The 53,643-nt window shown below is 58.7% G+C and carries 68 protein-coding genes (2 of these 68 running past the window's edge); 47 read left to right on the top strand and 21 right to left on the bottom strand.

Annotated elements, in window-relative coordinates:
• Positions 1-362, bottom strand: partial view of a multicopper oxidase family protein gene (locus ACR0FE_RS06600; protein WP_480911806.1) — the 5' portion only. 1,168 nt of this gene lie to the left of the window's left edge; 362 of the gene's 1,530 nt are visible here — the first part of the coding sequence; the start codon lies at positions 360-362; its stop codon lies off the left edge, out of view.
• A 158-nt stretch (positions 363-520) separates the two neighbouring features.
• Between ACR0FE_RS06600 and era the strand changes: the two genes are divergently transcribed.
• The 3 genes from era (at position 521) to ACR0FE_RS06585 (ending at position 2,192) form a co-directional block, all read left to right on the top strand.
• Positions 521-1,429, top strand: coding sequence for a GTPase Era (gene era / locus ACR0FE_RS06595; RefSeq protein ID WP_170611915.1), 909 nt, complete (start codon positions 521-523; stop codon positions 1,427-1,429).
• A complete protein-coding gene (locus ACR0FE_RS06590) occupies positions 1,426-1,755 on the top strand; it encodes a DUF1491 family protein (RefSeq protein ID WP_170611913.1) in 330 nt (109 codons plus the stop codon). Before era ends, ACR0FE_RS06590 begins: the two co-directional genes overlap by 4 nt.
• A gap of 113 nt (positions 1,756-1,868) precedes the next feature.
• Positions 1,869-2,192 (top strand): SemiSWEET transporter, encoded by a 324-nt coding sequence (locus ACR0FE_RS06585; RefSeq protein ID WP_170611911.1) that lies wholly within the window; start codon positions 1,869-1,871, stop codon positions 2,190-2,192.
• A gap of 28 nt (positions 2,193-2,220) precedes the next feature.
• On the opposite strand, the gene ACR0FE_RS06580 is transcribed toward ACR0FE_RS06585, so the two are convergent.
• The gene (locus tag ACR0FE_RS06580; RefSeq protein ID WP_480526266.1) at positions 2,221-2,526 is read right to left on the bottom strand and encodes a hypothetical protein; all 306 of its coding nucleotides are present in this window, start codon (positions 2,524-2,526) and stop codon (positions 2,221-2,223) included.
• A 126-nt stretch (positions 2,527-2,652) separates the two neighbouring features.
• Here ACR0FE_RS06580 and recO point away from each other — a divergent pair, with 126 nt between their 5' ends.
• Positions 2,653-3,378 carry a DNA repair protein RecO gene (recO, locus tag ACR0FE_RS06575; RefSeq protein ID WP_480911915.1) on the top strand — a complete coding sequence of 242 codons (726 nt, stop codon included), beginning with the start codon at positions 2,653-2,655 and terminating at the stop codon, positions 3,376-3,378.
• Here recO and ACR0FE_RS06570 read toward each other — a convergent pair.
• The 3 genes from ACR0FE_RS06570 to ACR0FE_RS06560 all read right to left on the bottom strand — a co-directional run bounded on the left by ACR0FE_RS06570 (position 3,362) and on the right by ACR0FE_RS06560 (position 6,306).
• Positions 3,362-3,754: an META domain-containing protein gene (locus tag ACR0FE_RS06570; protein WP_480911801.1), complete on the bottom strand. Its 393-nt coding sequence runs from the start codon at positions 3,752-3,754 to the stop codon at positions 3,362-3,364. The two genes, recO and ACR0FE_RS06570, sit on opposite strands and share 17 nt — an antisense overlap.
• Before the next feature lie 50 nt (positions 3,755-3,804).
• A complete protein-coding gene (locus ACR0FE_RS06565; RefSeq protein WP_480911798.1) occupies positions 3,805-4,359 on the bottom strand; it encodes a hypothetical protein in 555 nt (184 codons plus the stop codon).
• A 255-nt stretch (positions 4,360-4,614) separates the two neighbouring features.
• Positions 4,615-6,306 carry an acyl-CoA dehydrogenase family protein gene (locus tag ACR0FE_RS06560; protein ID WP_480911796.1) on the bottom strand — a complete coding sequence of 564 codons (1,692 nt, stop codon included), beginning with the start codon at positions 6,304-6,306 and terminating at the stop codon, positions 4,615-4,617.
• Positions 6,307-6,450: 144 nt separating this feature from the next.
• Between ACR0FE_RS06560 and ACR0FE_RS06555 the strand changes: the two genes are divergently transcribed.
• A complete protein-coding gene (locus ACR0FE_RS06555; protein ID WP_480911794.1) occupies positions 6,451-7,215 on the top strand; it encodes a sulfite exporter TauE/SafE family protein in 765 nt (254 codons plus the stop codon).
• Between the two features lie 4 nt (positions 7,216-7,219).
• Here ACR0FE_RS06555 and ACR0FE_RS06550 read toward each other — a convergent pair whose 3' ends face one another.
• The 3 genes from ACR0FE_RS06550 to ACR0FE_RS06540 all read right to left on the bottom strand — a co-directional run bounded on the left by ACR0FE_RS06550 (position 7,220) and on the right by ACR0FE_RS06540 (position 10,057).
• The gene (locus ACR0FE_RS06550; RefSeq protein WP_480911791.1) at positions 7,220-7,762 is read right to left on the bottom strand and encodes a hypothetical protein; all 543 of its coding nucleotides are present in this window, start codon (positions 7,760-7,762) and stop codon (positions 7,220-7,222) included.
• Between the two features lie 33 nt (positions 7,763-7,795).
• On the bottom strand, positions 7,796-8,086 hold the full coding sequence (locus tag ACR0FE_RS06545; RefSeq protein ID WP_170681515.1) for a hypothetical protein: 291 nt from the start codon (positions 8,084-8,086) through the stop codon (positions 7,796-7,798).
• 372 nt (positions 8,087-8,458) lie between these two features.
• Positions 8,459-10,057 carry a phosphoenolpyruvate carboxykinase gene (locus tag ACR0FE_RS06540; protein ID WP_480911788.1) on the bottom strand — a complete coding sequence of 533 codons (1,599 nt, stop codon included), beginning with the start codon at positions 10,055-10,057 and terminating at the stop codon, positions 8,459-8,461.
• Positions 10,058-10,136: 79 nt separating this feature from the next.
• On the opposite strand from ACR0FE_RS06540, the gene ACR0FE_RS06535 reads away from it, so the two are divergent.
• The 8 genes from ACR0FE_RS06535 to ACR0FE_RS06500 are packed head-to-tail and all read left to right on the top strand — an operon-like array spanning position 10,137 to position 15,832.
• Positions 10,137-10,382, top strand: coding sequence for a hypothetical protein (locus ACR0FE_RS06535; protein WP_170611894.1), 246 nt, complete (start codon positions 10,137-10,139; stop codon positions 10,380-10,382).
• 21 nt (positions 10,383-10,403) lie between these two features.
• Positions 10,404-11,108, top strand: a complete 705-nt coding sequence (locus ACR0FE_RS06530; RefSeq protein WP_170611892.1) for a response regulator — start codon at positions 10,404-10,406, stop codon at positions 11,106-11,108.
• Between the two features lie 33 nt (positions 11,109-11,141).
• Positions 11,142-12,863 (top strand): ATP-binding protein, encoded by a 1,722-nt coding sequence (locus tag ACR0FE_RS06525; protein ID WP_480911785.1) that lies wholly within the window; start codon positions 11,142-11,144, stop codon positions 12,861-12,863.
• A gap of 4 nt (positions 12,864-12,867) precedes the next feature.
• The gene (locus tag ACR0FE_RS06520; RefSeq protein ID WP_480911783.1) at positions 12,868-13,338 is read left to right on the top strand and encodes an HPr kinase/phosphorylase; all 471 of its coding nucleotides are present in this window, start codon (positions 12,868-12,870) and stop codon (positions 13,336-13,338) included.
• Complete coding sequence (rapZ, locus tag ACR0FE_RS06515) at positions 13,323-14,216, top strand: RNase adapter RapZ (protein WP_480911780.1); 894 nt, start codon at positions 13,323-13,325, stop codon at positions 14,214-14,216. Before ACR0FE_RS06520 ends, rapZ begins: the two co-directional genes overlap by 16 nt.
• A complete protein-coding gene (locus ACR0FE_RS06510; RefSeq protein WP_170611883.1) occupies positions 14,213-14,605 on the top strand; it encodes a PTS sugar transporter subunit IIA in 393 nt (130 codons plus the stop codon). The genes rapZ and ACR0FE_RS06510 overlap by 4 nt, the downstream gene beginning before the upstream one ends.
• A 17-nt stretch (positions 14,606-14,622) precedes the next feature.
• Complete coding sequence (locus ACR0FE_RS06505; RefSeq protein WP_170611881.1) at positions 14,623-14,892, top strand: HPr family phosphocarrier protein; 270 nt, start codon at positions 14,623-14,625, stop codon at positions 14,890-14,892.
• Between the two features lie 40 nt (positions 14,893-14,932).
• On the top strand, positions 14,933-15,832 hold the full coding sequence (locus ACR0FE_RS06500; RefSeq protein WP_170611880.1) for a lysophospholipid acyltransferase family protein: 900 nt from the start codon (positions 14,933-14,935) through the stop codon (positions 15,830-15,832).
• Between the two features lie 79 nt (positions 15,833-15,911).
• Here ACR0FE_RS06500 and ACR0FE_RS06495 read toward each other — a convergent pair whose 3' ends face one another.
• On the bottom strand, positions 15,912-16,787 hold the full coding sequence (locus tag ACR0FE_RS06495) for a 3-hydroxybutyryl-CoA dehydrogenase (RefSeq protein WP_170611878.1): 876 nt from the start codon (positions 16,785-16,787) through the stop codon (positions 15,912-15,914).
• Positions 16,788-16,949: 162 nt separating this feature from the next.
• Here ACR0FE_RS06495 and ACR0FE_RS06490 point away from each other — a divergent pair, with 162 nt between their 5' ends.
• The gene (locus ACR0FE_RS06490) at positions 16,950-17,762 is read left to right on the top strand and encodes a DUF6473 family protein (protein ID WP_480911776.1); all 813 of its coding nucleotides are present in this window, start codon (positions 16,950-16,952) and stop codon (positions 17,760-17,762) included.
• A gap of 59 nt (positions 17,763-17,821) precedes the next feature.
• Here the strand turns inward: ACR0FE_RS06490 and ACR0FE_RS06485 are convergent, their stop codons facing one another.
• The 6 genes from ACR0FE_RS06485 to ACR0FE_RS06460 all read right to left on the bottom strand — a co-directional run bounded on the left by ACR0FE_RS06485 (position 17,822) and on the right by ACR0FE_RS06460 (position 22,174).
• Positions 17,822-18,751 (bottom strand): electron transfer flavoprotein subunit alpha/FixB family protein, encoded by a 930-nt coding sequence (locus tag ACR0FE_RS06485; protein ID WP_170611876.1) that lies wholly within the window; start codon positions 18,749-18,751, stop codon positions 17,822-17,824.
• Positions 18,751-19,509 (bottom strand): electron transfer flavoprotein subunit beta/FixA family protein, encoded by a 759-nt coding sequence (locus tag ACR0FE_RS06480; protein ID WP_170611874.1) that lies wholly within the window; start codon positions 19,507-19,509, stop codon positions 18,751-18,753. Before ACR0FE_RS06480 ends, ACR0FE_RS06485 begins: the two co-directional genes overlap by 1 nt.
• Positions 19,510-19,795: 286 nt before the next feature.
• Positions 19,796-20,368: a cob(I)yrinic acid a,c-diamide adenosyltransferase gene (locus ACR0FE_RS06475; protein WP_480911773.1), complete on the bottom strand. Its 573-nt coding sequence runs from the start codon at positions 20,366-20,368 to the stop codon at positions 19,796-19,798.
• Positions 20,369-20,572 carry a twin transmembrane helix small protein gene (locus tag ACR0FE_RS06470; protein ID WP_170611869.1) on the bottom strand — a complete coding sequence of 68 codons (204 nt, stop codon included), beginning with the start codon at positions 20,570-20,572 and terminating at the stop codon, positions 20,369-20,371.
• A gap of 75 nt (positions 20,573-20,647) precedes the next feature.
• The gene (locus tag ACR0FE_RS06465; RefSeq protein ID WP_480911769.1) at positions 20,648-21,475 is read right to left on the bottom strand and encodes an SDR family NAD(P)-dependent oxidoreductase; all 828 of its coding nucleotides are present in this window, start codon (positions 21,473-21,475) and stop codon (positions 20,648-20,650) included.
• Between the two features lie 69 nt (positions 21,476-21,544).
• Entirely contained in the window at positions 21,545-22,174 is a 630-nt protein-coding gene (locus ACR0FE_RS06460) for an SH3 domain-containing protein (protein WP_321251022.1), read from the bottom strand.
• A 198-nt stretch (positions 22,175-22,372) separates the two neighbouring features.
• On the opposite strand from ACR0FE_RS06460, the gene ACR0FE_RS06455 reads away from it, so the two are divergent.
• The 14 genes from ACR0FE_RS06455 to rpmD all read left to right on the top strand — a co-directional run bounded on the left by ACR0FE_RS06455 (position 22,373) and on the right by rpmD (position 31,297).
• Positions 22,373-24,721, top strand: coding sequence for a DNA topoisomerase IV subunit A (locus ACR0FE_RS06455; RefSeq protein ID WP_480911767.1), 2,349 nt, complete (start codon positions 22,373-22,375; stop codon positions 24,719-24,721).
• Positions 24,722-24,819: 98 nt separating this feature from the next.
• Positions 24,820-25,410: a hypothetical protein gene (locus ACR0FE_RS06450; protein WP_170681495.1), complete on the top strand. Its 591-nt coding sequence runs from the start codon at positions 24,820-24,822 to the stop codon at positions 25,408-25,410.
• A 116-nt stretch (positions 25,411-25,526) separates the two neighbouring features.
• Positions 25,527-26,702 (top strand): elongation factor Tu, encoded by a 1,176-nt coding sequence (gene tuf, locus ACR0FE_RS06445; RefSeq protein ID WP_170805981.1) that lies wholly within the window; start codon positions 25,527-25,529, stop codon positions 26,700-26,702.
• 307 nt (positions 26,703-27,009) lie between these two features.
• Complete coding sequence (gene rpmC / locus ACR0FE_RS06440) at positions 27,010-27,216, top strand: 50S ribosomal protein L29 (RefSeq protein WP_037311745.1); 207 nt, start codon at positions 27,010-27,012, stop codon at positions 27,214-27,216.
• 4 nt (positions 27,217-27,220) lie between these two features.
• Complete coding sequence (rpsQ, locus tag ACR0FE_RS06435) at positions 27,221-27,451, top strand: 30S ribosomal protein S17 (protein ID WP_170613768.1); 231 nt, start codon at positions 27,221-27,223, stop codon at positions 27,449-27,451.
• Between the two features lie 76 nt (positions 27,452-27,527).
• Positions 27,528-27,896 carry a 50S ribosomal protein L14 gene (gene rplN / locus ACR0FE_RS06430; protein ID WP_005621870.1) on the top strand — a complete coding sequence of 123 codons (369 nt, stop codon included), beginning with the start codon at positions 27,528-27,530 and terminating at the stop codon, positions 27,894-27,896.
• Between the two features lie 2 nt (positions 27,897-27,898).
• Positions 27,899-28,210, top strand: coding sequence for a 50S ribosomal protein L24 (gene rplX / locus ACR0FE_RS06425; protein ID WP_039523375.1), 312 nt, complete (start codon positions 27,899-27,901; stop codon positions 28,208-28,210).
• Positions 28,203-28,763: a 50S ribosomal protein L5 gene (gene rplE / locus ACR0FE_RS06420; protein WP_170613766.1), complete on the top strand. Its 561-nt coding sequence runs from the start codon at positions 28,203-28,205 to the stop codon at positions 28,761-28,763. The genes rplX and rplE overlap by 8 nt, the downstream gene beginning before the upstream one ends.
• A 19-nt stretch (positions 28,764-28,782) precedes the next feature.
• Entirely contained in the window at positions 28,783-29,088 is a 306-nt protein-coding gene (gene rpsN, locus ACR0FE_RS06415; protein ID WP_068340744.1) for a 30S ribosomal protein S14, read from the top strand.
• A 13-nt stretch (positions 29,089-29,101) separates the two neighbouring features.
• Positions 29,102-29,494 (top strand): 30S ribosomal protein S8, encoded by a 393-nt coding sequence (rpsH, locus tag ACR0FE_RS06410; protein ID WP_155148687.1) that lies wholly within the window; start codon positions 29,102-29,104, stop codon positions 29,492-29,494.
• 11 nt (positions 29,495-29,505) lie between these two features.
• A complete protein-coding gene (rplF, locus tag ACR0FE_RS06405; RefSeq protein ID WP_170467582.1) occupies positions 29,506-30,039 on the top strand; it encodes a 50S ribosomal protein L6 in 534 nt (177 codons plus the stop codon).
• Between the two features lie 11 nt (positions 30,040-30,050).
• Positions 30,051-30,410 (top strand): 50S ribosomal protein L18, encoded by a 360-nt coding sequence (rplR, locus tag ACR0FE_RS06400; RefSeq protein WP_010437103.1) that lies wholly within the window; start codon positions 30,051-30,053, stop codon positions 30,408-30,410.
• A gap of 116 nt (positions 30,411-30,526) precedes the next feature.
• Positions 30,527-31,096: a 30S ribosomal protein S5 gene (gene rpsE / locus ACR0FE_RS06395; protein WP_480903592.1), complete on the top strand. Its 570-nt coding sequence runs from the start codon at positions 30,527-30,529 to the stop codon at positions 31,094-31,096.
• Positions 31,097-31,108: 12 nt separating this feature from the next.
• A complete protein-coding gene (rpmD, locus tag ACR0FE_RS06390) occupies positions 31,109-31,297 on the top strand; it encodes a 50S ribosomal protein L30 (protein WP_170613764.1) in 189 nt (62 codons plus the stop codon).
• Here the strand turns inward: rpmD and ACR0FE_RS06385 are convergent.
• Positions 31,294-31,899, bottom strand: a complete 606-nt coding sequence (locus ACR0FE_RS06385; protein ID WP_480911762.1) for a class I SAM-dependent methyltransferase — start codon at positions 31,897-31,899, stop codon at positions 31,294-31,296. The genes rpmD and ACR0FE_RS06385 overlap by 4 nt on opposite strands.
• Before the next feature lie 417 nt (positions 31,900-32,316).
• On the opposite strand from ACR0FE_RS06385, the gene ACR0FE_RS06380 reads away from it, so the two are divergent.
• From ACR0FE_RS06380 to ACR0FE_RS06290, 19 genes are all read left to right on the top strand, one after another.
• Positions 32,317-32,532, top strand: coding sequence for a DUF1127 domain-containing protein (locus tag ACR0FE_RS06380; protein WP_170613762.1), 216 nt, complete (start codon positions 32,317-32,319; stop codon positions 32,530-32,532).
• 161 nt (positions 32,533-32,693) lie between these two features.
• Positions 32,694-33,557, top strand: coding sequence for a hypothetical protein (locus ACR0FE_RS06375; RefSeq protein WP_170613760.1), 864 nt, complete (start codon positions 32,694-32,696; stop codon positions 33,555-33,557).
• A 146-nt stretch (positions 33,558-33,703) separates the two neighbouring features.
• Complete coding sequence (rplO, locus tag ACR0FE_RS06370) at positions 33,704-34,177, top strand: 50S ribosomal protein L15 (RefSeq protein WP_170613758.1); 474 nt, start codon at positions 33,704-33,706, stop codon at positions 34,175-34,177.
• Positions 34,178-34,286: 109 nt separating this feature from the next.
• On the top strand, positions 34,287-35,651 hold the full coding sequence (secY, locus tag ACR0FE_RS06365) for a preprotein translocase subunit SecY (RefSeq protein WP_170613756.1): 1,365 nt from the start codon (positions 34,287-34,289) through the stop codon (positions 35,649-35,651).
• Positions 35,648-36,292: an adenylate kinase gene (locus ACR0FE_RS06360; protein ID WP_170613754.1), complete on the top strand. Its 645-nt coding sequence runs from the start codon at positions 35,648-35,650 to the stop codon at positions 36,290-36,292. Before secY ends, ACR0FE_RS06360 begins: the two co-directional genes overlap by 4 nt.
• Positions 36,293-36,493: 201 nt before the next feature.
• A complete protein-coding gene (gene rpsM, locus ACR0FE_RS06355; protein ID WP_170613752.1) occupies positions 36,494-36,862 on the top strand; it encodes a 30S ribosomal protein S13 in 369 nt (122 codons plus the stop codon).
• A gap of 15 nt (positions 36,863-36,877) precedes the next feature.
• A complete protein-coding gene (rpsK, locus tag ACR0FE_RS06350; RefSeq protein WP_008757289.1) occupies positions 36,878-37,267 on the top strand; it encodes a 30S ribosomal protein S11 in 390 nt (129 codons plus the stop codon).
• A gap of 114 nt (positions 37,268-37,381) precedes the next feature.
• Positions 37,382-38,398, top strand: a complete 1,017-nt coding sequence (locus tag ACR0FE_RS06345) for a DNA-directed RNA polymerase subunit alpha (protein ID WP_170678545.1) — start codon at positions 37,382-37,384, stop codon at positions 38,396-38,398.
• 118 nt (positions 38,399-38,516) lie between these two features.
• Positions 38,517-38,939 (top strand): 50S ribosomal protein L17, encoded by a 423-nt coding sequence (gene rplQ, locus ACR0FE_RS06340; RefSeq protein ID WP_170613748.1) that lies wholly within the window; start codon positions 38,517-38,519, stop codon positions 38,937-38,939.
• 160 nt (positions 38,940-39,099) lie between these two features.
• Positions 39,100-40,155 (top strand): TauD/TfdA family dioxygenase, encoded by a 1,056-nt coding sequence (locus tag ACR0FE_RS06335; RefSeq protein ID WP_480911755.1) that lies wholly within the window; start codon positions 39,100-39,102, stop codon positions 40,153-40,155.
• Between the two features lie 79 nt (positions 40,156-40,234).
• On the top strand, positions 40,235-41,623 hold the full coding sequence (locus ACR0FE_RS06330; protein WP_480911912.1) for a trypsin-like peptidase domain-containing protein: 1,389 nt from the start codon (positions 40,235-40,237) through the stop codon (positions 41,621-41,623).
• 3 nt (positions 41,624-41,626) lie between these two features.
• Positions 41,627-42,940: a replication-associated recombination protein A gene (locus tag ACR0FE_RS06325; RefSeq protein WP_480911753.1), complete on the top strand. Its 1,314-nt coding sequence runs from the start codon at positions 41,627-41,629 to the stop codon at positions 42,938-42,940.
• Between the two features lie 109 nt (positions 42,941-43,049).
• Positions 43,050-44,093 carry an RluA family pseudouridine synthase gene (locus ACR0FE_RS06320; protein WP_480911750.1) on the top strand — a complete coding sequence of 348 codons (1,044 nt, stop codon included), beginning with the start codon at positions 43,050-43,052 and terminating at the stop codon, positions 44,091-44,093.
• Positions 44,090-44,761: an HAD-IA family hydrolase gene (locus ACR0FE_RS06315; RefSeq protein ID WP_480535612.1), complete on the top strand. Its 672-nt coding sequence runs from the start codon at positions 44,090-44,092 to the stop codon at positions 44,759-44,761. The genes ACR0FE_RS06320 and ACR0FE_RS06315 overlap by 4 nt, the downstream gene beginning before the upstream one ends.
• A gap of 4 nt (positions 44,762-44,765) precedes the next feature.
• Positions 44,766-45,473 (top strand): ATP12 family protein, encoded by a 708-nt coding sequence (locus ACR0FE_RS06310; protein ID WP_170805989.1) that lies wholly within the window; start codon positions 44,766-44,768, stop codon positions 45,471-45,473.
• A gap of 206 nt (positions 45,474-45,679) precedes the next feature.
• Positions 45,680-46,696 carry an amino acid ABC transporter substrate-binding protein gene (locus ACR0FE_RS06305; protein WP_170613734.1) on the top strand — a complete coding sequence of 339 codons (1,017 nt, stop codon included), beginning with the start codon at positions 45,680-45,682 and terminating at the stop codon, positions 46,694-46,696.
• A gap of 128 nt (positions 46,697-46,824) precedes the next feature.
• Positions 46,825-48,093, top strand: a complete 1,269-nt coding sequence (locus ACR0FE_RS06300) for an amino acid ABC transporter permease (protein ID WP_170613732.1) — start codon at positions 46,825-46,827, stop codon at positions 48,091-48,093.
• A 1-nt stretch (position 48,094) separates the two neighbouring features.
• Positions 48,095-49,450, top strand: a complete 1,356-nt coding sequence (locus ACR0FE_RS06295) for an amino acid ABC transporter permease (protein ID WP_480911747.1) — start codon at positions 48,095-48,097, stop codon at positions 49,448-49,450.
• Positions 49,451-49,462: 12 nt separating this feature from the next.
• The gene (locus ACR0FE_RS06290) at positions 49,463-50,254 is read left to right on the top strand and encodes an amino acid ABC transporter ATP-binding protein (protein ID WP_170613728.1); all 792 of its coding nucleotides are present in this window, start codon (positions 49,463-49,465) and stop codon (positions 50,252-50,254) included.
• Between the two features lie 46 nt (positions 50,255-50,300).
• Here the strand turns inward: ACR0FE_RS06290 and ACR0FE_RS06285 are convergent, their stop codons facing one another.
• The 5 genes in view from ACR0FE_RS06285 to yihA are tightly spaced (at most 60 nt apart) and all read right to left on the bottom strand, a layout consistent with a single transcriptional unit that may run on beyond the window.
• Positions 50,301-50,798 carry a SixA phosphatase family protein gene (locus ACR0FE_RS06285; RefSeq protein ID WP_480911744.1) on the bottom strand — a complete coding sequence of 166 codons (498 nt, stop codon included), beginning with the start codon at positions 50,796-50,798 and terminating at the stop codon, positions 50,301-50,303.
• Positions 50,795-51,508: a ferredoxin gene (locus ACR0FE_RS06280; protein ID WP_480911742.1), complete on the bottom strand. Its 714-nt coding sequence runs from the start codon at positions 51,506-51,508 to the stop codon at positions 50,795-50,797. Before ACR0FE_RS06280 ends, ACR0FE_RS06285 begins: the two co-directional genes overlap by 4 nt.
• Entirely contained in the window at positions 51,445-52,239 is a 795-nt protein-coding gene (locus ACR0FE_RS06275; RefSeq protein WP_480911740.1) for a sterol desaturase family protein, read from the bottom strand. Before ACR0FE_RS06275 ends, ACR0FE_RS06280 begins: the two co-directional genes overlap by 64 nt.
• A gap of 57 nt (positions 52,240-52,296) precedes the next feature.
• Complete coding sequence (gene argB, locus ACR0FE_RS06270) at positions 52,297-53,160, bottom strand: acetylglutamate kinase (protein ID WP_170805992.1); 864 nt, start codon at positions 53,158-53,160, stop codon at positions 52,297-52,299.
• A 60-nt stretch (positions 53,161-53,220) separates the two neighbouring features.
• Positions 53,221-53,643, bottom strand: the 3' portion of a protein-coding gene (gene yihA / locus ACR0FE_RS06265; protein ID WP_480527218.1) for a ribosome biogenesis GTP-binding protein YihA/YsxC. 231 nt of this gene lie beyond the right edge of the window; the window shows 423 of its 654 coding nt (coding positions 232-654); its start codon lies beyond the right edge, outside the window; it ends in the stop codon at positions 53,221-53,223.

Here is a 53,643-nt window from a genome sequence, read left to right as displayed (position 1 = left end):
GTTCCGGCATCCGGTGGCGTGAATTCATAGGTAAAGACCTCATCCGTTCCGATCGGCATCTGGGTCAGATAAGGCACCCCGTCCATCTGGTTGGCAATCCGCATACCGTGCCAGTGCATGGCGGTGTAATCTGGCAGAGTGTTGCGCACCGGCAGGCGCATCACCTCACCCTGCGTGCCATACAGAACCGGCGGCGGTGCGTCGGGTGACAGGCTGACCATGCCCGTGGTCACCTGATCCTTAAGCGCAAAGCTGGCCGGTTGAATGACCAGTTCCTGCCCGTCTGCTGCCAGTCCCAATCCACCCAGACTCAATGCGCCTGCGGTAGCCCCGCTGCCCAAAAGAAACTCACGGCGTTTCATATGTGCCTTATTTTCGGATTTGATCGCCTGGCTGGGTTCGGCTGAGCGCACGGTATTCGTGCCATCCCGGACGCATGGCGGCAATGCGACAAATCCCTCTGGCCCGCATGGCCAATCTGCTATAGGGATGCGCAGTTGCAAACAGGATCGCATTGAACATGACCACACGCGCCGGATTTATCGCCCTGATCGGAGAGCCCAACGCAGGCAAATCCACCCTGCTGAACCGCATGGTCGGGGCGAAGGTTTCCATCGTGACACACAAGGTGCAGACCACCCGTACCCGAATTCGCGGCGTGGCGATGGAAGGCGACGCGCAACTGGTCTTTGTCGACACGCCGGGCCTGTTCAAGCCCCGCCGCCGCCTGGACCGCGCCATGGTCGCCGCCGCTTGGGGCGGGGCGGCGGATGCCGATGTCGTCGTGCTGATGGTCGAGGCCCATCGCGGCATCACCGAAGGGGTCGAGCGTATACTCGAAGGTCTCGAGGAGATCGGACAGGGCCGCGCAGTCGCGCTGGCCATCAACAAGATCGACAAGGTGCCGTCCGAGAAACTTCTGACCCTGACAAAAGATCTGAACGCACGCTATCCGTTTGCCGAAACCTTCATGATTTCGGCGGAAAAGGGCCATGGCGTCGATGACCTGCGCAAATGGCTGGCCTCGGAATTGCCCGAAGGCCCGTGGCTTTACCCCGAGGATCAGATCGCCGATCTGCCCCTGCGCATGATCGCCGCCGAGATGACGCGCGAGAAACTGACCCTGCGCCTGCATCAGGAACTGCCGTACCAGCTGACCGTCGAGACCGAGAACTGGGAAGAACGCAAGGACGGTTCCGCCAAAATCGATCAGGTCATCTATGTCATGCGCGATGGCCACAAGGGCATCGTGCTGGGCAAGCGGGGCGAGACGATCAAGGCCGTCAGCCAGGCCGCGCGGGCAGAGTTGGAAGAGTTCCTCGACCGCAAAATCCACCTGTTCCTGCAGGTGAAAGTCCGGCCCAACTGGCTTGAGGAATCCGAACGCTATTCGGAAATGGGTCTGGATTTCAAAGACGGCAACGCATGACCCGTCTGACGGCGGAATTCTGGGTCCATGCCTATCTGGCGCGGCTTCGCTTTCAGGAAATTCCTGCCTTCGTCGTGGCCCATGGCGACGACACGGCAGGCGCGGTGCTGATCAAGCTGAACACGCTTGACGGGCAGGCCACGGCCTTCCAGCGCAGCTTTGATCTGATGAGCGGCGAACGCAAATGGGTCGAACTGTCCGGCGGCCCCGAGCCGGACGTGGACGCCGCCATCCAGCGCCAACGCAGCTTTGACCCCGATCTCTGGGTGATCGAGGTCGAGGACCGGCAGGGTCGGCACCTGTTGGGGGAAGAGGGGTTGGAATGATTCCTGCTTCGAAGGGTCTTTGACGCGCGGATCAAAGCGTCTATTTTGAACCTGCTCCTGGCCAGAACGGACTGGCCTATCCGGGAAACAACACAAGACGATGAGGTGTTTGCGTGGCTGAAACACTCGCTGAGAAACTGGAAAAATCCGAGCTTGGCCACTGGATGCAGCGGTTCGAGGGCTTCATGGTTTTCGTCGGAGTCTTCGGCCCGTTCGCCACCCTTCCGCAATTGATCAAGCTCTACTTTACTCACTCCCAGCACGCCACCGGTCAGTCACTGCTTTCGTGGTCGCTCTATGCCGGTCTGTCGTTTCTGTGGTTCGCCTACGGGCTGGTGGTCGGCAAACTGCCGATTTACGTGGGCAACGGAATCTCGATGGTGCTGAATCTGCTCATGGTCATTGGCATTCTGATCCACGCGGGCGTGACGTTCTGACCCCGCATACTGTGGAACCACTCTGGCCTTACCACCCGCCGCTTTTCTGCGTGATATCGTGCCCGGTGGCGCTGAGCGTATCACCGGCAAACATTTTCACCTTGGGCGCAAACGCCTGAAAATATGGCTGCGATTGCACATGGGCCAATGTCTCGGCACTGTCCCAGCGTCCCCAGTGAAACCGGGACACACCATCATCGGCCACCGCAACCTGATAGGCGAATTTCCCTGCGGCCTCGGGGTCGGCGTCGATCGCCGCGATGAACGTGTTTATGGCTTCCAGCCATTCAGTCTCGTCGCCATCGTAGCGATATGTGATTGTAATTCCGCGCATCATATCTCATCCCTATTTAACCCTAATGTTAATTAGAGAGTGATATCGCCTGCACGTCAAGCTTTCATGGTTGCGGTCCAGACCCGCCACAGGTCAAATGGGCACAGCAAACGGCACGGGGCCCATTTGGACTGGCGCGATCACGGCATACTTCTGACCTCTCGCCGCCATGGCGAAACGGCGGCGATTATCGAGGTCTTTACCCAGACCCATGGACGTCATGCCGGTGTCGTACGTGGCGGGGCCAGCCGCAAGATTGCGCCGATCCTGCAGCCCGGTGCGCAGCTGGATGTGCTGTGGCGGGCGCGGCTTGAAGAACATATCGGAACTTTTCAGGTCGAACCCCTGCGATCGCGCGCGGCGGCGGCCTTTTCAGGACGTCTGGCGCTGGCCGGGCTGAACACGGTGTTGTCGCTTCTGTCCTTCTGCCTGCCCGAGCGAGAACCGCATCCGGGCATCTACAAGCAGACTGAACAGTTGATGGACCTGCTGGGGCAGGATGACATCTGGCCACTGGCCTATTTGCGCTGGGAACTGGCGCTGCTAGAGGAATTGGGTTTCGGCCTCGATCTCTCGGCCTGCGCTGTAACAGGCGCGACCGAGGGGTTGATCTATGTCTCCCCCAAAACCGGGCGCGCGGTCAGTGCAACCGGAGCAGGAGAGTGGGCCGACCGATTGTTGCCGCTGCCCCCCTGCCTGCGCGGCGAAGGGCAGGCACCGGATGCCGAGATCGTCGAAGGGTTGAAAACAACGGGCTATTTTCTGGAACACCGGGTAGCGCCTGCACTTGGCCACCACCCCTTGCCGGCGGCCCGGGCGCGGTTTCTGGATCAGCTCACTCGGCGGCTTTGAACACCATCTCGTGCCCGTCCTCATTGCGTAGGATCAGCACATCGCCCGACACCTCGGACTGGGTCATCGCCAGCAGGGCCGCGAAATAGAAACCTTCGGCCTCAAGCCCCGCACAGGCCGCGCGGGTTGCGTTCAGGTCGGTGACCTCGAACCACGGATAAGGCGCGTTCAAGGTGCCGCTGTAGCTGTTGCAAGGTGCGTTGCCTTCGATCCTGCCCTCTTCGGGGAACCGCAGCAGGGCGCTGGCTTCAAATGACTGCCCGTCGATTTCCTGCAAGGTCCATGTGCGGTCCGCCGCGCCATAGGCGGCCACGGATTCGTCCTTGTTGCATTGCAGCAACGCCAGCAGGGGCAGAGTCAGGATCAGGCGTGTCATGACGGTATCTTATCCTTTTGCGTATGTTGGCGAAACCTGTGTGGTCCAGATCAATAAGGTATCTCGCCGCTCAGCAATTCAGCGCGCACCTCGCTTCGGGGCCGCCAGTTATACTTGGTATCCTCGCGCACCGGTGCCCAGTGCAAGGCGCCGCTGTTGCGCCACGGGTCTAGGATAATGCCGTCATACAACGACGCCCCAGTGGCGCTGATCGACGCCGAATGGTGGATGATCCGGAACGTCGTCGGCGGAGATGTGGCCCAGTTCAGGTCAAGCGTGCGGAAATCCTCCTGCCGCAGCCGCTTCGTCATGGCCTCGGCCCAGTCATTGCACAACCCATATTCGCGAAAACCGTTGATGACCTTGGCGTTGTGGATGATGGCCGGATCCTCGACCTGCCATTCCCGCGCCAGACGCTGCGAATAGGTGTAAGCGATTGTGGCGGCCCTTTGCGCCTCGGCCGGGTCAACGTCGGGGCCGAGGCCTCCGATCGCTTGCGCCAGCGCGTCGATGTCGCTTTGGCCCGCTGTCGGCTGCGTGGTCGCGCAGCCGCTCAGGGCGATCGCGGTTAGGGTCACCCAAAGTGCAAGAAATATTCTGGTCATTCTTTGTTTACCAACTGCCCGTGTGGTTCCGTCTGTTCCACGGGATGCTCTACCCCAGTTTCGCGCGGAATCAGAGGGGGAAATTTTCATGCCCCGATTCAGAGGCACATCCTGGTAGGCAACCGAGTTCGCCAGGGTTTGCGCGTGTGAAATACGAACGACCGGAAGGTCCAGGCGCGTGCAAATCCGACAAAACAAGAAAAGACCCGGTGCAAGACCGGGTCCAGTTGGGGAAACAGAGATGCCGAAAACCGGTCAGCCGAGCAGACGTCGCGCGATAACCTGAGCCTGAATTTCGGCAGCTCCTTCGAAAATGTTCAGAATGCGCGCATCACACAGCACGCGGCTGATCTTGTATTCCAGCGCAAAGCCGTTGCCGCCATGAATTTGCAGCCCGTTATCCGCTGCCGCCCATGCGACACGCGCGCCCAGCAGCTTGGCCATTCCGGCCTCAAGATCGCAGCGCTGGCCATGGTCTTTTTCCCAGGCGCTGAAATAGGTCAGCTGTCGCGCGATCATGATCTCGACCGCCATCATGGCCAGCTTGCCCGACACACGCGGGAAGTTGATCAGAGATTTGCCAAACTGCTTGCGGTCCTGCGCGTATTGCATGGCAATATCCAGCGCGCATTGCGCCACACCAATGGCGCGTGCCGCCGTCTGGATACGCGCGGATTCGAAGGTTTCCATCAACTGCTTGAAGCCTTTGCCTTCTTCGCCGCCCAGCAGGTTCTCGCCCTTGACGTGGAAGCCGTCAAAACCCAGCTCGTATTCCTTCATGCCGCGGTAGCCCAGCACCTCGATCTCACCGCCGGTCATGCCGGGGGTGGGGAAGGGGTTTTCATCCGTACCGGGCGTCTTTTCCGCCAGGAACATGGACAATCCGCGGTGATCGGTGGTGTCGGGATTGGTGCGCGCCAGCAGGGTCATCACATGGGTGCGCGCCGCATGCGTGATCCAGGTTTTGTTGCCGGTGATCTTGTAATCACCGTTCTCGTCCTTGACCGCACGGGTGCGCAGGCTGCCAAGGTCCGAGCCGGTGTTGGGTTCGGTGAACACGGCAGTCGGCAGGATCTCGGCGCTGGCTATCTTGGGCAACCATTGCGCTTTTTGCTCATCCGTGCCGCCCGCAATGATCAGTTCAGCCGCGATCTCGGACCGGGTTCCCAGAGAACCAACGCCGATATAGCCGCGTGACAGTTCCTCGGACACTACGCACATCGAGGCTTTGGACAATCCGAACCCACCGAATTCTTCGGGAATGGTCAGGCCGAAGACGCCCATTTCCGCCAGTTCTTCAATGATCTCGATCGGGATCAGTTCATCCTTGAGGTGCCAGTCATGCGCGTTCGGTTCGACCTTTTCCTGCGCATAGCGGCGGAACTGGTTGCGGATCATTTCAAGCTCTTCGTCCAGACCCGAGGCGCCGAACATGGTGGCGCCGGACTGATCCTGCATCAGCGCGACCAGACGGCTGCGTGCGGCCTGTGAATTGGCCTGTGCCATCAGGGTTTGAACTTCGGAACACTGGAACCCGGACAGCGCGTCCCAGCCCAGCCCCAGATCCTGCAGGCGCACAACCTCGCCCTGGTTCATCGGAATGCCGCCCGCGACCTGATGCAAGTATTCGCCAAAGGCGATCTGGTGTAGCAGCTGTTCGATTTCACCGAACTTGCCGTCGGCCTCCAGCGTTTCGGCCCAACGCTGCATCTGTTGCAGGGATTGGTTATAGGTGGCCAGCCATGCAAGGCCGTGCGCGGCGGTCTGGTTGGCTTCGATCAGTGCCCCCGAAATCTTACCGTCAGCGCTGACCATATCGCGGACGGATTCCCGCGCCCGTTCAAAAACCGTCTCGACCGCCGGAACGGCAGCTCGGGTCAGGGTCAGCAGATCGGGCAAAATCGCAGGTGTCGTCATCTGGGTCATATCCTGTCCGTCGTGGGCCATGAATCACGTCCTTCTCTGGGTCGTCTGGTCATATCATGCTGCACGTGCAGCGCAACAAAAATACGAAATTTGCAGGTAAAAAGTTCAAAAATTACCCGATGAGTTTTGCAGTGCAGAGAAATCTGGGAATGGTATCAACGAGGCATGACATGGTTTTCAATACTCTCGACACAGGATCTGGAGCTGGCCGTTTCGATTGCCTTTCTTGCCGGTTGCATCAAGGGAATGGTCGGATTTGCCATGCCCATGGTTCTGGTTTCGGGGCTGAGCATCTTCTTGCCGCCCGAATGGGCCGTGGCCGGGCTGATCCTGCCAACTTTGGTCACAAACGGAGTTCAGGCGTTGCGCGAAGGTGTCCCCGCAGCGGTGTCGTCCATCCGACGGTTCCGTGTGTTTCTGATCGTGGGGCTGCTGTTTTTGTTTGCGGGTGCCCAACTGGTCAGCCTGGTTCCGCCGCGAACGCTGTTGCTGATGATCGGCGCACCGGTGACCTTCTTTGCGCTGATTCAGGTCTTGGGATCAAAGCTGACATTGTCGAAACCTTCAGCCTGGATTGAGGCGGCGATGGGTTCGGTTGCCGGTTTCGTGGGCGGCATGTCAGGCATCTGGGGGCCGCCGACCGTGATGTACCTGACGGCCCTGAACACGTCGAAGGCAGATCAGATGCGGGTTCAGGGCGTCGTTTACGGGCTGGGTGCGGTGGCGCTGGTTTTTGCCCATCTGGGATCAGGCATCCTACGAATGGAAACGGCCGCATTTTCCGGTTTTCTGATCGCACCGGCGGTCATTGGGTTGTGGGCAGGGCTGAAGTTTCAGGCACGGATTGATCAGGCTCGGTTCCGCAAGGTGACGTTGATCGTGTTGCTGATCGGTGGTCTGAATCTGCTTCGCCGGGGGCTGACGGGTTGAAGGGTCAGGCCCGGCTGTCCGCGTAGCGGAACGAGAAGTAGAGGATCAGCATCAGAAAAAACAAGCCGGAGATATCGCCGATCAAGAAGGCGATGTATTCCGCCGTGGCGCTGCCAAAGGCCATGTTGGTCAGGATCGACACCAGAAACGACGTGACAATCCCCACACCCATGACGCAGGCCCAGCATGGCCGTTTGTCGGGCCGGGGAAACAGGTTCCAACCAAGCCCTTTACACAGATAAAACACCGCAGGCGCGGTCGCGACGGCAATGACCATTGCCATCAGGCGGCTGGGCAGAAACACGTCCCATCCGCCGACATAAGCGAAGACGATGAAAACACCCGGCAGCAGTGCAAAAACGGCGCGCCATCCCAACAGCCAGGCGGCCAGAACCCGTACGCCATGCGGCAGAAACAACAGGCTGGCCCGGCTGGGGTATTCCGGAAAAAACACGTTCTGAAGGGGCATCAGAACCTCAAACGTGAGGAACGATACCACCACATAGGCCAAAGAGGCGTAGAAGGTTTCGGTAGCCCATTTTCGCACGACGATCAGCCGTCGTCACGAAACGCAGCGGCTTCATCTGGGTGCATGAACGATATACCGCCCCCGGTTGGCGCTGCCGCTTTGTGACAGATACCCTTTCTGGACCAGCGATTTCAGCGCGCGGAAGAATGTCGGGCGCGAAACGCTTTTGACAAGGGTGTGTTCGATCAAACCGAAAGTGCGCACTTCCTCGTCGGATTTGGACAGTTCCTCGGCGGCATAGTAGATATCGCGCTCAACCGGAGAGAGCTTCTCGAGGCCCAGCGTTTGTTCCATGCTCTGCATGAGTTTGCGCAATTCAGTGAGTTTCGAAATTTCCGTCATGATTTTCCGTTTTCCCCTTAGTCAGGTTTCAGTCACCCGTGGTGATGAGAAACATGCAGTGTGGTGCTGTATTTGGCATGTCTCATATTGACACTCATCCCTCTGGGACTAAACTGGTTTCCTGATTAGGCTGCTCAATTTCCAAGGTGAGTGAGTTCTTGAGAGCTGCCCAAAAGTTCTTTCAGTTGCGGCCCGGTGCGTTTCGTGCCGGGCACTTTTTTGACCTTAATGAAAACGTGGGTAGCGCAATTTACCGAATCAGGCAATGCAATTGCCAACACATATGGGTGAATACATCTATATGGCGAGCAGTGCTGCGCCTTTCACCCGGGTCCGGATGAAATCAGGGGCGCGGTGGCCCCTGAAATTGCCTTATCCGATTGCGACGGCTTTGATGTCTTCGTCGATAAAGGGCAGATATTGCTCAAAGTTTTCGGCAAACATCTGCACCAGTTTTTCAGCCTGTTTGTCGAAGGCCGCCTGATCGTCCCATGTGCGGCGTGGGTCCAGCAGGACTTCGGGCACACCGGGAACCGAGACCGGAACGTCAAAGCCAAAGCTGGCATCCTTGCGGAATTCCGCATCCGCCAGCGACCCTTCCAGCGCCGCAGTCAGCAGCGCGCGGGTTGCCTTGATGGGCATCCGGCTGCCAACGCCGTAAGCGCCTCCGGTCCAGCCGGTGTTCACCAGCCAACAGGTCGCGCCGTGCTGGGCAATCTTGTCCCGCAGCAGGTTGCCGTAGGCCTCGGGGCGACGCGGCATGAAAGGTGCGCCAAAACAGGTCGAGAATGTGGGCTGAGGCTCGGTAATGCCACGCTCGGTACCGGCGACTTTCGACGTGAAGCCTGACAGGAAGTGATACATCGCCTGCGCCGGTGTCAGCCGCGCAATCGGGGGCAGAACACCAAATGCGTCACAGGTCAGCATGATGATATTCTTTGGATGGCCGCCCAACGCCGATTTCGATGCGTTCGAGATATACTCCAGCGGATAAGCGCAACGCATGTTCGCTGTGAGGGAATCGTCGTCGAAATCCAGTTTTTTGGTCTCGGGATCGAAGACCATGTTCTCGATCACCGTGCCGAATTTCGTGGTGGTGGCGTAAATCTCGGGTTCTGCTTCGGCATTCAGGTTGATGGTCTTGGCATAGCAGCCACCTTCGAAATTGAAAGTGCCGCGGTCGGACCAACCGTGCTCGTCATCGCCGATCAGCACGCGGGACGGGTCGGCGGACAAGGTGGTCTTGCCGGTGCCGGACAGGCCGAAGAACACGGCGGTATCAACCGGGTTGCCCACAGCATGGTTGGCCGAACAGTGCATCGGCATCACGCCCTTGTCGGGCAGCATGTAGTTCAGCAGGGTAAAGACCGACTTTTTGTTCTCACCTGCATATTCTGTGCCGCCGATCAGGATCAGCTTGCGGTCGAAGTTCAGCGCAATCACGGTTTCGCTGCGGCAGCCGTGCTTTTTCGGGTCCGCGCTGAAACTGGGGCAGTTGATGACGGTGAAATCCGCGGTGAACTCGTCCAGGTCAGCGCGGTCCGGCCGTCGCAGCAGGTGGCGGATAAAAAGGTTGTGCCAGGCCAATTCGGTGACCATGCGCACGTTGATCGAATAGGCCGGATCGGCCCCACCGACCAGGTCCTGCACGAAATAGTCGCGACCCTTCATATGGGCCAGCATATCTTCATATAGCGCGTCAAAGCCCTGGGCGGTCATTGCGGCGTTGTTTTCCCACCAGATGGTGTCGGCGACGCTGTCGGTTTTGACAACATGCTTGTCTTTCGGAGACCGGCCTGTGAATTTGCCAGTCGTAACCAGAAACGCGCCGCCATTGCCCAGCGTGCCCTCGCCGCGCTTCAGCGCCTCTTCGATCAGCGCAGGTTCCATGAAGTTGTAATAGACATTGCCCAGACCCTCGATGCCCTGATCCTCGAGGCGGAATTGCGGGTTAACCCGTCCAGATGTCATGTGTGTCTTCTCCTGTGGCGGCGCGAAGGCTGTTTGGCCTTATGCGCTCTTGGGGCAGTATGCCGGGAAAAACCGGCGGATGGGCGGGTCTTATCACGGTCATTTAGGGCATGAACAGGACGGTTTGGCGCAGTTAGCGCAACCAAGTACAAGTTTAGCGCCACCAAGAATTTTCCGCCAAAAATCTGGGCGGCAATTTGCGGGCAGCAAGGCAAATTTGCCGCAAGCTTGCCCCAAGAAAGGCACGATTCGCAGTTACGGATTGATTCGGCGTCCTAAAAACGCCAACAATGCCTTACAAATAAGCCAATTATTGCAAGAGTGAGCAGGAATAGGGATGAACCCGATGTCAAAGATTGCACTGGTGGATGACGACAGGAACATTCTGACGTCGGTATCCATGACGCTCGAAGCCGAGGGTTTTGAGGTCGAAACATATAATGACGGGCAGGCTGCCCTGGATGCATTCAACAAGAAATTGCCGGACATGGCCGTGCTGGACATCAAGATGCCCCGCATGGACGGCATGGACCTGTTGCAAAGGCTGCGCCAGAAAACTCAGATGCCGGTGATCTTCCTGACATCCAAGGATGACGAGATCGACGAGGTTCTGGGCCTTCGCATGGGCGCGGATGACTATGTCAAAAAGCCTTTTTCACAGCGTCTCCTGGTTGAACGTATCCGCGCATTGCTGCGCCGGCAGGAAGCGACCGAGGGCGACGTGTCCGCTGCCGCCTCGGGTGATGCCAAGGTCATGGAGCGGGGTGAACTTCGGATGGATCCGCTGCGCCATGCCGTAAGCTGGAAAGGCACCGATGTCTCGCTGACAGTGACCGAGTTCCTGTTGTTGCAGGCGCTGGCGCAGAGACCGGGGTTCGTCAAAAGCCGCGATCAGTTGATGGATGTGGCCTATGACGATCAGGTTTATGTCGACGACCGCACCATCGACAGCCACATCAAGCGGCTGCGCAAGAAAATGCGCGCGGCAGATCCTGAGTTTTCGGCCATCGAAACCCTGTACGGCATCGGGTACAGATACAACGAAGAATAAGAACAGCCTTCTGATAAGGGGTAGCCGGGTCTCGTGCGCGATACCGAACAAGCCAATGCGCTGCGCGACGGAGATGTCGTTCTGGGGGATGACTGGGTCATCCCGCATGATCCCGAGTCCCATGAACTCAGGGCAACGCGGTCGCGACGCAATCTGTTTTCTCTGCGCGGCTCTCCTCTGGCGCGCAAGATCATCACGTTCAACCTGATCGCCCTGGTCATTCTTGTGACCGGGTTGCTGTATCTGGACGATTCACGCAAGGAGCGGGTCCAGCAGACGGCGCGCAATCTGGTGGGTGATGCCCAGCTGGTCAGCAACGTGTTCGAAACCCAGCTGCGTCAGGCGGACTCCGACGGCCCCCGGGACGCTGCTGATCTGGATGTCAGGGACACGCTGTCCGGACTTACACTGCCCGATGGCGGCGAGGTCTTCATTTATGATGCCCAGGGCACCCTGATTGGCTGGACCCGAGGCGCTTCGCTGCCGGCGCAAATGCCTCTCGGGTTGGAGTCAGGGGCCGATGCGCCAACCGGCAGTACAGTTATCAGTGACGGCCTCAATGCCGTCTGGATGGGTCTGACGACAGTATTCACGAAACCGCAGGAAACCGATCCACCGACGCTTGCACAACGCGTACAGGAAATCATCCCGCAGGCATTGCTGGGCAATGTTCAAATGCAGGCGGTTCAGGATGATGCAGGGGAAACCGCAATCGTGGCGGCTGCGCCCATTCTGTTTGACGGAAGCCCGGTCGGTGCCGTTGCTATGGCCGGTCCGGCCGGTGAGATTGATGCGCTTGCCCGGCAGGAGCAGGAGCGCATTCTGCAGATGTTCGTGGTGGCCCTGCTGGTGTCTGTCGGCCTGAGCCTTGTTCTTGCATCAACCATCGCCAACCCGCTTGCGGATCTGGCGGCGGCTGCCGAGATGGGCAGGGACAGGGGGGGGGCTGGTGTCAATCCGGGCCGCATTCGAATTCCCGACCTCAGCGCCCGCCCCGATGAAATCGGGCAGCTCAGCGGAGCGCTGCGAGGGATGGTGACCGCGCTTTACAACCGGATCGATGCGAACGAGCAGTTTGCGGCGGACGTGGCGCATGAAATCAAGAACCCGCTTGCAAGCCTGCAATCGGCAGTCGGGACGCTTCGCATGGTCAAACGCGACGACCAGCGCGAGAAACTTTTGGGCGTGATCGAACATGACGTGCGGCGCCTGGACCGGTTGGTCAGTGATATTTCCAACGCATCCCGACTGGATGCCGAACTGGTTAAGGAAGAGGAGCAGCCCTTTGATCTGCTCAAGCTGCTGGGCAATCTTGGGCAGTATCTGGGCGAAGACGCACGGTCGAAAGGGATCGACTACATCACCGATCTGCCACCCGATCCGATTGTGATCAACGGGCTTGAGGCGCGACTGGCACAGGTTTTCGTCAATCTGATCACCAATGCGATTTCCTTCTGTGAGGAAAGCGATGCCATTCGGGTCTGGGTACGACAGCGCGAGAACCGGGTTCTGGTGGTGGTGGAAGATACCGGTCCGGGCATACCCGATCAGGCGCTGACCAAAGTGTTCAAACGCTTCTACTCGCAGCGCCCGGTCGAGCATTTTGGGAACAACTCGGGCTTGGGACTTGCGATTTCAAAACAGATTGTCGAGGCCCACGGCGGCGTGATCTGGGCGGAGAACATCCGTCCGACCGAAGCGGACATAACCTCGGATCCTTTGGGCGCCCGGTTTGTTGTCGGGCTTCCTTTGTAGGCATATGTCCAGCCCGACCCTTTCTGCCATCGAACAACAGAACACAGCTTGTATCCATGCCGCTTGCGTCAGCGTCGAAGGGCACGGCCTTCTGATTGTGGGGCGTTCGGGCGCGGGCAAGTCGTCACTGGCGCTGCAGATGATGGCGCTCGGGGCACGGCTTGTTGCGGACGACCGGGTCAGTCTGCATGTACGGGATGGCCATGTGATCGCCGACGCCGTTCCGGAGCTGCGGGGCGTGATCGAGGCGCGTGGTATCGGCCTGTTGCGCGCAGACTCTAAGGGCCCGGTTCCTGTCAGCCTCGTTGCGGATCTGGACCAGAGCGAACCCGCACGTCTGCCCGAGCCACGGATGGTGGTTCTGCTGAGGCATCCTGTTCCCTTGCTTTGGGGCGGTGAAGTCCCCAATTTGGCCGCAGCATTGGTACAATTTATGAAAATGGGACGAATGGATCCGGAATGGCCCGGGAACTGACAGCACAGCGGCGTATCGTTCTGGTCACCGGGCCTTCGGGTGCCGGACGTTCGACCGCAATCCATGTTCTCGAAGATCTGGGCTTTGAAGCCATCGACAACCTGCCCATGGGGCTGTTGACACGCCTTCTGGATGGCCCGGAAAGCGACCGGCCCATGGCGCTTGGGATCGACGCGCGCAACCGCGATTTTTCAACCATCGGATTCATTGAACTGGTGGCGAAACTCAGCCGGATGGAACAGGTCGATCTGACCACCCTTTATCTGGATTGCAGCGATGACGCGCTGCTGCGACGCTTTTCCGAAACCCGCCGGCGGCACCCGGTGGCAAGGGATTCCAGCCCCGAATCCGGCGTACGCCAGGAAAAGGAGCTGCTGGCCCCGATCCGCGAAATTGCCGATACGCTGATCGACTCGACAGCACTGAATGTCCATCAGTTGCGCGATGAGGTCGAGCGATGGTTCGCACCTCAGGGCGGCCGACATCTGGCGGTGTCGATTGAATCCTTTTCGTACAAGCGCGGCCTGCCAAGGGGACTGGACATGGTGTTTGACTGCCGGTTTCTGGCCAATCCGTACTGGCGCCCTGAATTGCGCGCGGCCGATGGTAGAAACCCGGATGTTGCAAGCTATGTTCAGTCGGATATGAACTACGGACCGTTCTTCGACAAGGTCGTCGATCTGCTCAGGCTTTTGCTGCCGGCCTTCCGGGCCGAGGGCAAGGCGCATCTTTCGGTTGCGTTTGGCTGCACAGGTGGGCAACATCGTTCGGTCGCGATGGCCGAAGCGGTCGCAAAGGCCCTTGCGGAAGAGAGCCAGCAGGTGGCAATCAGACACCGCGAAATGGAACGACGTTCGTTGAATGTGAGGCCGGATTGATCGGGATCGTAATTGTAGCGCATGGCAGGCTGGCCGAAGAATACCTGGCCGCGATGCAGCACGTGGTCGGGACACAGCCGGGTCTTGTCGCGATACCGATCGAGGCCGATCATGATCGCGACGCCAAACAAAGCGAAATATGCCGTGCCGCGGATCAGGTCGACGCTGGCGATGGTGTCGTTGTCGTGACTGACCTGTTTGGCGGCAGCCCGTCGAATCTGAGCATGCGGGCCTGCGCCCCGCAGGATCGTCGCATACTTTACGGCGCAAACCTTCCCATGTTGATCAAACTGGCCAAAAGCCGCCACTTGCCCGTCGGCGATGCCGTCCGGCAAGCGATTGAGGCTGGACGAAAATATATCAATGCGCAGAATGTCACGTTGGACTAAAATCGGATTAATTGACCATGACCACCCGAAGCTTGAAAATTATTAACGAAAAGGGCCTACACGCCCGTGCCTCAGCCAAGCTGGTCGAGGTGGTCGAGGGATTTGATGCCAGTGCCGAGGTTTCGCGGGACGGACTTTCTGCATCCGGTGACAGTATTATGGGCCTTTTGATGTTGGCAGCATCGCGCGGAACCACTATTGACGTCGAGACGTCCGGACCGGATGCTGAGGCGTTGGCGGAAGCCTTGGAAACTTTGGTGAACGACAAGTTCGGAGAGGGATTCTGAGCCGGTCCTGCCAGGACAGGAAGAACGGGAAAACCAGGAATTGGCGGAAACAACGCACGAGACCAAGACGAACCCGGTGGTAGATGGGGCCGGTGAACAAGGCGAAATCTATGATCGCAGAACGCTGACCTACGCCAACTCGTTTGACGATGCCTGGACTTCGGCTGCCATTCGGGTCATCGAATGGTGCACCGGAAAACTGACCATTTTGCGAATGGTCAATAAATTCGAAAAAAAGAACGAGTTGTATCGCGGCCAGCGTTTTTGGGGCGGCGCGCTCGAGGTGATGGGCATCAAACTGACCACGCCGCAGGAACAGATCGATCGCATTCCCAAGGAAGGCCCGGTCGTTGTGGTCGCCAACCACCCCCATGGCATGGTTGACGGCATGATTTTTGCCGAACTGATCGGCCGCGTGCGCAGCGATTATCGCATCCTGACCCGCTCGGTTCTGACCGGCCTGGATGAAGCTGCGACATCGTTCATGATCGCGGTTCCGTTTCCGCACGATCCCGAAGCCCAGGCCAAGATGCTGGAAATGCGCGGCAAGGCGATGGAACACCTCAAGAATGGCGGCGTGGTAGCCTTGTTCCCTTCGGGCGTGGTGATGTCTTCGGACAGTTGGTTCGGTCCCGCACAGGAACGGGAGTGGAACGTTTTTACGGCCAAGATGATCCGCCGGTCCGGTGCTCAGGTCGTGCCGATCTTTTTTCCTGGTTGCAACTCGCGCTGGTATCAGATCGCAAACCGTGTTTCCCCGATCCTGCGTCAGGGGCTGCTGCTGCACGAGATCGTAAGGTCCTGCAACAAACCGCAGTCTCCGGTCATCGGTGATCCGATTTCGCAGGACGACATGCAGCTGCTCGAAAAAGACCCGCGCGGGTTCATGGCATGGCTTAGAAAGCACACCTTGGCTCTGGGTGGTGGGACCAGGGCCTGATCCGCGTCTTCATCTGGCTGAAAATATCCCGGGGGTGAGCCCGGATGAAATCCGGGCGAGGGGGCTGGCCCCCTGTGCGTCAGCGCGTTGGTATTGGGACTTCGCCACGATAGTCATAAAACCCGCGCTCGGTCTTTCGCCCCAGCCAGCCGGCCTCGACATACTTTGTCAGCAGTGGACACGGACGGTACTTTGTGTCGGCCAGACCCTCATGCAACACATTCATGATCGCCAGGCATGTGTCCAGGCCGATGAAATCCGCCAGCTCCAGCGGCCCCATCGGATGATTGGCGCCCAGCTTCATTGACTGGTCGATGGACTGAACGCTACCGACACCCTCATACAATGTATAAACCGCCTCGTTGATCATCGGCATCAGGATCCGGTTCACGATGAAGGCCGGAAAATCTTCGGCGCTGGCCGCGGTCTTGCCCAACCGGTCCACAACAGCTTTGCAGGCTTTGTAGGTCGCTTCATCCGTTGCGATGCCGCGGATCAACTCGACCAGCTGCATCACTGGTACAGGGTTCATGAAGTGAAAGCCCATGAACCGTTCCGGACGGTCGGTTCGGCTGGCAAGACGCGTGATCGAAATGGAAGAGGTATTCGAGGTCAGGATCGTATGGGGCTGCAGATGCGGTTGAAGGTCCTCGAAAATGGCCTGCTTGATCGTTTCGCGTTCGGTCGCGGCCTCGATCACAAGATCGGTTTGACCCAGTTTAGGCAATTCAAGCGTGGTATCGATGCGCAAAAGGGCGGCCTGCATGGCCTCGTCGGTGATCTTTCCGCGGGACACCTGCCGGGCAAGATTGCCTTCGATCGTCGCCAGAGCATTGTCCAGCGCCTCCTGGCTGACGTCGGTCAAAAGGACGTCATATTCCGCCAGCGCCAAAACATGGGCGATGCCATTGCCCATCTGGCCCGCGCCGATCACTCCGACTGATTTTACATCCATGTTCAGGTGCCTTTGTCCCATAGGTTGATCCGACACTATCGGCAGATCGGGGCGGGCGGCAAGGGGTTGGATCAGGCTGAATTTGCTTCAAATGCGCACATTAGGGTTTTATCAATTCCTGCGGCCGCAAGATGGCACCCGGGTGAAAAACAGGTGGGTGTTATGAGCTATCTTCAGGTCGGCTCGGGCCGGGTCAATGTTGCCGTTTGCCAATATGAACAATCCAGGCTCTGGTTTCGCGGGCCTGAGAAGCGACCGGACAAGTCCTCAGTGGTTTGTGTTGGCGGCGACGAAACATTCGGGCGGTTCGTGGATCAGCCGTTCCCTTCAGTGTTGGAAGGGCGTGTGGGAAAGTGTTGTGTCAATCTGGGCAGCCTGTTTGCCGGGGCCGAGGCGTTGGTGCGCGATCAAGGGGTACTGAACCTGGTGAATGGTTCCAGGCTGTGCGTGTTGCAGATCCCCGGGCTTGCCGGTCAGTCGAACCCATTTTACCGAGTGCATCCCCGCCGAAATGACCGCTTTATTGAGCCGACGCGTAAACTCGTAGACCTTTATCCCGAAGTTGATTTCACAGAGTTTCACTTTGTGAAACATCTTTTGACGCGATTGTTGGATCTTGGGGCCGCCCGGTTTGCGTTGTTAGCCCAGGGTTTGCAGGATCAGTGGTGCAAAAACCTGCAGTCCTTTCTCGAGCGTGTTGGACCGCCAGTGATCTTGTTGTGGCTGCGCGTGCACAGGCAATCGCCATGCGATATTGGCGGGCAATTGCAGATCGACAGGCCAATGGTCGAGCAATTCCGATCGCAATGCGCGGGTATCGTCGAGTTGTCGGTCAGCGTTGCCGGCGCATCGGACGAACTTGAGGACGTGCTGTTCGGAACATTGCAACAGCCCATGGCAGAGCACATGATCGGCCCTGCCGCACACAGGACCATCGCGGATGCTCTGGTGCCGGTTGTTCAAGATCTGAACTGAAAAAGGCCCGCCTTGTGGCGGGCCTTGAAGATTTCTCGTCGAGAAAATTGTGTTCTTGATCAGCCAAGCTTTTCGGTCAGTTCCGGAACGGCCTGGAACAGGTCGGCAACCAGTCCGAAGTCGGCGACCTGGAAGATCGGCGCTTCTTCATCCTTGTTGATTGCGACGATGACCTTCGAGTCCTTCATGCCGGCCAGGTGCTGGATCGCGCCCGAGATGCCTACGGCAACGTACAGGTCCGGAGCCACGACCTTACCGGTCTGACCCACCTGCCAGTCGTTCGGAGCGTAACCCGAGTCGACCGCCGCGCGCGATGCGCCAACAGCGGCACCCAGCTTGTCAGCCAGGGCTTCGATCAGTTTGAAGTCTTCTTCGGAGCCAACACCGCGGCCACCTGAAACAACAACGCCAGCCGAGGTCAGCTCGGGGCGGTCGCTGGCCGCAACCTTGTCCTCGACCCAGGACGACAGGCCCGGATTTTCGCCGACCGAGATGGTCTCGACCGGGGCCGAACCACCTTCGCCCGCCGCGTCAAAGCTGGCGGTCCGCAGGGTGACGACCTTTTTGGCGTCGTTCGATTTCACGGTCTGGATCGCGTTGCCTGCATAGATCGGGCGTTCGAAGGTCGAACCGTCCACAACGCCGGATGCATCCGAGATCACCATCACGTCAAGCAGGGCTGCAACGCGCGGCATAACGTTCTTGGCGTCGGTGGTGGCAGGGGCAACGATGTGTTCGTACCCGTCGGCCAGACCCACGATCAGCGCTGCGGTCGATTCCGCCAGGCGGTGGCCCAGCGAAGCGTCTTCGGCAACCAGAACCTTGGAAACGCCGTCGATCTTGGCAGCGGCTTCACCAGCGGCAGCGGCGGAACCGCCAGCGGCCAGAACGGTTACATCGCCCAGAACTTTCGCGGCATTGACGGCCTTGGCGGTGGCGTCCAGCGACAGCTCACCATTGTTGACTTCAGCGAGAAGAAGAACAGCCATTACACAGCCCCCGCTTCTTTGAGTTTCTCGACCAGCTCGTCGACCGAGCCCACGATGATGCCCGCAGCGCGTGCCGGCGGCTCTTCGGTCTTGACGATTTCCAGACGCGGAGTGACGTCGACGCCGTAATCGGCGGCGGTTTTCTCGTCCAGCGGCTTTTTCTTCGCCTTCATGATGTTGGGCAGCGACGCATAGCGCGGCTCGTTCAGACGCAGATCAACGGTCACGATGGTCGGCATCTTGACGCTGATGGTCTGCAGGCCGCCGTCCACCTCGCGGGTGATCTTGGCGGTGTCGCCTTCAATGTCCAGCTCGGACGCGAAGGTGCCCTGGCTCCAGCCCAGCAGGGCCGACAGCATCTGGCCGGTGGCGTTCATGTCGTTGTCGATCGCCTGCTTACCCGCCAGAACGATGCCCGGCTGTTCTTCCTCGACCACTTTGGCAAGGATCTTGGCAACGGCCAGCGGTTCGATGTCCTGATGCACGTCATCGGCAGCAACGACCAGAATGGCGCGGTCCGCGCCCATGGCCAGAGCGGTCCGCAGCGTCTCCTGCGCCTGCTTCACGCCGATCGAGACGGCCACGACTTCCTCAGCTTTGCCAGCCTCTTTCAGGCGGATCGCCTCTTCCACTGCAATCTCGTCGAACGGGTTCATCGACATCTTTACATTGGCGAGATCAACACCGCTCCCGTCCGCCTTCACGCGAACCTTCACGTTGTAGTCAATCACGCGCTTGACAGGCACAAGTACCTTCATTTTTGCGTACGCTCCTTACAAAAACGGCAAGCCGCGTCGCGACTCCACCAATGCTCTCGGGGTGTAGATAGCGTCTCAATCCGCGCGACAACAGAGCAAAATCGTCACGTCGTAAGCTTGAGACGTCGCGTTTCATGATTTTTTTACGTAACGGTAGTGTCGCAGTGGGAACGGGTTGGTGCGCGACGGGACGAGTGGCGGACCGGAACAGACGCTTTACTGTGATTGTCGGGCCGAGGCCTCACCCTTCCGGTCGCCACCGGGTCTACAGGACACCGTGCCGCTTTCAGCGGTTCGCGCCCGGAACCCACAAAACGTCAGTCTGGCCGTTGTTGTTGGCGCAGCGGGCGGCGACGAAGAACCAATCGCTCAGCCGGTTCAAATATTTCACGGCGACTACGTTGACGGGCTCCATATTGGACAGTTCGACCACCAGACGCTCGGCCCGCCGCGACACCGTGCGACATACATGCAATTGCGCCGCCAGCCGGGTGCCGCCCGGCAGGATGAAACTGCGCAGCGGCTCCAGCCGTTCGTTCATGGCGTCGATCTCGGCTTCCAGCCGGTCGATCTGTGCCGGAGCGATCCGCAATGGCGGGTAATCCGCCTCGGCATCCTTTTCCATATCGGGACGGCACAGATCAGCACCCAGATCGAACAGATCGTTCTGGATGCGCGCCAGCGCTGCTTCGACATCGCCATCGGCTTCCGCGCGGGCGACGCCGACAAAGGCGTTCAGTTCGTCCACCGTGCCATAGCCGGCCACACGGCCCGAGTATTTGGCGACCCGTTCGCCATTGCCAAGCGCGGTTTTGCCATCGTCGCCTGTGCGCGTGTAGATTTTGTTCAGAACAACCATTTATTGCCCTCCCTGTCCGCGCAGATAGACGTAGAGCACAATCAGCACCACGGCAATGAACTGAAACAGGATGCGCAGGCGCATCATCTTGTTGCTTTTGTGGGCCGCTTCGGTCCCACCTTTGCCAAAGTTTGCAATGCCCAAAGCCAAAACGACGACAACTGCCGCCATGGCCAAAAGCAAGACCAGCATGATCAGGTCCATGGAGCCCTCGTCCGCGTTTGTTTTCACGCCTCCATCTAGCGGGCGCAGCGGCAAAAGCGAATGGGTTTTTGTGTCTCAGCCCAATGACAGAATGCGATCTATGGTTTTTGTGGACAAAACCCGGCGCAGATACCCGGCGATGTAGGTGGGCGTGGTGACGTAATAGCGCGCGCGCGGTCTTTTCGCGCTCACGGCAATCGCGAGTTTGTCGGTCACGGCTGATGCGGGCAGTTCAAACCGGTCGGGGCCAGAAGATTCGTAGAGTCGCGTCAGCAGCGAAGTTTCGTATTTTTCCCGCAATGCCGAGTTTTCCCAGTCGATGAACCGTTCAAACACCGGGATCGAGTTTTCCCGAATTTTCGAAGTGATCGGCCCGGGTTCGATCAGGACGACCTTAATATCGGTATCTCTAAGCTCCAGCCGCAGGGTGTCGGTCAGACCCTCGATCGCGTATTTCGTCGCGACATACGCACCGCGCCAGGGGAACGCGACCAGTCCAAGCACCGAGGAGCATTGTACAATGCGACCGTAACCCTGGCGCCGCATCACCGGGATGACCTGCCGGGTCAGCTCGTGCCAGCCAAATACATTGGATTCGAATATAACGCGCAACCCATCCGTCGGCACGTCTTCTATCGCACCGGGCAATCCATGTGCACCATTGTTGAACAGTGCATCCAGTGTGCCGTCGGTCGCTTCGAGCACCTGTGCCAGGCCTGTTCGGATACTATCCGCATCTGCATAATCGATTCGCGGACTGTCAAAGCCCTGTGCCCTCAGCCTGTCGCAGTCGCGCTGTTGGCGGCAGGCCGCGAAGACTCGCCAGCCGCGGGCGCGCATCCCATGAGCCGCATCCAGGCCAATACCGGAAGAGCAGCCTGTGATCAGAATGGATTTCTGCATGTCATCCCCGAGATGTTCTTTTGCCAAAAGCTATGGCGCGGTCCCGGTCAGGACAATGACATCGCTGTGTCAGTTTTCTGTTTTTCGGATCAGTGAGGCGGAAATCCATCCGATCTGTTGCCCGGGCAACACGCGCAGCCGCAGCCAGCCGGTTCCCGAATCGCCAATCACTTCGACCTTCTGTCCGATCGAAACCTTGCCAACGACCGGATAGATCGTGCCGGGCCCATCGCGCATGTTGACGCGGGTGCCCGTAACTTCGCGGATGTCTTTTGCGGGCTCGGTGGGGGCAACGGTCTGCGAAACCCCGTCGGGCACCTCAGGTGTGATCTGACGCAGCGCTGCCGCACCCTGATCCAGAGACGCCAGAGAGAATGTCGCGGCCTGATCGCCAAACAGGGACAGGTCTGAACTCAGCCCAACAGCAACCTGCGTCAGCTGCGCCTGAGTATCGACCTGAACAGGCGCCGGTTCAGGTTCCGGCTTTGGCTTCTCGGGTTCGACCGGCTTAATAGCGGCTTTTTTCACAAGGTCTTCTGCCGGGGCCGGGGCAATCGGCTTTGGTGCGGGTTTGGGAACTGACGCCACTTGCACAGGTTTTTCCGCGCGCAGGCCGCGCGGCTCGAAATCGGGGCCGCCGCTCATCACGTAGAAGCTCCATCCGAGCAGAGCAAAGGTAACAAGTATAAGGCGCGTCATGACGCAATCCCCCGGGTAATCGCAACAACAAACAGGCAGCATTCAATTGATGAAAGTTTAGCATAGCTTGGGGATTGAGTCGAAAGATGGGGGAAATCCGGGGCTTGCCTCCCCCTGTTGCAAAAAGCGCGACTTGTCCCCAGTAAATTGCACGCTGCTTGCTTTACCACGCCGCCCTTGCGTCGTATCACATCATATATGAACGACACGATCGACGACCCCAACATGGAGACCCCCGGCAACGGGGGTGAGGTAGCCGAACCGCTGCGCCGCGCGATTGGCGAACGCTATCTGACCTATGCGCTGTCCACCATCATGCACCGGGCGCTGCCCGACGCGCGGGATGGTCTGAAGCCGGTGCATCGGCGAATCCTCTATGCGATGAGAGAGCTGCGACTCAGCGCAACCGGAGGTTTCAGGAAGTCGGCCAAGATTTCCGGCGATGTGATGGGCAACTATCACCCGCACGGGGACGCCGCGATTTACGACGCGATGGCGCGTCTGGCGCAGGACTTCAACGTCCGTTACCCGCTGGTCGACGGTCAGGGGAACTTTGGCAACATCGACGGCGACAACCCGGCGGCCTCGCGATACACCGAGGCGCGGATGACCATCGTGGCCGAGGCGCTGCTTGAGGGGCTGAACGAGGATGCCGTCGACTTCCGCGACAACTATGATGGCACGCTGACAGAACCCGTCGTGCTGCCTGCACAGTTCCCGAACCTGCTGGCCAACGGTGCCAGTGGTATCGCGGTAGGGATGGCGACGAACATACCGCCGCATAACATCTCGGAACTCTGCGACGCCTGTCTGCATCTGATCAAGACGCCGGACGCCCGCGATGACACGTTGTTGAACTACGTGCCCGGCCCGGACTTCCCGACCGGCGGCGTGATTGTCGAGCCGCCAGAGAATATCGCACAGGCCTATCGCACCGGGCGCGGTTCATTCCGTCTGCGCTGCAAGTTCGAGGTCGAGGATCTGGGACGCGGCCAATGGCAGATCGTGGTCACCGAGATTCCCTATCAGGTTCAGAAATCGAAACTGATCGAAAAGATCGCGGAACTGATCCAGACCAAGAAAATCCCGATCCTCGCGGATGTGCGCGACGAATCTGCCGATGACATTCGCCTGATCCTGGAACCACGCTCCAAGAACGTGGATCCCGAGGTGCTGATGGGCATGCTCTACCGCAACTCGGATCTTGAGGTGCGGTTCAGTCTGAACATGAACGTGCTGATCGACGGGGTGACGCCCAAGGTTTGCTCGATGAAGGAGGTGCTGCGCGCTTTCCTTGATCACCGGCAAGAGGTGCTGATCCGCCGCTCGCGCCACCGTCTGGGCAAGATCGATCACCGTTTGGAGGTGTTGGAGGGCTTTATCGTCGCGTTCCTCAACCTCGACCGCGTGATCGACATCATTCGCTACGATGACGACCCCAAGGCCGCGCTGATGCGCGAAGATTGGGGCATCGATCACGTCCGCGCGACCAACGAGGCCGACTATGTCTCGCCCAAGCCGGGAGAGGGTGAACTGTCCGAGGTTCAGGTCGACGCCATCCTCAACATGCGCCTGCGAAGTTTGCGCCGTCTGGAAGAGATGGAGCTGGTTCGCGAACGTGACGAATTGATGCTGGAGCGCGCGAACCTTGAAGACCTGCTGGCCGATGAGGGCCTGCAATGGGCCAAAATCGCCGAGCAACTGAAAGAGACCAAGAAGACATTCGGCAAAGACTACGAAGGCGGCGCCCGCCGGACGCGGTTTGCCGAAGCAGGCCAGGTCGAGGAAGTGCCGCTTGAGGCGATGATCGACCGCGAGCCGATTACGGTCGTCTGCTCTCAGATGGGGTGGATTCGCGCCATGACCGGCCATATCGACCTGAAGCGTGAACTGAAGTTCAAGGATGGCGACGGCCCACGTTTCATTTTCCACGCTGAGACCACCGACCGGCTGCTGGTGTTTGCGTCGAACGGGCGGTTCTACACGGTCAGCGCTGCGAACCTGCCCGGGGGGCGGGGCATGGGCGAGCCGCTGCGCCTGATGGTCGACCTGCCGAATGAGGCGCAGATCATCGACATTTTCATTCACAAGCCAGGCCGAAAGCTGCTTGTCGCATCGGATGCGGGCAACGGGTTTATGGTGCCCGAGGATGATGTGCTGGCCCAGACCCGCAACGGCAAACAGGTGCTGAACGTCAAGGGCGACGAAACCGCGATGATCTGTAAACCGGTAGATGGGGATCACGTGGCCGTTGTGTCTCAGAACGGCAAGTTCCTTGTGTTCCCGACCGAAGACCTGCCCGAGATGACACGTGGCAAGGGCGTGCGCCTTCAGAAATACAACATGGCGCGCGGCCGCCAGGGCACGCTGGAGCTGGATGGCGGGTTGTCCGACATCACCACTTTCAACTGGGAAGAGGGCCTGAAGTGGTCGATGGGTGGTGACAAGACCCGGCACGAGGCCGATATGTCCCAGTGGCTGGCCAAACGTGCCAGCGTTGGTAAAAAACCTCCCTATGGCTTCCCGCGCGACTATAAATTCTCGTGATCAGGGCGCGCTTGCGGGTGGATTTCTGCCGATACGACTTGGCACAGGCCGTATCGGTGCGCTAGATCAAAGAAAAACAGGCCTATCGAGACGAGAACATGTTGCGCATTCTGACCCTGATCACCGGATTGGCCCTGATGGCCGCTTGCACCCAGACGCAGGTTTATGAAGAGCCAGAATCGCTGGGCGAATTCAAGCTGCGGGTCAACTATGCCTTTGCCGAAAAGGCGGTGCAGGGCCCGGTGTCGCGGGATGCGACGCCTGATGAATGGACCGCAGCCATTCAGAACGCGGTCGACATTCGCCTGGGTCGCTACTCCGGTGCACAGGAATATGACATCGGTATCAGTCTGGAAGGCTATATGCTGGCGCCTCCGGGCATTCCGGTAATCTACAATCCCAAAAGCACGGCGATTGTTCTGGTAAACGTCTACGACGTGAACAAGAAAGAGTTTCTGGCCAAGGGCAAACAGTTTCAGGTTCTTGAGGACACGACCGGCGGAAGTGCCCTGAAAGGTTCGGGACACGAGCGGACCAAAGAAGAGCAGATGAGCGGGCTTGCCCTGAAAGTCGCCGACCGGGTTGAGGAGTGGCTGGCCGAGGAACACAAGGATAATGGCTGGTTTGATCGGCGGCCCGATCTGATCCGGCCGCTCGAATCCGGGGATGTTACGCAAAATCCGGCATAAGGGGCCGCTTTTCCCTCAGGATGTGCTTGATTTTCCCCATTGAACCAAATATCTCGCGCGCGCAGATGTAACCACGGGACCAAGGGTCCCCCAAATCGCAAAAGGGCGCCTGAGGAATGGCAAAGGAAAAGTTTGAGCGTACAAAACCGCACGTCAACATCGGCACGATTGGGCACGTTGACCACGGCAAGACGACGCTGACGGCGGCAATCACCAAGTATTTCGGTGACTTCAAAGCGTATGACCAGATTGACGGTGCGCCGGAAGAGAAAGCGCGCGGCATCACCATCTCGACCGCCCACGTGGAATACGAGACCGATGCGCGCCACTATGCGCACGTTGACTGCCCCGGCCACGCCGACTACGTCAAGAACATGATCACCGGTGCTGCCCAGATGGACGGCGCGATCCTGGTTGTGAACGCAGCTGACGGCCCGATGCCGCAGACCCGCGAGCACATCCTGCTGGGCCGCCAGGTTGGCATCCCGAAGATGGTCGTGTTCATGAACAAGGTTGACCAGGTCGACGACGAAGAGCTGCTGGAACTGGTTGAGATGGAAGTTCGCGAACTGCTGTCCAGCTACGACTACCCCGGCGACGATATTCCGATCATCGCAGGTTCGGCTCTGGCGGCGATGGAAGGCAACAACCCGGAAATCGGCGAAGCGAAGATCCGCGAGCTGATGGCGGCTGTTGACGACTACATCGACACCCCCGAGCGCGCTGTTGATCAGCCGTTCCTGATGCCGATCGAAGACGTGTTCTCGATCTCGGGCCGTGGTACCGTTGTGACCGGTCGTGTTGAGCGTGGCGTGATCAACGTTGGCGACGAGATCGAAATCGTTGGTATCCGCGACACCGCGAAAACCACCTGCACCGGTGTGGAAATGTTCCGCAAGCTGCTGGACCGTGGTGAAGCCGGCGACAACATCGGCGCCCTGCTGCGCGGTGTTGACCGTGACGGTGTTGAGCGTGGCCAGGTTCTGTGTAAGCCGGGTTCGGTGACACCGCACACCAAGTTCGAAGCCGAAGCCTACATCCTGACCAAGGAAGAAGGCGGCCGTCACACCCCGTTCTTCGCGAACTACCGTCCGCAGTTCTACTTCCGTACGACGGACGTGACCGGCACCGTGACCCTGGCCGAAGGCACCGAGATGGTCATGCCCGGCGACAACGTGTCGTTCGGCGTTGAGCTGATCGCGCCGATCGCGATGGAGAACGGTCTGCGTTTCGCCATCCGCGAAGGCGGCCGCACCGTCGGCGCCGGCGTTGTGTCGAAAATCATCGAGTAATTCGCATCTGCGAAAAGCTACGGAAAGGGCGTCCCGCAGGACGCCCTTTTTGCTTGGTACCCCACCGAGATTGTTCGGGGAACAATCTCGGGAAGCATCGGTTTTGGCGCCAGGCTTGAAGCTTACAATCTGCATGCGCGCATTGGTCAAAACTTTCCCTTGCCACCCACCCCTCAAACCCTTATACGGCGGCATCCTGCAAGTCCCCCGGCTGAGTCGGGGGATTCGCATGTCTGTAATTCATCCACCAGGTCCAAGGTGACCCGTTTACGGGGCCTTCTGGTGTTTTGAGCAAAGGAAAAAGGCGATGAACGCCCAAGAACTGCGTGACAAGACCCCGGACCAGCTCCGCGAGGAACTGGCCAACCTGAAGAAAGAAAGCTTTAATCTGCGCTTTCAACAGGCAACCGGTCAGCTGGAAAGCACAGCCGGCATCAAAGCGGCCCGCCGCAACGCTGCCCGCGTCAAAACCATTCTGAACGAAAAGGCCGCTGCCGCGGCATCCGAGGAGTAATCAGATGCCCAAGCGTATCCTGCAAGGCACCGTGACCAGCGACGCCAACGAACAGACCGTAACCGTATCTGTCGAGCGCCGCTTCAAGCACCCGCTGCTGCACAAAACCGTCCGTAAGTCCAAGAAGTACCGGGCTCATGACGAAAAGAACGCCTTCAAGGTCGGCGATACAGTCCGCATCATCGAATGCGCGCCGAAATCGAAGACGAAACGTTGGGAAGTTCTGGAAGCGTAAGCTTCCGGGATTTTTCCATTTGTCGAAACCCTGGGGGATTTAACAAGACCAGCCCCCACAGGTCGGGAGAAACCACATGATCCAGATGCAGACCAATCTGGATGTCGCTGACAACTCCGGCGCACGCCGAGTTCAGTGCATCAAGGTCCTGGGTGGTTCCAAGCGTAAGTACGCCTCCGTCGGCGACATCATTGTCGTCTCGGTGAAGGAAGCCATCCCGCGCGGCCGCGTAAAGAAAGGTGACGTCCGCAAGGCCGTCGTCGTACGCACCGCCAAGGAAGTCCGTCGCGAAGACGGCACCGCGATCCGCTTTGATCGCAACGCCGCCGTCATCCTGAACAACAACAACGAGCCAGTAGGTACCCGTATTTTTGGCCCGGTTGTTCGTGAACTGCGCGCGAAGAACTTCATGAAAATCATCTCGCTCGCTCCGGAGGTGCTGTAATCATGGCTGCCAAACTCCGCAAAGGCGACAAGGTCGTCGTGCTGGCCGGCAAGGACAAGGGCAAAGAGGGAACCATTTCCTCGGTTGACCCCAAAGCCGGCAAAGCAGTTGTAGATGGCATCAACATCGCCATCCGCCACACCCGCCAGTCGCAAACCTCGCAAGGTGGTCGTCTGCCCCAGGCAAACCCGATCGACCTGTCGAACCTGGCTCTGCTGGACAAGAACGGTAAAGCAACCCGCGTTGGCTTCCGCATGGAAGGCGACAAGAAGGTGCGCTTCGCCAAGACCACGGGAGACGTGATCGATGCTTGATTCCGCAAAATACACCCCGCGTCTGAAAGCTCAGTATGCTGAAACCATCCGTGCCGCTCTGAAAGAAGAGTTTGGCTACAAGAACGACATGCAGCTGCCCAAGCTGGAAAAGATCGTTCTGAACATCGGTTGTGGTGCTGAGGCCGTCAAAGACTCGAAGAAAGCGAAAGCTGCTGTCGAGGACTTGACTGCAATTGCTGGTCAACAGGCCGTTGCAACCAAGGCGAAGAAGTCGATCGCGGGTTTCCGCGTCCGTGAAGACATGCCGCTGGGCGCGAAAGTGACCCTGCGCGGTGATCGGATGTACGAATTCCTGGATCGTCTGATCACCATCGCGATGCCTCGCGTTCGTGACTTCCGCGGTGTTAAGCCTTCTTTCGACGGTCGTGGCAACTTTGCCATGGGCATGAAAGAGCACATCGTGTTCCCGGAAATCGACTTCGACAAAGTCGACGAGGTCTGGGGCCTGGATATCGTAATTGCCACCACAGCGAAAACCGACGCTGAAGCGAAGAGCCTGTTGAAAGCATTCAACATGCCGTTCAACGCGTAAGCGCCGGGAGGATTGAGACATGGCTAAAAAAGCAATGATCGAACGCGAGAAAAAGCGCGAACGCCTGGTGGCCAAATATGCCGCAAAGCGTGCCGAGCTGAAAGAAATCGCGAATGACGAGAGCCGCCCGATGGAGGAGCGTTTCAAAGCGCGTCTGAAACTGGCGAAACTGCCGCGCAACAGCTCGGCGACCCGTCTGCACAACCGCTGTCAGCTGACCGGCCGTCCCCACGCTTACTACCGTAAGCTGAAGGTCAGCCGTATCGCGCTGCGCGAGCTGGGTTCTGCTGGTCAGATCCCCGGCATGGTGAAATCGAGCTGGTAAGGGAGACATAGATATGAATGATCCTATCGGCGATATGCTCACCCGTATCCGCAACGCGCAAATGCGCGGCAAGTCCACCGTTTCCACCCCGGCTTCCAAGCTGCGCGGTTGGGTTCTGGACGTGCTGGCGGACGAAGGTTACATCCGTGGCTACGAAAACACGACCGGTGAAAACGGTCACCCGGCCATCGAAATCAGCCTGAAGTACTACGAAGGCACCCCTGTCATTCGCGAACTGAAGCGGGTCTCGAAGCCCGGCCGCCGCGTATACATGGGCGTCAATGACATTCCGCAGGTCCGTCAGGGTCTGGGCGTGTCGATTGTCAGCACTCCGAAAGGTGTGATGTCGGACGCAAACGCTCGCTCCAACAATGTTGGTGGCGAAGTGCTCTGCACCGTCTTCTAAGGAGGTCTGCAATGTCTCGTATTGGTAAAAAGCCGGTCGAGCTGCCCAGCGGCGTTACCGCCTCTGTGTCTGGCCAGACCATCGAAGTGAAAGGTCCGAAAGGCACCCGCAGCTTCACCGCGACCGACGACGTGACGCTGTCGGTTGAAGACAACGTGGTCAAGATCGACCCCCGTGGCATGTCCAAGCGTGCCCGTCAGCAGTGGGGCATGAGCCGCACAATGGTTGCCAACCTGGTAACCGGTGTGACGACTGGCTTCAAAAAAGAGCTGGAGATCCAGGGTGTTGGTTACCGGGCTCAGATGCAGGGCAACACCCTGAAGCTGAACCTGGGCTACAGCCACGATGTTGATTTCACTGCTCCGGAAGGTGTCACCATCACCGCGCCGAAGCAGACCGAGATCGTTGTGGAAGGTATCGACCAGCAGCTGGTGGGCGAAACCGCGGCCAAAATCCGCGAGTGGCGCCGTCCCGAGCCGTACAAAGGCAAGGGCATCCGCTACAAGGGCGAGTTCATCTTCCGCAAGGAAGGCAAGAAGAAGTAAGGACGCAGACAATGGCAAACAGCAAAAGAACCCTGTTTCTGAAGCGCCGCCTGCGCGTTCGGAACAAACTTCGCAAGGTCAACGCGGGTCGTCCGCGTCTGTCCGTACACCGTTCGAACAAGAACATCAGCGTTCAGCTGATCGACGACGTACGTGGCGTGACCCTGGCATCTGCCTCGACCCTGGAAAAAGACCTGGGTGTTGTTGGCAAGAACAACGTCGAAGCGGCCACCAAGGTGGGCGCGGCCATCGCCGAGCGTGCCAAGAAGGCAGGCGTCGAAGAGGCCTATTTCGATCGTGGCGGCTTCCTGTTCCACGGCAAGGTGAAGGCAGTTGCCGACGCTGCGCGTGAAGGTGGTCTGAAGATCTAAGACCTGCGGGCGGGTTTCGATCCGCCCCGATGATCCGGGGGCCTCGGCAACAGTCGGGGCTCACTTGGATTGAAGAAAACGGCGCCGTATGCGCCACATGAGAAAAGGGATGCCAAATGGCAGAACGTGAAAACCGTCGGGGCCGTGGCCGCGACCGTGAAGAAGCACCGGAATTTGCAGATCGTCTGGTCGCAATCAACCGCGTGTCGAAAACCGTAAAAGGTGGTAAGCGCTTTGGCTTCGCCGCTCTGGTGGTTGTCGGCGATCAGAAAGGCCGCGTTGGCTTTGGCAAAGGTAAAGCGAAAGAAGTACCTGAGGCCATCCGTAAGGCGACTGAACAAGCCAAGCGCCAGATGATCCGCGTGCAGCTGCGCGAAGGTCGTACCCTGCACCACGACATCGAAGGCCGTCACGGCGCTGGTAAAGTGGTTATGCGCACCGCACCTGAAGGTACTGGTATCATCGCCGGTGGTCCGATGCGTGCCGTGTTCGAAATGCTGGGCGTTAAGGACGTTGTGTCCAAGTCGCTGGGCTCGCAGAACCCGTACAACATGATCCGCGCCACCATCAACGGCCTGCAGAAAGAGCAGAGCCCGCGTTCGGTTGCCGCACGTCGTGGCAAAAAGGTTGCCGACATCCTGCCCAAGCGGGACGAAGCACCGTCCGCTGCTGAAGCAGAAGCGTAAGGAGAGCGAACCATGGCAAAAACCATCGTCGTCAAGCAGGTCGGTTCCCCGATCCGCCGCCCCGCCGAACAGCGCGCGACCCTGATCGGTCTGGGCCTGAACAAGATGCACAAGACCCGTGAGCTGGAAGATACCCCTTCAGTTCGCGGCATGATCCGCAAGATCCCGCATCTGGTAGAGATCGTCGAAGAGCGCGGCTAAGCGCGATACCTTCGAATGAATTGAAACGCCCCTGTCCTCGGTTTGGGGCGTTTTTTTTTGCACCTTTGGTTTGCGGTTAAATCCGCAAATAGACCTGGATCAGGCTCGCGCCATACAGACCGCGTAATGAACGCTTGCCGTCTGCCCTGTGGGCGGCGTTCAAAGACGACCACGCTGTCGTAGAAAGTTATACTGTCTGTAGTCCTGGTTATGTTGGTCACCTCATAATCCTCTCGGACATGTTGAGCGTTCAATTCGTCAATTTTCGTTTTGGCAAACTCGATAAATGTGCCCTCGCGCCGAAGACCTCCGCCAAATTTGGGCCAGTAAGAGGTGTGCATGTCCTCCACCAAATAGACACCATTGGAGGAAACACGCTCATACAACGTGTCAAATGTCTTGATGACGTGAGAATTCACGTGACTTCCGTCGTCTATGACGATGTCAAAGCCCTCATATTGGTCAACAACATCAGCCAGGAATTTCTCGTTGTTCTGGCTGCCGATACGTACATTGAAGTTCTCACCAGCGTGTTTTTCGCATTCGGGGTTAATGTCTATCCCGACAACTTGCGAACTCCTGTGAAAACACTCGCGCCACATACGCAGCGAGCCGCCTCCGTGAACCCCAATTTCCAGAATCTTAATAGGTCGATCGCGAAACCGGTCGAAATTGCGCTCATAGATGTCAAAATAGTGCAGCCACTTGTGCAGGCGCTGTTCACCGTTGTTCTAAAAGTGCCGGTGTAGCAATCCTTTGCTGTTCATTCGGTCAAATTCCTTGATTAGAGTTTGCTGGACATTGCCGTTCGCGGGGCTGATTTTCTACAGCAAATACTTTGAACTATGAGACCTTGCGCCTCGTTCTCTGTGACGATGGGGGTTATTCCAAAAACGCATACCGGCTAGACCGAAACTTGCGTTGTTAGCGTTATCCTCTGCGCCTATCTGAGCCTTGTCCCAAAAGGAACAAGACAAGCAACTCCGGGGAATACGCCCCGGTCAGAAAGGAACTCAGAAATGGCACATACCGCAACACTGACTCATAACGGTTTCAACTTCTCCACCCGCTTCGCAAACTTCGTTGAACGCGTGAAGGCAGCCCGCGCGCAGGCGGCCGAATACAACCGGACCTATGCCGAACTTCAGCGCCTGACCAACCGCGAGCTGGACGATATCGGCATTCGCCGTTGCGACATTGCGGACATCGCGCACAAGCACGCCTACTGCGTGTAAGACCACGCACCACCCGATCCAGAGGCGCCGCTATGGCGCCTCTTTTGTTTTGGGAGCCGCGTATGCCACAGGAGCAGGTTATTTCCTGAACCCCGTTGCGAAAGCGCGCGGGATAGGTCAAGTGCTGAAAGGGTCGTTTCAGTTTGACGGAAAGGCCGGGCATGGCGCGGGAATTTCAGATCGGGATGCTATGGGTCGATGGCCCGCTGAGCTTTCTGGAGCAGCTCTGCATCAAATCGTTTCTGGATGCTGGCCAGCACGTGCGCCTTTATACATACGGCGATGTGCCCAACATTCCCGACGGAGCCGAACGGCGCGATGCGCGGGAGGTCATGCCCGACGAAAACATCATCACGCATAAGCGAACCGGCAGCCCCGCAGTACACGCGGACAGGTTTCGTTATCGCATGCTGGCGCAGCATCAAGATCTGATCTGGGCGGATACTGATGCGTATTGTGTCAAGCCGTTCACCACGGAAAACGGCCACTTCCACGGCCGCCTCGCTGCGCATGAGATCAACAATGGTGTTCTTAGGTTGCCGCCGGACAGCCCGACACTCTATGATCTGATCGACTACACTGAAAACCCTTATCGTATTCCGCCGTGGCTGCCGTCGAAGCTGCGGGCCGAGCTGATACGCGATGCCCTGGACGGCAACCCCAAACATGCCGGTGAAATGCCCTGGGGCGTTTGGGGCCCCCGAGCACTGACCTGGCTGTTGCAGCAGAATGGTGAGGATCGTTTCTCGTTTCCTACCCAAGTCCTTTATCCGGTGTCTTACAAGGAACGGCGCGTCATGAGCCGGGCCAATGGCGGTGCCGAGCGATTCATCACAGATGAGACGATGTCGATCCATTTCTACGGCCGTCGCATGCGGTCATTCATCTTCAACAGGTTTTCCGGCATTCCGCACCCCGAAAGCCTGGTGGGTCAGCTTGTGAAAAAGCATGGCATCGATCCACATGCGGCGCCGCTCCGGCCGAAGGGCGTTATCGAAGACGAAATGGCTGAGGGTGACGAATAACATCTGACCCGTCCCGCAGGCTTGCCAACTGGCATTAACGGGCCTATACGCCTGCGGTGGCCTTGCGCCATACGAATCAAAAACCAAGAAATGCCGTGTTTGGCCCATCACGCTTCGGGGGCCACATCCGGCTTAGGAGAAGCGAAATGAAACTGCACGAATTGCGCGACAATCCTGGCGCCACACCGAAACGCACCCGCGTTGGCCGTGGTCCGGGTTCCGGCAAAGGTAAAATGGGTGGCCGTGGTATCAAAGGCCAGAAATCCCGTTCGGGTGTGGCCATCAATGGCTACGAAGGCGGCCAGATGCCGCTGTACCAGCGCCTACCCAAGCGCGGCTTCAGCAAGCCGAACCGCAAGGAATTCGCCGTTATCAACCTGGGCCTGATCCAGAAGTTCGTCGAAGCCGGCAAACTGGACGCCAAGGCTGCGATCACCGAGGACGCACTGGTTGCTTCCGGTCTGGTGCGCCGCAAGCTGGACGGCATCCGTGTTCTGGCCAAGGGCGAAATCAGCGCCAAAGTGAACCTGGAAGTCACCGGTGCTTCGAAAGCTGCCGTTGAGGCAGTTGAAAAAGCGGGCGGTTCACTGACGGTCACAAAAGCCGCTGCGGCAGAGTAAGCGCTTGTGAGCGGGCAAAGACCCGCTTACATAGACCTCAGAGTTTTCCAAGACGCCGCCCGAGCCGGAAAACGGTTCCGGGCGGTGTTTTCATAAGAGAGACCGATTTATGGTATCAGCAGCAGAACAAATGGCAGCCAACACAAGCTGGGCTGCCCTTGGCAAAGCCACCGATCTGCGCAACCGCATCCTGTTCACGCTGGGTTTGCTGATCGTCTATCGCCTGGGCACCTTCATTCCGGTGCCGGGGATCGACGGTCAAGCGCTGCGTGAGTTCATGGAGCAGGCGGGGCAAGGCATTGGCGGCATGGTTTCGATGTTCACCGGCGGGGCGCTTGGGCGGATGGGCATCTTTGCCCTCGGCATCATGCCCTACATCTCGGCCTCGATCATCGTGCAGCTGCTGACATCGATGGTTCCCGCGCTCGAACAGCTCAAGAAAGAGGGCGAGCAGGGGCGCAAGAAAATCAACCAGTATACCCGTTTCGGCACCGTGGCGCTGGCCACGGTTCAGGCCTATGGCCTGGCTGTTTCGCTGGAATCGGGGGATCTGGCGACCGATCCGGGGCTTTATTTCCGCATGTCGACCATGATCACGCTGGTTGGCGGCACCATGTTCCTGATGTGGCTGGGTGAACAGATCACCGCGCGCGGCATCGGCAACGGTATCTCTCTGATCATCTTTGTCGGCATCATCGCCGAAGTTCCGGCCGCGCTGGCGCAGTTCTTTGCCAGCGGACGCAGCGGTGCGATCAGCCCCGCCGTGATCATTGGTGTAATCGTAATGGTCATCGCCGTGATCACCTTTGTGGTGTTCATGGAGCGGGCCCTGCGCAAGATCCACATCCAGTATCCGCGCCGTCAGGCTGGCATGAAGATCTATGAAGGCGGTTCCAGCCATCTTCCGGTCAAGGTGAACCCGGCCGGCGTTATCCCGGCAATCTTCGCAAGTTCGCTGCTGCTTCTGCCGGTGACGATCTCGACCTTCTCGTCGGGTGCGGCCAGCGGTCCTGTGATGTCGTGGTTGCTGGCGAATTTTGGCCCCGGGCAACCGCTCTACCTGCTGTTCTTTGCATCGATGATCGTGTTCTTCGCATATTTCTACACGTTCAACGTGTCGTTCAAACCGGACGATGTGGCGGACAACCTGAAAAAGCAGAACGGCTTTGTTCCTGGCATCCGTCCGGGCAAGAAAACGGCAGAGTATCTGGAATACGTGGTCAACCGCGTTCTGGTACTGGGTTCGGGCTATCTGGCGGCGGTCTGTCTGCTGCCTGAAATTCTGCGGGGCCAGTTCGCCATTCCGTTCTATTTTGGCGGCACCTCGGTTCTGATTATCGTCTCTGTGACCATGGACACGATCCAACAGGTCCAGAGCCACTTGCTGGCGCACCAATACGAAGGGCTTATCGAAAAGTCCCAACTGCGCGGCAAAGGCAAGAAACGCGGCAGGAAGGGACCGTCTCGTCGATGAACATTATTCTTCTTGGCCCCCCCGGGGCAGGTAAAGGGACGCAGGCGCGTCACCTGGTCGAGACACGCGGCATGGTGCAGCTGAGCACCGGCGACATGCTGCGCGAAGCGAAAACCTCGGGCACCGAGATGGGTAAGAAAGTTGCCGCGATCATGGACGCCGGCAAACTTGTCACCGATGAGATCGTGATCGGCCTGATCGAAGAGAAACTGACCACCGAAACAGGGGCCGGTTTCATCTTTGACGGGTTCCCCCGCACGCTGGCGCAAGCCGATGCGCTGTCGGCATTGCTGGCCAAACTGGGCCAGTCGCTGCACACCGTAATTGAGATGCGCGTCGATGACGAAGCGTTGGTATCCCGGATCACGGCACGCTCGACCTGCGGTGGGTGTGGCGAAGTCTATAACGACATCACCAAACCGATCCCGGCGGATGGAAAGTGCACCAATTGCGGCAAGGAAAATGATTTCCAGCGTCGCGCGGATGACAACGAAGACAGCCTGCGCACGCGCCTGATGGAATACTACAAAAAGACCTCGCCGCTGATTGGCTATTACTATGCCAAGGGTGATCTGCGGCCGGTCAATGGCCTGGCTGAAATCAAAGAAGTGACAGCCTCGATCGAGGCCATCCTGGGCTGATTTCAGGTTGGGGCTTGACGGCCCCTTCAAAAGCCCATATCGACCCCCATCCCTATAGGGAATCAAGACCGTAGGCGGGATTCGTTCCGTTTGCCCCGACCACCTCAAATAATGCTGGACCCTCTGGCGGCACTGCCACGGTCAAGCGTTGTGAAAAAAGGTTCTGGAGTTACGGAACCGCAACGAAAAGGAAAGTGACACGTGGCACGTATTGCCGGCGTAAACATCCCGACTGCAAAGCGGGTACCAATCGCCCTCACATATATCACCGGTATCGGAAACACCTCGGCGCAGGCCATCTGCGAAGCCGTGGGCATCGAAGCGCACCGTCGCGTCAATGAACTGTCCGACGCCGAAGTTCTGGCCATCCGTGAACACATCGACGCCAACTACACCGTCGAAGGTGACCTGCGTCGTGAAGTTCAGATGAACGTCAAGCGCCTGATGGACCTGGGCTGCTACCGCGGTCTGCGTCACCGCCGCAACCTGCCGGTTCGCGGTCAGCGTACCCACACCAATGCTCGTACCCGCAAAGGCCCCGCAAAGGCCATCGCTGGTAAGAAGAAATAAGGGAGGGTCTGACTGATGGCACGTGACAAGACTCGCGTTAAGCGCAAAGAGCGTAAGAACATCGCATCGGGCGTTGCCCATGTGAACTCGACCTTCAACAACACCAAGATCCTGATCTCGGACGTACAAGGCAACGCCATCTCGTGGTCGTCTGCCGGTACCATGGGCTTCAAGGGATCGCGGAAATCGACCCCATACGCCGCTCAGATGGCTGCAGAAGACGCAGGCAAAAAGGCGCAGGAACATGGCGTCAAGACGCTCGAAGTCGAAGTTCAGGGCCCCGGTTCGGGTCGTGAATCGGCTCTGCGTGCGCTGGCTGCCGTGGGCTTCAATATCACGTCGATCCGCGACGTGACACCGATCGCTCACAACGGTTGCCGCCCGCCGAAGCGCCGCCGCGTCTAAGCGATTTTGAATTTGGCTGGGGCTGTGTTTCTGCACGGCCCCAGCACGTCATTTTGAACCTCGGGCGTCTGCACCTTGTTGGTCATGGGGCGCGGACAGGAATGGAGGGATTACATGATCCACAAGAATTGGGCAGAATTGATCAAACCGACCCAGCTGGAAGGCAAGCCGGGCAACGACCCTGCGCGTCAGGCGACCCTGGTTGCCGAACCGCTGGAGCGTGGCTTTGGTCTGACCCTGGGCAACGCACTGCGCCGCGTCCTGATGAGCTCGCTTCAAGGTGCGGCCATCACCAGCGTCCAGATCGACAACGTATTGCACGAGTTCTCGTCCGTGGCGGGCGTTCGTGAAGACGTCACCGACATTATCCTGAACCTCAAGCAGGTCGCCCTGCGCATGGAAGTCGAAGGCCCCAAGCGCCTGTCGATCAATGCCAAAGGCCCCGCTGTCGTCACCGCTGGCGACATCAGCGAAAGCGCCGGCATCGAGGTTCTGAACCGCGATCACGTCATCTGCCACCTGGACGATGGCGCCGACCTGTTCATGGAACTGACCGTCAACACCGGCAAGGGCTACGTCTCGGCTGAAAAGAACAAGCCGGAAGACGCACCCATCGGCCTGATTCCGATCGACGCGATCTATTCGCCGGTCAAAAAGGTTGCTTACGACGTTCAGCCGACTCGTGAAGGTCAGGTTCTGGACTACGACAAGCTGACCCTGAAGATCGAAACCGACGGATCGATCACTCCGGATGATGCGCTGGCCTTTGCCGCTCGTATCCTGCAGGACCAGCTGTCGATTTTCGTCAACTTCGACGAGCCGGAATCGGCTGGCCGCCAGGACGAAGACGATGGTCTGGAGTTCAACCCGCTGCTGCTGAAGAAAGTCGACGAGCTGGAACTGTCGGTCCGTTCGGCAAACTGCCTGAAGAACGACAACATCGTCTATATCGGCGACCTGATCCAGAAGACCGAAGCCGAGATGCTGCGCACCCCGAACTTCGGCCGCAAGTCTCTGAACGAGATCAAGGAAGTGCTGTCCGGCATGGGTCTGCACCTCGGCATGGATGTCGAGGACTGGCCGCCGGACAATATCGAAGATCTGGCGAAGAAATTCGAAGACGCGTTCTAAGCGCGTCTTCCCCAATGCCCGGACGACCGGGGACAACAAGGGCACTTCCGCCCCAAGGAGAGCCGGTGACACGCATCGCCGGCCAGACAAAGCAAAACGCGAAAGAAGGAACTAGAAAATGCGTCACGCACGTGGTTACCGCCGCCTGAACCGTACTCATGAGCACCGCAAGGCTCTGTTTGCGAACATGGCTGGCTCGCTCATCGAGCATGAGCAAATCAAAACTACTCTGCCGAAGGCAAAAGAACTGCGCCCGATCATCGAAAAGCTGGTCACTCTGGGCAAGCGCGGCGACTTGCACGCCCGCCGTCAGGCAGCTTCGCAGCTGAAAGAAGACAAAGACGTCGCAAAGCTGTTCGAAGTTCTGGGCCCCCGCTATGCTGAGCGTCAGGGCGGCTATGTCCGCATCCTGAAAGCTGGCTTCCGCTATGGCGACATGGCTCCGATGGCGATCATCGAATTCGTTGATCGTGATGTTGATGCCAAAGGCGCGGCTGACAAGGCCCGCGTTGCCGCTGAAGAGGCTGCTGACGAAGAATAAGAAAGCCTGGCTTTCTGATCTGAACCCCCGTGTCCCGGACGCGGGGGTTTTTTCATTTTTTGCCCTCTCACTGTCGCAAAGAACACATTTGCGGTGATATCCGTTTATGAAACCCTGAACCTTTCAGGTCACGCTTCAAGGTGAGTGAGGAGGACGGATGATGGCAATCCCAGATGAAATACCAAGCGTGCTCACGGGCCCGTCTGTCTGGACCGGTCAGGATATGCGAACGCGACAGCGCGAATGGATTATCGATCTGACGGCCGACGACATTGACGATCTTGAGCGGGCCGCTAGTCACTATTTGAGCCTAGGAAGTGATATTGGTGAGATCACGAAGGCCACTTTCCCTTTGCAAAGATTGGACCGACATCTGGCGCTGCTACGAGAGAAGCTGATCAACGGGATCGGGTTCGAAGTGATCCGCGGCCTTCCGGTGCAGGACTATACGCAAAAGATGGCAGCTACGATTTTCTGCGGTGTTGGTGCCCATTTGGGTTCGGCCCGTTCTCAAAACGCTCAGGGGCACATTCTGGGCCACGTCCGCGATATCGGTGCGGATGCGAACGATCCCAATACCCGGATCTATCAAACGCATGAACGCCAGACATTTCACACCGACAGCGCAGATATTGTTGGCCTGCTTTGTCTGCGTGAGGCCAAAGAGGGCGGAGACTCGCTGCTGGTGAGTGCTGAAACGATCTATAACAGGATGCGATCCGAATGCCCGGAATTGCTGGAACTGTTGTTTGAACCCCTTGCGACCGACAGAAGAGGGGAGGTGCCGGACGGCATGAAGCCCTACATGACGATTCCACCATTTTCCTGGCACGACGGCAAGCTGACAGTGTTTTATCAAAGGCAGTATATCGACAGTGCCCAGCGGTTTCCGGACGCGATGCGGCTTACACCGGATCACGTTGAGGCGCTGGATCGCTTTGATGCGCTGGCGAATGACCCCGACCTTTGCCTGACCATGCGGTTACAGCCCGGGGACATGCAGTTCGTGTACAACCACTCGCAACTGCATGACCGCACTGGCTTTGTGGATTGGCCTAACCCATCTGAACGGCGGCACTTGTTGAGACTGTGGCTGTCGCCCGAGGGAGACCGTGAGTTGCCCGATGTATTCAGGCAGCGGTACGGAACAATTGAGGTCGGACAACGCGGCGGGATCATCACGGAAGGAACGCGGCTGCACGCGCCGTTGGACTGACCGCCCACAGGTGCTGCGCGGAAGCTTGCATTACGGCCCGTGTAGACGCATATCCGATGGACCATTAATCGACGGATGGATCATGCGGAAAGTTCTCTGTTCTCTGATGCTGGCGACGCTTGCCGTGTCAGCTAATGCCGAAACGAAAGTGCCGACATCGCAGGCCGAAATAAGCCTGGGATTTGCCCCGGTGGTCAAACAGGCTGCTCCGGCCGTCGTTAACATCTACGCCAAGATCGTAACGCAAGGCCGGGCCAATCCGTTTTTCTCGGACCCGTTCTTTCAGGAGTTCTTCGGCAGAGGATTTGCCGAACCGCAGCCGCGGGTTCAGAACTCGCTGGGGTCCGGCGTCATTCTGTCTGCGGACGGCTATGTTGTGTCAAATTACCATGTTGTCGGCATGGCGACGGAAATCCGTGTGGTGACAACGGACCGGCGCGAGTATTCAGCGCAAGTGGTTCTGGGCGATCAGGAAAGCGACATTGCCATTCTTCGGCTGGAAGAGGCCGCTGAACTGCCGCATCTGAATTTCCGCGACTCTGATCAAGTCGAGGTGGGCGAATTGGCGCTGGCCATCGGCAATCCGTTTGGCGTGGGTCAAACCGTATCGTCCGGCATAATTTCCGGGCTGGCACGAACCGGAACAGCTACGGGAAATGCGCGCGGGTACTTTATCCAGACAGATGCGGCGATCAATCCGGGTAACTCCGGTGGGGCGCTGATTGACGTGAACGGTGATCTGATCGGGATCAACACCTCGATCCTGACCCGGTCGGGCGGATCCAACGGCATTGGCTTTGCCATTCCGGCAAATCTGGTTGCCGAATTCCTGCGGCAGGCGAAGTCCGGCAACGAGAGCTTTGTCAGCCCCTGGGCCGGGATGGCGGGCCAGCATATGAGCGCCGATATCGCCGAATCGCTGGGTCTGGCCATTCCGCTAGGCGTGGTGATCTCGGACCTGCATGACCTCAGCCCGCTGGCTGCGGCCGGGTTGCGGGTTGGCGATGTTGTCACCCATGTTGACGGGGATGAGGTAAATTCGCCCGCCGAGATGAAATTCCGGATGTCGGTTGCCGGTGTCGGGGGAACCTCGGTTCTGACCCGTCTGCGCGGAGACAAAAGCGCGGATGTGAAAGTGGATTTGGTCCGCGCTCCGGACAGTCCGCCCGCCGATGAGACCACGTTGGATGACAAAACCGTTCTGCCCAACCTGACCGTCGCCCGGATCAATCCCGCACTGATCTCGCAGTTGGGATTGGTTCTGTCACAGACCGGCATTGTTGTGGTTGATCCGGGCTCATTGGGAGCACGCGCCGGTCTGAGGCCCGGAGACGTCCTGGCCAGCATCAATGACACTGAGATTGAGCAGCCCGGCGATGTCGTCGAGGCGCTGACTGACCCCGGGCGCCGGGTGCAAATGAACGTTCAGCGCGGTGGACGCGCGGTTTCATTGCGGTTTCGGCTCTGACCCGTGAGTGATCTGTTCGATACCGGGGCACCCGAGCCCGCAACCGCGCCGCATCGCCCCTTGGCGGACCGGCTGCGTCCCAAGACGCTGGGTGAGGTGATCGGACAAGAGCAGGTGCTTGGCCCGGACGCGCCTCTGGGCGTCATGCTGGCCGCTGGTAGCCTGTCGAGTTTGGTGTTCTGGGGGCCACCGGGGGTAGGCAAGACCACGATTGCGCGGTTGCTGGCACAAGAGACTGATCTGCATTTTGTCCAGATCAGCGCGATTTTCACCGGTGTTCCGGACCTGAAAAAAGTGTTCGAGGCAGCAAAGATACGGCGTCAGAACGGGCAGGGCACCCTTTTGTTCGTTGATGAAATCCATCGGTTCAATAAGGCGCAGCAGGACGGGTTTCTTCCGCATATGGAGGATGGCACGATCCTGCTGGTGGGGGCGACCACGGAAAACCCTTCGTTCGAACTGAATGCGGCTGTTCTCAGCCGTGCACAGGTGCTGGTGCTCGAACGGCTGAGCCTTGCCGATCTGGAACGTCTGACGCAGCGGGCCGAAAAAGATCTTGGCCGCGCCTTGCCCCTGACGCCTGCCGCCCGGGATGCCTTGCAGGAAATGGCGGACGGAGACGGTCGCGCGTTGCTGAACCTGATTGAGCAGGTTGCAGCGTGGAAGGTCGACGTACCGCTTGACCCCGACGCGCTGTCCACGCGGTTGATGCGGCGTGCCGCGAAATACGACAAATCGGGGGACGAGCATTACAACCTGATCTCGGCCCTGCACAAATCAGTTCGCGGGTCGGATCCGGATGCGGCGCTGTATTGGTTTGCACGTATGCTGACGGGGGGCGAGGATCCAAGGTATCTGGCCCGCCGGATTACCCGGATGGCGGTTGAGGATATCGGCCTGGCCGACCCGCAGGCGCAGTCGATCTGCCTGCATGCGTGGGAGGTGTACGAGCGGCTGGGCTCTCCGGAAGGAGAATTGGCGCTGGCGCAGGCGCTGGTCTATCTGGCGCTGGCGCCAAAATCGAACGGCGCCTATGTCGGCTACAAGGCGGCGATGCGTCTGGCCAAACAATCCGGCAGCGAGCCGCCGCCAAAGCACATCCTGAATGCGCCCACGACACTGATGAAGGACCAGGGCTACGGGGCTGGCTATGCCTATGACCATGATGCCGAGGATGGATTCTCGGGCCAGAACTACTTTCCGGAAACGATGAAGCGGCCGATGCTGTACCAGCCGGTCGAGCGGGGATTCGAGCGGGAACTGAAAAAGCGGCTGGACTATTTCGCAAAGCTGCGCGCGCAGCGGAACGAGAACTAGGGCTGGCTTGACTCTTGCTGCTTTGCGCGCGACAGACGCGCATGTTTTCTAACACACTGACATCGGTGAAATCCGGGCGGGCCAGTCGCGCGGTGCAAGGGGCAATGGCATGAGTGGCGTACAGATGATCACCGTCGCAGAGGACGACAGCGACCAGCGGCTGGACCGTTGGTTGCGCCGCATGTTCCCGCATGTCGGGCAGGGCCGTATCGAAAAGATGTGCCGCAAGGGCGAGCTGCGGATTGACGGCGGTCGGGCCAAGGCCTCGACCCGGCTTGAGGCCGGGCAGGTCGTGCGGGTTCCGCCCTTGCCAGACGCTGATCACAAGCCGGTTGAGGTCAAACGCCGGATCTCGGATGCGGACGCAAAGATGATCCAATCCTGCGTGATCTACCGCGACGATCACGTTCTGGCCCTGAACAAACCCCATGGATTGCCGGTGCAGGGCGGCAGTGGTCAGACCCGCCATGTCGACAGCCTGTCCGAGGCGCTGCGGTTCGGTTATGAGGAAAACCCCCGTCTGGTACACCGTCTGGACAAGGACACCTCGGGCGTTTTGCTTTTGGCAAGAACGCGCGAAGCGGCCAAGGGTTTGACAGCCGCGTTCCGTCACCGCGACACGCGCAAGATTTACTGGGGCCTGGTCGCCGGGGTGCCGACTCCGTATCTGGGTGAGATTAAGACCGGTCTGGTAAAAGCCCCGGGCCACGGCAAGAAAGGTGAAGGCGAGAAGATGATCGCCGTTCACCTGAACGACCTTGACGGTACTCCGGGCGCGAAGCGGGCGCATACCCTGTACGCGACGCTGTACCGGGTTGCCGGGCGCGCTGCCTGGGTTGCCATGGAACCCGTCACAGGCCGTACCCATCAGCTGCGCGCGCATATGGCCGCCATTGGGCATCCGATCATTGGTGACGGCAAATACGGCGGTTCGGGTCAGGAAAACCTTGGCGATGGCTGGGGCGCGCAATTGGGCGGGATTATCAGCAAAAAGCTGCACCTGCATGCCCGGGAGGCGTCGTTTGAACATCCGGTGACGCGCAAGACTATCACCGTCAAGGCCCCGTTGCCGGATCATATGAAACACAGCTGGGATACCTTCGGCTGGACCGAGGATCTGGCCTCGGACGATCCCTTTGAGGATTTGCAATGACCTCACCATTGCGGCTGGTCCTTTTCGACGTCGATGGTACGCTTGTCGACAGTCAGGCCAGTATCGTCTCGGCCATGACCGCCAGTTTTGACGCTTTGGGCCTGACTGTGCCGGATCGTTCCGCGATCCTGTCGATTGTCGGGTTGTCGCTGCCGGTCGCTCTGTCCCGTCTGGCGCATGATCACCCGGTTTCGGTTCAGGAAAAACTGGTGGATGGATACAAGGAAGCCTATCACGACCAGCGTCTGAGGCAGGGTGCTGCAAACTCGCCCCTCTATCCCGGTGCCCGGGAGGTGCTGGAGGCCCTGCACGGAATACCCGAGGTCTTGCTGGGGGTCGCCACCGGAAAGTCGCAACGCGGGCTGGATGCGTTGATCGAGGCGCACGGTTTGGAGCGGTTCTTTGTCACCCGTCAGGTGGCAGATCATCACCCTTCGAAACCGCATCCGTCGATGATCGATACAGCGCGCGCGGAAACCGGTGTCGACCGGCGAAATACGGCCATGATTGGCGATACCCGCTTTGACATGGATATGGCCAGCGCGGCTGGCGTGACAGGTATCGGTGTGGCCTGGGGATACCACGACACCGCAGAACTGGAACACGCTGCGCAGGTGATCGAAACATTTGATCAGCTGCCGCCGGCGCTGCACAGTATTTGGGGATGACGCTATGAGCGACTGGAAACCGAAACGGTTCTGGACCGAAAGCGCGGTGGCTGAAACCGAAGAAGGCTTCACCGTCGAACTGGACGGGCGTCAGGTCAGAACCCCGGCCAAGGCGGCGCTGGTTCTGCCGACGCACGCAATGGCAACCGCTGTGGCTACGGAATGGGACGCGCAGGAAAAAGAGGTTGATCCGACCTCAATGCCATTTACCCGATCGGCAAATGCGGCAATCGACAAGGTGCGTCATCAGCATGCCGAAGTGGCCGATATGCTGGCCGACTACGGCGATTCGGACTTGTTGTGTTACCGCGCCACGCACCCGCTGGAGTTGCAGCAGCGGCAGGCGGGGCAATGGGATCCAGCGCTGGACTGGGCGGAAAAGACCTTATCCGCGCGGCTTGTATCCTTCGAGGGAGTTCTGCATCAACCGCAATCCGACGATGCGCTGGCGACTCTGCGGCGGCAGGTTCATGAGCTTGGTGAGTTTCAACTTGCCGCGTTTCACGACCTTGTGAGCCTGTCCGGATCCTTGATTCTGGGTTTTGCCGCAGCGCGGAATTGGCGCAAACCGGACGAGATATGGCGCATTTCGCGATTGGACGAAATCTGGCAGATCGAGCAATGGGGTCATGACGACGAGGCGCATGAAGCCTCGGAGGTCAAGAAATCCGCCTTTTTACACGCCAAACGCTTTTTCGATCTATCGGTTTGATCCTTCAAAGACAGTATTTTAGTGCGTCGCGCCCGGCCGCGCGGCGTCTGATATCGTTTTCGCTGATCCAACCCTTGACGTTTGTTTATGAATGCGACCAAACTCGTGGCCACTAAAGGGGAGACACCTTTGGGGTAACCTTTCCGGCAAAATGCTGCCGGACAGAACCGCCCCCGAGTGGGGCGGACAATCAGGAAGAGGTAAAAATGAAAAAATCCGTAATCTTGGGCGTGGCGACGATTGCTGGCCTGGCTGCTGGCGCCGCCGCGGCAGGAACCGCAGATGACGTCAAGGCACGCGGCAAACTGAACTGTGGCGTGGCAACCGGTGTACCCGGTTTCGCCAGCCCGGACGCCAATGGTGAGTGGCAAGGCTTTGATGTGGCCGTGTGCCGCGCCGTAGCAGCCGCCGTTCTGAACGACCCGACTGCAGTTGAGTTCATTCCGACCACCGGCAAGACACGCTTTACCGCGCTGGCTTCGGGTGAGATCGACATGCTGGCCCGGAACACCACCTGGACCTTCAGCCGCGATGTCGACCTGAAATTCGAATTCGTCGGCGTCAACTACTATGACGGTCAGGGTTTCATGGTTCCCAAGGCACTGGGCGTAAGCTCGGCCAAGGAACTGGACGGTGCGACCGTCTGCATTCAGACCGGCACCACAACCGAGCTCAACCTGGCGGATTTCTTCCGCATCAACAACATGAGCTACGAGCCGGTTCCGATCGAAACCAACGCCGAAGCGCAGCAACAGTATCTGGCTGGTGCCTGTGACGTCTACACCACCGACGCATCGGGTCTGGCTGCCACCCGCGCCACATTCGAGAATGCCGGTGATCACGTGATCCTGCCGGAAATCATCTCGAAAGAGCCGCTGGGTCCGCTGGTGCGTCACGGCGACCACGAGTGGGGCGATGTTGTCCGCTGGACTCTGAACGCGCTGATCGCAGCCGAGGAAATGGGCGTGACATCGGCCAATATCGATGAAATGTCCGCTGGAACCGACAATCCGGAAGTGAACCGTCTGCTGGGCAGCGAAGGCACTCTGGGTGAAATGCTGGGTCTGGACGCTGAATGGGCCCGTCGCGCCATCAAGGTCGGCGGCAACTACGGCGAAATCTTTGCCAAGAACATCGGTGAGGAAACCCCGATTGGCCTGGCACGCGGTCTGAACGCACAATGGATCGAAGGTGGCCTGCTGTACGCACCGCCTTTCCGCTAAAATCCACGGAAAAGGGCGCAGGGCAACCTGCGCCCTTTTTCAATCAATAAGAAACACGCCCGGAAACGTCCGAGCAGAGATCAACTCTGCCGACAAAAGACCGGGATGCACGGGGATAAACATAGGTCATGACGACTCTCACTGACCCGCCGAAGGAGCAGTTCCGGCTGTCCATGCTCCTTTACGATACGCGGTACCGATCTGCGACCATTCAGGTCATTGCTATGATCGGTTTCATGCTTCTGGCAGCCTGGATTATTAACAACACCATTCAGAACCTCGAAACGCTGGGCAGAACAGTCGGGTTCGACTTTTTCGCCGAACCAGCCAGCTATGACATCAACCAGCGCCTGCTGGAATATGACTCGCAGGATACCCATCTGCGCGCGGCCTTTATCGGGCTGCTGAACACGCTGGTTGTTGCAGTTCTGGGCTGTATCACGGCAACAATCATCGGTGTCATGGTTGGTGTTCTGCGTCTGTCGAACAACTGGCTGATCGCGCGGATTATGACGGTTTATGTCGAAATGTTCCGCAACGTTCCGGTCCTGCTTTGGATCGTATTCGCTATGGCGATCCTGATTGAAAGCCTGCCTGCGCCGCGCGCATTCCGGGGTGAAAATCCAGAAGCCACGATGGATCTATTCGGCACTGTTGCTGTGACCAACCGCGGGGTCTACATCCCCGAGTTTCTGTTCTCGCGCAGCCTGGGCGACATCCACCTGTTCGGGACATCAAGTCTGCGTTTTGACGTCTCGCTGGACCTGATCGCTTTCCTGATCGTGCTTGGCGGCAGCATCTTTGCCATGCGCAAAGTGTCGGCCTGGGCCAATGCCACGCAGGAAAAGACCGGTGACCGTCCGACCATCTGGTACATCCAATTGGGCCTGCTGTTCGTGCCATCGGCCATCCTGCTGGGCGCGCTGGGCTTCCATCTGGGCTATCCCGAGCTGAAGGGCTTTAACTTCACCGGCGGCACCCACCTACGGAACTCGCTGATCGCCCTGTGGCTGGCCCTGTCGCTGTACACTGCGGCTTTCATCGCCGAGATCGTTCGCGCAGGTATTCTGGCCATCTCGAAGGGTCAGACCGAGGCCGCATCCGCACTGGGTCTGCGCCCGGGCCGGACCATGCGTCTGGTGATTCTGCCGCAGGCGTTGCGAGTGATCATCCCGCCGATGATCTCGAACTATCTGAACTTGACCAAGAACTCGTCGCTGGCGATCGCGGTCGGATATATGGACATCACGGGGACGCTTGGCGGTATCACCATGAACCAGACCGGCCGCGAGCTGGAATGCGTTCTGCTGCTGATGCTGGTCTACCTGACCATCTCGCTGAGCATTTCGGCGGTGATGAACTGGTACAACAACCGTGTCAAACTGGTGGAGCGGTAATATGAGTGATGTTTCATTTGTCCGCACGGAAATGTTGCCGGAACAGGCACCACCTGCATCCGAGGTCGGTGTGCTGGGATGGATCAGGCATAACCTGTTCTCAAGCTGGCTGAACTCAATCCTGACGCTCATCTCGCTGTATTTCATCTACTATGTGCTCTCCAACATTCTGTCCTGGACGTTCGAATCCGTTTGGAACGCCAATTCCCTGTCGGAGTGTCGTGAGATCATGATGGCGACCTGGGGCGATACTCATGGCCATGCCTGCTGGGGCGTGATCAAGGACCGGTGGCTGCAGTTGCTGTACGGGTTTTATCCACCGTATCCGGCGCATCCGGACGCAACGTGGTCTAATCCGCCTGAATCGGGCGGCTGGCCGGCCTATTTTCGGCCGAACCTGACCTTCATCCTGTTGTTGGTTGCGATTGCGCCGGTGTTGTTCACCAAAGTGCCGCGCAAGTTGTTGATCGTGACGGCGGCTTATCCGTTCCTGCTGCCTTGGCTGATGTGGGGCGGGTCGATCTGGGGACCGCTGATGGTCGCCGCCGGGTTCGCAATCGGTTACTTCGCCTACAAGGTTGTGCTTCCAATGGCGGGGTCCCTGACGGCGTTAATCCTTGCAGTCGCGCTGCCCATTCTGTGGTGGTTGTTTGCTGCTGGCGCAGTTGCTGACGCGGTCGACTCTGTCATTCCAATTGGTATAGCAACTGTCGAAAGCCGCGACTTTGGCGGTTTCATGCTGGCGATCCTGCTGGGTGTTGTGGCCATTGGCGTCTCGCTTCCCATCGGCATCGTGCTGGCGCTCGGTCGTCAGTCTGATCTGATGATCGTCAAATACCTCTGCGTGGGCTTTATCGAGTTCATTCGGGGCGTGCCGCTGATCACCCTGCTGTTCGTGGCCTCGCTGCTGCTGAACCTGTTCCTGCCGCCGGGGACCAACTTTGACATCATCCTGAGGGTGATGATCATGATGACCCTGTTCTCGGCCGCTTATATGGCCGAGGTGATCCGGGGTGGTCTGGCGGCGCTGCCGCGGGGTCAGTACGAAGGGGCTGACAGTCTTGGACTGAACTACTGGCAGGCGCAGCGGCTGATCATCATGCCGCAGGCGCTGAAAATCTCGATCCCGGGCATCGTGAGCACGTTCATCGGTATCTTCAAGGATACGACACTGGTTTCGATCATCGGTTTGTTCGACGTGATCGGTCTGACCAACGGCATCCGCGCCGATACCGCCTGGAACGGCGTCTACTGGGAACTGTTTGCCTTTATCGGCGTTCTGTTCTTCGTCGTCTGCTTCTCCATGTCCCGTTATTCCATGTATCTGGAGCGCAAGCTTCAGACTGGCCATCGTTAAGGAGTTCAACACATGTCTGAACTTGCAATTGACCGTGAAATCGATCGCTCGAAAATGCAGGTGAGCGACGAGGTCGCCATCGAAATCACCAACATGAACAAATGGTACGGGGCCTTCCACGTGCTGCGCGACATCAATCTGACCGTCAATCAGGGCGAGCGGATCGTGATCGCGGGGCCTTCGGGGTCGGGCAAATCCACCCTGATCCGCTGCCTGAACGCGCTGGAGGAACACCAGCAGGGCAAGATCGTTGTGGATGGAACCGTTCTGTCGAATGACCTCAAGAACATCGACAAGATCCGGTCCGAGGTTGGCATGGTGTTCCAGCACTTCAACCTGTTCCCGCACCTGACCATTCTGGAAAACTGCACGCTGGCCCCGATCTGGGTGCGCAAGACGCCCAAGAAAGAGGCTGAAGAGCGCGCGATGCATTTCCTGGAAAAGGTCAAGATTCCGGAACAGGCCGACAAGTATCCCGGCCAGCTGTCCGGTGGACAGCAGCAGCGTGTGGCGATTGCCCGCTCGCTGTGCATGATGCCTCGGATCATGTTGTTCGATGAACCGACATCGGCGTTGGACCCCGAGATGATCAAAGAGGTGCTCGACACCATGATCGAGCTGGCCGAAGAAGGCATGACCATGCTGTGTGTGACCCACGAGATGGGCTTTGCCCGTCAGGTCGCCAACCGCGTGATCTTTATGGATGCCGGCCAGATCGTGGAACAGAACGAACCGGAAGAGTTCTTCAACAACCCCAAAAGCGAGCGGACCAAGCTGTTCCTCAGCCAAATTCTGGGGCACTGAACCTGCAATTAAATCCGGAAAAAGGCGGGGTCTGGCCCCGCCTTTTTCAGTTCAACAGTTCGCGCGGGATTGCGAAGCCCAGGACCTTGCCGCTGTGCCGCTGCAAGCCTCTCCAGGTGTTGATGTCAAATCGAATAACCGTCGTCGCGCAGGTGGGATAATCGTAGAACCGTACGTGGTCCGGTGGGTATTTCACAATCTGATCCGCAAAGGCGGCAATACCGGGATTATGACACAGCAACAGTACGGTGCGTCCGGTCGCCTGTTGCAATACCTTCATCATTTCAGCGGGATCGGCCAGATACAGGTCGCGGGTGAAGGTGGTCCTGGCAGCAGTCAGCTCCATCCTGTCCCAGGTTTCGCGGGTCCGGGTGGCCGAAGAACTCAGAACTTCATCCGGAAGCCAGGCGTTCCGTGACAGCCATTTTCCGACGGCCGGGGCTGATTTACGCCCGCGCTTGTTTAGCGGGCGATCATGGTCGTTGCTCAGCGGAATGTCCCAACTGGACTTGGCGTGACGGGTCAGGATCAGGGTGCGGGTCATGATGGGTGAAACGCCTTCATATGATGCGCAGATTGTTCTGCCAACCGCCCGGCACCCGCACTTAGCGGGCAGGCAAGTCGCGCGAGACAACCGCCAGCCATGCAGGTCTGGCCTTCCGGCGTGGTCAGATGTGCATGGCAGGTGTCGACGTCGTAAAAGCTGTGGGTCGACAAAGCGCCAACCGGGCAGGCCGAAGTGCAGGGGGCATGGCAGGTGGCGCAGGGGCTTGGTCCTTCGGCGGCAGGTATTGGGAACTCTTCGGCAAAATGCAGCGCACCGCGGAACGAGATCATCATGCCAACATTGTCATGCACCAATGCGCCAACCGGACTTTGAAACGTGCGCCCGGACTTCAGCGCCCAGTCGATGAAGGGTGTGTAGGGCGGCCCGCCGAACGGATAGTATGGCGTGGCACCCAGTGCGCCAGCCATCGCGCCGACAACCCGCAAGGACCATCTGTCGACCGGGTCCGCCAGCCCATCCGCCCATTCGGGCGACGCCTTCAAAACCGGCCAGAATGTCTGCGCTGCACCCAGCAGGATCAGGGTGCCGCCATCCAGCTGCTTGGCGCCGCTATGCCGGGGGTGCAGCGCACCCATCACGACCAAGGCCGACCGATCAGCGGCTGCTGTCACGTCAGAGTATGTCACTTGCGCCGAAACGGCAGTGTCAGGCTCCATCCCAGCCGGGTTGGTTGTTCGTCCCGCCATTGCAGTCCCACCTTCATCCTGTCATGCCCGTCACCTGGCTGCGCCACATAGGTGCCCATCAATCGATCCCAGACTGACAGCGCAAAGCCGTAATTGCTGTCATGTTCTTCCCTGTGCACCGAATGGTGAACCCGGTGCATGTCAGGCGTCACAAGAACCCTACGCAACACCGCGTCCACGGCAAGGGGGAGTTTGATGTTGGAGTGATTGAACAGCGCAGTTCCGTTCAACAGAACCTCGAACAGAACAACGGCAAGTGCACTGGGACCCAATGCATAGACCAGCGCGATTTTCAGTATCATGGACAGTGCGATTTCGATGGGATGAAATCGCACGGCGGTCGTTACATCCATGTCCCTGTCCGCGTGATGCACCCTGTGCAGCCGCCAGAGGATCGGCACCTTGTGTGTCACCAGATGCTGCAGCCAGATCGCATAGTCCAGAATCAGCACGCTCAGAAGAATTTCAAGCCATCCGGGCCAGGCGGTCCTGTTGAAAAGCCCAATCCCGTGATGACCGGCGTCCACCGCCGCCCCAACGGCCAGCAACGGGACCCAGATTGCCATAACCCTCAGCGTCAGGGTGTTGAGAAGCGTTATGGCAAGATTGGTTTGCCAGCGCCGTCGTTTCGAGCAATCTAGCGAACGTCTGGGTGCAAATGTCTCGGCTATTGCGAAAACCGCAAAAAGCCCCAGGAAAATACCCAGCCGAATAATGGATTCGTGCTCCATATATTCACATTCAGGCATATTAAAGCCCGAGACAAGACCGGGAAATTCACATAGGCGTCAGTCCGGCCGGATCAAAGAGCCCGCACCGTGTTCGGTGAACAATTCCAGCAATACGGCATTTGGGGCACGGCCATCCAGGATGACAACCGCCCGAACGCCACTGTGCAGCGCGTCCAGAGCGGTTTCCGTTTTTGGGATCATGCCGCCGGCAATCGTGCCTTCGCGGGTCATCTCGCGGATCTGTCCGGCTTTGAGCTCGGTTACCACCTCTCCGACTGCATTCTTGACGCCGGATACATCGGTCAGCAGCAACAGTCGATCCGCCTTCAGGGCCGACGCGATGGCTCCGGCAGCGGTATCGCCGTTCACGTTGAAGGTTTCACCGTCTTTGCCTGCTCCGAGCGGCGCAATCACGGGGATTACATCATGCGAGAAAAGATCATGCAGCAGTTTGGGATTCATCTCGGATGGTGTGCCGACGAAGCCCAATGAGGAATCCGTCTGCTCGCAAACCATCAGATTGGCGTCCTTGCCGGACAGCCCGACCGCCGTTCCGCCCTGACGGTTGATGGCCTGCACGATCCGTTTGTTGACAAGGCCAGACAGCACCATCTCGACGACTTCGACCGTGGCCTTATCGGTGACCCGCTTGCCATTCACGAAATCCGATTGGATGTCCAACTGATCAAGCATCGCGTTGATCATGGGTCCGCCACCATGCACGATGACCGGGTTTACCCCGACCTGCCGCATTAGCACGACATCGCGGGCAAAGCTTTCCATCGCCTCGTCGCTGCCCATGGCGTGACCGCCCAGTTTGATCACGACGATCGCGCCGTCATACCGCTGCAGGTAGGGCAGTGCGCTGTTTAGAGTGGCGGCGGTGGCAATCCAGTCCCGGTTCATGTCTCGTGTCTTCATGGCTTAGGTCCTTCTGGCGAACCGTGTTAGGGCCTTTGGACGGTGCTGCCAAGGGCGAAGCTACTCAAGATGTGCAATGATCGAGCGCAGGGTCGGTATTCCGTCCCCTTTCTCGGAGGAGGTCAGCACAATCTCGGGGTAGGCGGCAGGGTGCTTGGACAGCGCGGAGCGGACCTGATCCAGCACCTTCTCACGCTCTTTGGCCTTGACCTTGTCGGCCTTGGTCATGACGCATTGAAATGTCACGGCGCTGGTATCCAGCAGCTTCATGATCTCGTCGTCCACAGGTTTTACTCCATGGCGCGAGTCGATCAATACAAAAGCGCGGCGCAGGGTTTGACGTCCGCTGAGGTACTGTTTCAGCAGTCGCTGCCATTTCTCGACTACTTTGACCGGCGCGTTGGCATAACCGTAACCGGGCAGGTCAACCAGATAGAGGTCGGGCCCTTGCGTGAAAAAGTTGATCTCCTGCGTGCGGCCGGG

The organism is Ruegeria sp. K7, assembly GCF_056531785.1.
The sequence above is the reverse complement of the archived record's forward strand: the minus strand, read 5'-3'. Positions and strand labels throughout refer to the sequence as shown.

Bases quoted from the DNA above. Each gene is read 5' to 3' on its own strand.
- era (WP_170611915.1), top strand. From the start codon at position 521: ATGACCACACGCGCCGGATTTATCGCCCTGATCGGAGAGCCCAACGCA.
- ACR0FE_RS06590 (WP_170611913.1), top strand. From the start codon at position 1,426: ATGACCCGTCTGACGGCGGAATTCTGGGTCCATGCCTATCTGGCGCGG.
- ACR0FE_RS06580 (WP_480526266.1), bottom strand. From the start codon at position 2,526: ATGCGCGGAATTACAATCACATATCGCTACGATGGCGACGAGACTGAA.
- ACR0FE_RS06570 (WP_480911801.1), bottom strand. From the start codon at position 3,754: ATGACACGCCTGATCCTGACTCTGCCCCTGCTGGCGTTGCTGCAATGC.
- ACR0FE_RS06565 (WP_480911798.1), bottom strand. From the start codon at position 4,359: ATGACCAGAATATTTCTTGCACTTTGGGTGACCCTAACCGCGATCGCC.
- ACR0FE_RS06560 (WP_480911796.1), bottom strand. From the start codon at position 6,306: ATGGCCCACGACGGACAGGATATGACCCAGATGACGACACCTGCGATT.
- ACR0FE_RS06555 (WP_480911794.1), top strand. From the start codon at position 6,451: ATGACATGGTTTTCAATACTCTCGACACAGGATCTGGAGCTGGCCGTT.
- ACR0FE_RS06545 (WP_170681515.1), bottom strand. From the start codon at position 8,086: ATGACGGAAATTTCGAAACTCACTGAATTGCGCAAACTCATGCAGAGC.
- ACR0FE_RS06540 (WP_480911788.1), bottom strand. From the start codon at position 10,057: ATGACATCTGGACGGGTTAACCCGCAATTCCGCCTCGAGGATCAGGGC.
- ACR0FE_RS06535 (WP_170611894.1), top strand. From the start codon at position 10,137: ATGGGCGGGTCTTATCACGGTCATTTAGGGCATGAACAGGACGGTTTG.
- ACR0FE_RS06530 (WP_170611892.1), top strand. From the start codon at position 10,404: ATGTCAAAGATTGCACTGGTGGATGACGACAGGAACATTCTGACGTCG.
- ACR0FE_RS06520 (WP_480911783.1), top strand. From the start codon at position 12,868: ATGTCCAGCCCGACCCTTTCTGCCATCGAACAACAGAACACAGCTTGT.
- rapZ (WP_480911780.1), top strand. From the start codon at position 13,323: ATGGCCCGGGAACTGACAGCACAGCGGCGTATCGTTCTGGTCACCGGG.
- ACR0FE_RS06505 (WP_170611881.1), top strand. From the start codon at position 14,623: ATGACCACCCGAAGCTTGAAAATTATTAACGAAAAGGGCCTACACGCC.
- ACR0FE_RS06495 (WP_170611878.1), bottom strand. From the start codon at position 16,787: ATGGATGTAAAATCAGTCGGAGTGATCGGCGCGGGCCAGATGGGCAAT.
- ACR0FE_RS06490 (WP_480911776.1), top strand. From the start codon at position 16,950: ATGAGCTATCTTCAGGTCGGCTCGGGCCGGGTCAATGTTGCCGTTTGC.
- ACR0FE_RS06485 (WP_170611876.1), bottom strand. From the start codon at position 18,751: ATGGCTGTTCTTCTTCTCGCTGAAGTCAACAATGGTGAGCTGTCGCTG.
- ACR0FE_RS06480 (WP_170611874.1), bottom strand. From the start codon at position 19,509: ATGAAGGTACTTGTGCCTGTCAAGCGCGTGATTGACTACAACGTGAAG.
- ACR0FE_RS06475 (WP_480911773.1), bottom strand. From the start codon at position 20,368: ATGGTTGTTCTGAACAAAATCTACACGCGCACAGGCGACGATGGCAAA.
- ACR0FE_RS06470 (WP_170611869.1), bottom strand. From the start codon at position 20,572: ATGGACCTGATCATGCTGGTCTTGCTTTTGGCCATGGCGGCAGTTGTC.
- ACR0FE_RS06465 (WP_480911769.1), bottom strand. From the start codon at position 21,475: ATGCAGAAATCCATTCTGATCACAGGCTGCTCTTCCGGTATTGGCCTG.
- ACR0FE_RS06460 (WP_321251022.1), bottom strand. From the start codon at position 22,174: ATGACGCGCCTTATACTTGTTACCTTTGCTCTGCTCGGATGGAGCTTC.
- ACR0FE_RS06455 (WP_480911767.1), top strand. From the start codon at position 22,373: ATGAACGACACGATCGACGACCCCAACATGGAGACCCCCGGCAACGGG.
- ACR0FE_RS06450 (WP_170681495.1), top strand. From the start codon at position 24,820: ATGTTGCGCATTCTGACCCTGATCACCGGATTGGCCCTGATGGCCGCT.
- tuf (WP_170805981.1), top strand. From the start codon at position 25,527: ATGGCAAAGGAAAAGTTTGAGCGTACAAAACCGCACGTCAACATCGGC.
- rpmC (WP_037311745.1), top strand. From the start codon at position 27,010: ATGAACGCCCAAGAACTGCGTGACAAGACCCCGGACCAGCTCCGCGAG.
- rpsQ (WP_170613768.1), top strand. From the start codon at position 27,221: ATGCCCAAGCGTATCCTGCAAGGCACCGTGACCAGCGACGCCAACGAA.
- rplN (WP_005621870.1), top strand. From the start codon at position 27,528: ATGATCCAGATGCAGACCAATCTGGATGTCGCTGACAACTCCGGCGCA.
- rplX (WP_039523375.1), top strand. From the start codon at position 27,899: ATGGCTGCCAAACTCCGCAAAGGCGACAAGGTCGTCGTGCTGGCCGGC.
- rplE (WP_170613766.1), top strand. From the start codon at position 28,203: ATGCTTGATTCCGCAAAATACACCCCGCGTCTGAAAGCTCAGTATGCT.
- rpsN (WP_068340744.1), top strand. From the start codon at position 28,783: ATGGCTAAAAAAGCAATGATCGAACGCGAGAAAAAGCGCGAACGCCTG.
- rpsH (WP_155148687.1), top strand. From the start codon at position 29,102: ATGAATGATCCTATCGGCGATATGCTCACCCGTATCCGCAACGCGCAA.
- rplF (WP_170467582.1), top strand. From the start codon at position 29,506: ATGTCTCGTATTGGTAAAAAGCCGGTCGAGCTGCCCAGCGGCGTTACC.
- rplR (WP_010437103.1), top strand. From the start codon at position 30,051: ATGGCAAACAGCAAAAGAACCCTGTTTCTGAAGCGCCGCCTGCGCGTT.
- rpsE (WP_480903592.1), top strand. From the start codon at position 30,527: ATGGCAGAACGTGAAAACCGTCGGGGCCGTGGCCGCGACCGTGAAGAA.
- rpmD (WP_170613764.1), top strand. From the start codon at position 31,109: ATGGCAAAAACCATCGTCGTCAAGCAGGTCGGTTCCCCGATCCGCCGC.
- ACR0FE_RS06385 (WP_480911762.1), bottom strand. From the start codon at position 31,899: ATGTGGCGCGAGTGTTTTCACAGGAGTTCGCAAGTTGTCGGGATAGAC.
- ACR0FE_RS06380 (WP_170613762.1), top strand. From the start codon at position 32,317: ATGGCACATACCGCAACACTGACTCATAACGGTTTCAACTTCTCCACC.
- ACR0FE_RS06375 (WP_170613760.1), top strand. From the start codon at position 32,694: ATGGCGCGGGAATTTCAGATCGGGATGCTATGGGTCGATGGCCCGCTG.
- rplO (WP_170613758.1), top strand. From the start codon at position 33,704: ATGAAACTGCACGAATTGCGCGACAATCCTGGCGCCACACCGAAACGC.
- secY (WP_170613756.1), top strand. From the start codon at position 34,287: ATGGTATCAGCAGCAGAACAAATGGCAGCCAACACAAGCTGGGCTGCC.
- ACR0FE_RS06360 (WP_170613754.1), top strand. From the start codon at position 35,648: ATGAACATTATTCTTCTTGGCCCCCCCGGGGCAGGTAAAGGGACGCAG.
- rpsK (WP_008757289.1), top strand. From the start codon at position 36,878: ATGGCACGTGACAAGACTCGCGTTAAGCGCAAAGAGCGTAAGAACATC.
- ACR0FE_RS06345 (WP_170678545.1), top strand. From the start codon at position 37,382: ATGATCCACAAGAATTGGGCAGAATTGATCAAACCGACCCAGCTGGAA.
- rplQ (WP_170613748.1), top strand. From the start codon at position 38,517: ATGCGTCACGCACGTGGTTACCGCCGCCTGAACCGTACTCATGAGCAC.
- ACR0FE_RS06335 (WP_480911755.1), top strand. From the start codon at position 39,100: ATGGCAATCCCAGATGAAATACCAAGCGTGCTCACGGGCCCGTCTGTC.
- ACR0FE_RS06320 (WP_480911750.1), top strand. From the start codon at position 43,050: ATGAGTGGCGTACAGATGATCACCGTCGCAGAGGACGACAGCGACCAG.
- ACR0FE_RS06315 (WP_480535612.1), top strand. From the start codon at position 44,090: ATGACCTCACCATTGCGGCTGGTCCTTTTCGACGTCGATGGTACGCTT.
- ACR0FE_RS06310 (WP_170805989.1), top strand. From the start codon at position 44,766: ATGAGCGACTGGAAACCGAAACGGTTCTGGACCGAAAGCGCGGTGGCT.
- ACR0FE_RS06305 (WP_170613734.1), top strand. From the start codon at position 45,680: ATGAAAAAATCCGTAATCTTGGGCGTGGCGACGATTGCTGGCCTGGCT.
- ACR0FE_RS06300 (WP_170613732.1), top strand. From the start codon at position 46,825: ATGACGACTCTCACTGACCCGCCGAAGGAGCAGTTCCGGCTGTCCATG.
- ACR0FE_RS06295 (WP_480911747.1), top strand. From the start codon at position 48,095: ATGAGTGATGTTTCATTTGTCCGCACGGAAATGTTGCCGGAACAGGCA.
- ACR0FE_RS06290 (WP_170613728.1), top strand. From the start codon at position 49,463: ATGTCTGAACTTGCAATTGACCGTGAAATCGATCGCTCGAAAATGCAG.
- ACR0FE_RS06285 (WP_480911744.1), bottom strand. From the start codon at position 50,798: ATGACCCGCACCCTGATCCTGACCCGTCACGCCAAGTCCAGTTGGGAC.
- ACR0FE_RS06280 (WP_480911742.1), bottom strand. From the start codon at position 51,508: ATGGCGGGACGAACAACCAACCCGGCTGGGATGGAGCCTGACACTGCC.
- ACR0FE_RS06275 (WP_480911740.1), bottom strand. From the start codon at position 52,239: ATGGAGCACGAATCCATTATTCGGCTGGGTATTTTCCTGGGGCTTTTT.
- argB (WP_170805992.1), bottom strand. From the start codon at position 53,160: ATGAAGACACGAGACATGAACCGGGACTGGATTGCCACCGCCGCCACT.